Origin of the sequence: Paracoccus sp. (in: a-proteobacteria) (assembly GCF_030604785.1) — a bacterium.
Classification (GTDB): domain Bacteria; phylum Pseudomonadota; class Alphaproteobacteria; order Rhodobacterales; family Rhodobacteraceae; genus Paracoccus.
Genome location: NZ_JAUVVF010000030.1, coordinates 1 through 42,585, shown reverse-complemented (window position 1 = coordinate 42,585; position 42,585 = coordinate 1). Strand labels below are relative to the sequence as shown.

General features: G+C 68.1%; 40 protein-coding genes, 1 pseudogene and 1 riboswitch. Of the genes and pseudogenes, 20 read left to right on the top strand and 21 right to left on the bottom strand.

Annotated elements, in window-relative coordinates; genetic code table 11:
• Positions 1–331: pseudogene (locus tag QAR72_RS10900) on the bottom strand (hypothetical protein); the annotation flags it as partial.
• 174 nt (positions 332–505) lie between these two features.
• Between QAR72_RS10900 and pheT the strand changes: the two are divergent.
• The 4 genes from pheT to QAR72_RS10880 all read left to right on the top strand — a co-directional run bounded on the left by pheT (position 506) and on the right by QAR72_RS10880 (position 8,822).
• Positions 506–2,893, top strand: coding sequence for a phenylalanine--tRNA ligase subunit beta (pheT, locus tag QAR72_RS10895; protein ID WP_304617403.1), 2,388 nt, complete (start codon positions 506–508; stop codon positions 2,891–2,893).
• Positions 2,894–3,059: 166 nt separating this feature from the next.
• On the top strand, positions 3,060–6,137 hold the full coding sequence (locus QAR72_RS10890) for a response regulator (protein WP_304617402.1): 3,078 nt from the start codon (positions 3,060–3,062) through the stop codon (positions 6,135–6,137).
• Positions 6,134–6,991: a CheR family methyltransferase gene (locus QAR72_RS10885; protein WP_304617401.1), complete on the top strand. Its 858-nt coding sequence runs from the start codon at positions 6,134–6,136 to the stop codon at positions 6,989–6,991. The genes QAR72_RS10890 and QAR72_RS10885 overlap by 4 nt, the downstream gene beginning before the upstream one ends.
• Positions 6,984–8,822, top strand: a complete 1,839-nt coding sequence (locus QAR72_RS10880) for a response regulator (protein WP_304617400.1) — start codon at positions 6,984–6,986, stop codon at positions 8,820–8,822. The genes QAR72_RS10885 and QAR72_RS10880 overlap by 8 nt, the downstream gene beginning before the upstream one ends.
• A 39-nt stretch (positions 8,823–8,861) precedes the next feature.
• Here the strand turns inward: QAR72_RS10880 and QAR72_RS10875 are convergent, their stop codons facing one another.
• The 10 genes from QAR72_RS10875 to thiD all read right to left on the bottom strand — a co-directional run bounded on the left by QAR72_RS10875 (position 8,862) and on the right by thiD (position 16,319).
• Entirely contained in the window at positions 8,862–9,623 is a 762-nt protein-coding gene (locus QAR72_RS10875; protein ID WP_304617399.1) for an ABC transporter permease, read from the bottom strand.
• A complete protein-coding gene (locus QAR72_RS10870) occupies positions 9,611–10,306 on the bottom strand; it encodes an ABC transporter ATP-binding protein (RefSeq protein WP_442953575.1) in 696 nt (231 codons plus the stop codon). Before QAR72_RS10870 ends, QAR72_RS10875 begins: the two co-directional genes overlap by 13 nt.
• A 98-nt stretch (positions 10,307–10,404) precedes the next feature.
• A complete protein-coding gene (tenA, locus tag QAR72_RS10865; protein ID WP_304617398.1) occupies positions 10,405–11,097 on the bottom strand; it encodes a thiaminase II in 693 nt (230 codons plus the stop codon).
• Complete coding sequence (locus tag QAR72_RS10860; protein ID WP_304617397.1) at positions 11,094–12,029, bottom strand: ABC transporter substrate-binding protein; 936 nt, start codon at positions 12,027–12,029, stop codon at positions 11,094–11,096. Before QAR72_RS10860 ends, tenA begins: the two co-directional genes overlap by 4 nt.
• 6 nt (positions 12,030–12,035) lie before the next feature.
• A complete protein-coding gene (locus tag QAR72_RS10855; RefSeq protein ID WP_304617396.1) occupies positions 12,036–12,989 on the bottom strand; it encodes a ThiF family adenylyltransferase in 954 nt (317 codons plus the stop codon).
• Positions 12,986–13,582 carry a thiamine phosphate synthase gene (locus tag QAR72_RS10850; RefSeq protein ID WP_304617395.1) on the bottom strand — a complete coding sequence of 199 codons (597 nt, stop codon included), beginning with the start codon at positions 13,580–13,582 and terminating at the stop codon, positions 12,986–12,988. The genes QAR72_RS10855 and QAR72_RS10850 overlap by 4 nt, the downstream gene beginning before the upstream one ends.
• On the bottom strand, positions 13,579–14,340 hold the full coding sequence (locus QAR72_RS10845) for a thiazole synthase (protein WP_304617394.1): 762 nt from the start codon (positions 14,338–14,340) through the stop codon (positions 13,579–13,581). The genes QAR72_RS10850 and QAR72_RS10845 overlap by 4 nt, the downstream gene beginning before the upstream one ends.
• Before the next feature lie 3 nt (positions 14,341–14,343).
• Positions 14,344–14,541 carry a sulfur carrier protein ThiS gene (gene thiS, locus QAR72_RS10840; RefSeq protein ID WP_304617393.1) on the bottom strand — a complete coding sequence of 66 codons (198 nt, stop codon included), beginning with the start codon at positions 14,539–14,541 and terminating at the stop codon, positions 14,344–14,346.
• Complete coding sequence (locus QAR72_RS10835; protein WP_304617392.1) at positions 14,531–15,493, bottom strand: FAD-dependent oxidoreductase; 963 nt, start codon at positions 15,491–15,493, stop codon at positions 14,531–14,533. Before QAR72_RS10835 ends, thiS begins: the two co-directional genes overlap by 11 nt.
• Complete coding sequence (gene thiD / locus QAR72_RS10830) at positions 15,486–16,319, bottom strand: bifunctional hydroxymethylpyrimidine kinase/phosphomethylpyrimidine kinase (protein ID WP_442953572.1); 834 nt, start codon at positions 16,317–16,319, stop codon at positions 15,486–15,488. Before thiD ends, QAR72_RS10835 begins: the two co-directional genes overlap by 8 nt.
• Positions 16,320–16,358: 39 nt before the next feature.
• Positions 16,359–16,460: riboswitch (TPP riboswitch) on the bottom strand.
• A gap of 156 nt (positions 16,461–16,616) precedes the next feature.
• Between thiD and nrdR the strand changes: the two genes are divergently transcribed.
• Both nrdR and ribD read left to right on the top strand, forming a co-directional pair.
• The gene (gene nrdR, locus QAR72_RS10825; RefSeq protein WP_219829758.1) at positions 16,617–17,081 is read left to right on the top strand and encodes a transcriptional regulator NrdR; all 465 of its coding nucleotides are present in this window, start codon (positions 16,617–16,619) and stop codon (positions 17,079–17,081) included.
• A 38-nt stretch (positions 17,082–17,119) separates the two neighbouring features.
• Positions 17,120–18,115: a bifunctional diaminohydroxyphosphoribosylaminopyrimidine deaminase/5-amino-6-(5-phosphoribosylamino)uracil reductase RibD gene (gene ribD / locus QAR72_RS10820; RefSeq protein ID WP_442953574.1), complete on the top strand. Its 996-nt coding sequence runs from the start codon at positions 17,120–17,122 to the stop codon at positions 18,113–18,115.
• Positions 18,116–18,160: 45 nt separating this feature from the next.
• On the opposite strand, the gene guaA is transcribed toward ribD, so the two are convergent.
• Positions 18,161–19,720 carry a glutamine-hydrolyzing GMP synthase gene (gene guaA, locus QAR72_RS10815; protein ID WP_304617389.1) on the bottom strand — a complete coding sequence of 520 codons (1,560 nt, stop codon included), beginning with the start codon at positions 19,718–19,720 and terminating at the stop codon, positions 18,161–18,163.
• 187 nt (positions 19,721–19,907) lie between these two features.
• On the opposite strand from guaA, the gene QAR72_RS10810 reads away from it, so the two are divergent.
• The 4 genes from QAR72_RS10810 to QAR72_RS10795 all read left to right on the top strand — a co-directional run bounded on the left by QAR72_RS10810 (position 19,908) and on the right by QAR72_RS10795 (position 26,073).
• Positions 19,908–20,942, top strand: coding sequence for a methyl-accepting chemotaxis protein (locus QAR72_RS10810; protein ID WP_304617388.1), 1,035 nt, complete (start codon positions 19,908–19,910; stop codon positions 20,940–20,942).
• A gap of 246 nt (positions 20,943–21,188) precedes the next feature.
• Positions 21,189–22,934, top strand: coding sequence for a PQQ-dependent methanol/ethanol family dehydrogenase (locus QAR72_RS10805; protein WP_304617387.1), 1,746 nt, complete (start codon positions 21,189–21,191; stop codon positions 22,932–22,934).
• Between the two features lie 113 nt (positions 22,935–23,047).
• A complete protein-coding gene (locus QAR72_RS10800; RefSeq protein ID WP_304617386.1) occupies positions 23,048–25,156 on the top strand; it encodes a 4Fe-4S binding protein in 2,109 nt (702 codons plus the stop codon).
• Positions 25,153–26,073, top strand: a complete 921-nt coding sequence (locus QAR72_RS10795; RefSeq protein ID WP_304617385.1) for an FAD:protein FMN transferase — start codon at positions 25,153–25,155, stop codon at positions 26,071–26,073. The genes QAR72_RS10800 and QAR72_RS10795 overlap by 4 nt, the downstream gene beginning before the upstream one ends.
• A 63-nt stretch (positions 26,074–26,136) precedes the next feature.
• On the opposite strand, the gene QAR72_RS10790 is transcribed toward QAR72_RS10795, so the two are convergent.
• From QAR72_RS10790 to QAR72_RS10765, 6 genes are all read right to left on the bottom strand, one after another.
• The gene (locus QAR72_RS10790) at positions 26,137–27,468 is read right to left on the bottom strand and encodes a branched-chain amino acid ABC transporter permease (RefSeq protein ID WP_304617384.1); all 1,332 of its coding nucleotides are present in this window, start codon (positions 27,466–27,468) and stop codon (positions 26,137–26,139) included.
• Positions 27,469–27,481: 13 nt separating this feature from the next.
• Entirely contained in the window at positions 27,482–28,495 is a 1,014-nt protein-coding gene (locus QAR72_RS10785; protein ID WP_304617383.1) for a branched-chain amino acid ABC transporter permease, read from the bottom strand.
• Between the two features lie 3 nt (positions 28,496–28,498).
• A complete protein-coding gene (locus tag QAR72_RS10780; protein ID WP_304617382.1) occupies positions 28,499–29,332 on the bottom strand; it encodes an ABC transporter ATP-binding protein in 834 nt (277 codons plus the stop codon).
• Positions 29,329–30,108 carry an ABC transporter ATP-binding protein gene (locus QAR72_RS10775; RefSeq protein WP_304617381.1) on the bottom strand — a complete coding sequence of 260 codons (780 nt, stop codon included), beginning with the start codon at positions 30,106–30,108 and terminating at the stop codon, positions 29,329–29,331. The genes QAR72_RS10780 and QAR72_RS10775 overlap by 4 nt, the downstream gene beginning before the upstream one ends.
• A gap of 114 nt (positions 30,109–30,222) precedes the next feature.
• Positions 30,223–31,407, bottom strand: coding sequence for an ABC transporter substrate-binding protein (locus QAR72_RS10770; RefSeq protein ID WP_304617380.1), 1,185 nt, complete (start codon positions 31,405–31,407; stop codon positions 30,223–30,225).
• A 184-nt stretch (positions 31,408–31,591) separates the two neighbouring features.
• Positions 31,592–31,906 carry a DUF1476 domain-containing protein gene (locus QAR72_RS10765; protein ID WP_304617379.1) on the bottom strand — a complete coding sequence of 105 codons (315 nt, stop codon included), beginning with the start codon at positions 31,904–31,906 and terminating at the stop codon, positions 31,592–31,594.
• Between the two features lie 133 nt (positions 31,907–32,039).
• Here QAR72_RS10765 and purC point away from each other — a divergent pair, with 133 nt between their 5' ends.
• From purC to QAR72_RS10730, 7 genes are all read left to right on the top strand, one after another.
• Positions 32,040–32,801: a phosphoribosylaminoimidazolesuccinocarboxamide synthase gene (purC, locus tag QAR72_RS10760; protein ID WP_304617378.1), complete on the top strand. Its 762-nt coding sequence runs from the start codon at positions 32,040–32,042 to the stop codon at positions 32,799–32,801.
• Positions 32,802–32,812: 11 nt separating this feature from the next.
• Positions 32,813–33,052 (top strand): phosphoribosylformylglycinamidine synthase subunit PurS, encoded by a 240-nt coding sequence (gene purS, locus QAR72_RS10755; RefSeq protein WP_304617377.1) that lies wholly within the window; start codon positions 32,813–32,815, stop codon positions 33,050–33,052.
• A gap of 96 nt (positions 33,053–33,148) precedes the next feature.
• Complete coding sequence (locus QAR72_RS10750; RefSeq protein ID WP_442953573.1) at positions 33,149–33,961, top strand: ABC transporter ATP-binding protein; 813 nt, start codon at positions 33,149–33,151, stop codon at positions 33,959–33,961.
• A 22-nt stretch (positions 33,962–33,983) separates the two neighbouring features.
• Entirely contained in the window at positions 33,984–34,718 is a 735-nt protein-coding gene (locus QAR72_RS10745) for a transporter substrate-binding domain-containing protein (RefSeq protein WP_304617375.1), read from the top strand.
• 60 nt (positions 34,719–34,778) lie between these two features.
• The gene (locus QAR72_RS10740; protein WP_304617374.1) at positions 34,779–35,660 is read left to right on the top strand and encodes an ABC transporter permease; all 882 of its coding nucleotides are present in this window, start codon (positions 34,779–34,781) and stop codon (positions 35,658–35,660) included.
• Positions 35,657–36,481: an ABC transporter permease gene (locus QAR72_RS10735; protein WP_304617373.1), complete on the top strand. Its 825-nt coding sequence runs from the start codon at positions 35,657–35,659 to the stop codon at positions 36,479–36,481. Before QAR72_RS10740 ends, QAR72_RS10735 begins: the two co-directional genes overlap by 4 nt.
• 4 nt (positions 36,482–36,485) lie before the next feature.
• The gene (locus tag QAR72_RS10730; protein WP_304617372.1) at positions 36,486–37,817 is read left to right on the top strand and encodes a glutamine synthetase family protein; all 1,332 of its coding nucleotides are present in this window, start codon (positions 36,486–36,488) and stop codon (positions 37,815–37,817) included.
• 100 nt (positions 37,818–37,917) lie between these two features.
• Here the strand turns inward: QAR72_RS10730 and QAR72_RS10725 are convergent, their stop codons facing one another.
• Complete coding sequence (locus tag QAR72_RS10725) at positions 37,918–38,115, bottom strand: hypothetical protein (RefSeq protein WP_304617371.1); 198 nt, start codon at positions 38,113–38,115, stop codon at positions 37,918–37,920.
• 2 nt (positions 38,116–38,117) lie between these two features.
• On the opposite strand from QAR72_RS10725, the gene QAR72_RS10720 reads away from it, so the two are divergent.
• The 3 genes from QAR72_RS10720 to QAR72_RS10710 all read left to right on the top strand — a co-directional run bounded on the left by QAR72_RS10720 (position 38,118) and on the right by QAR72_RS10710 (position 40,419).
• Positions 38,118–38,729 (top strand): hypothetical protein, encoded by a 612-nt coding sequence (locus QAR72_RS10720; protein WP_304617370.1) that lies wholly within the window; start codon positions 38,118–38,120, stop codon positions 38,727–38,729.
• A gap of 690 nt (positions 38,730–39,419) precedes the next feature.
• Entirely contained in the window at positions 39,420–39,806 is a 387-nt protein-coding gene (locus QAR72_RS10715) for a hypothetical protein (protein WP_304617369.1), read from the top strand.
• Between the two features lie 211 nt (positions 39,807–40,017).
• Complete coding sequence (locus QAR72_RS10710; RefSeq protein WP_304617368.1) at positions 40,018–40,419, top strand: ACT domain-containing protein; 402 nt, start codon at positions 40,018–40,020, stop codon at positions 40,417–40,419.
• A gap of 217 nt (positions 40,420–40,636) precedes the next feature.
• Here the strand turns inward: QAR72_RS10710 and QAR72_RS10705 are convergent, their stop codons facing one another.
• Together QAR72_RS10705 and QAR72_RS10700 are read right to left on the bottom strand one after the other, a co-directional pair.
• A complete protein-coding gene (locus QAR72_RS10705) occupies positions 40,637–41,887 on the bottom strand; it encodes an Hsp70 family protein (RefSeq protein ID WP_304617367.1) in 1,251 nt (416 codons plus the stop codon).
• 76 nt (positions 41,888–41,963) lie between these two features.
• Positions 41,964–42,155: a hypothetical protein gene (locus QAR72_RS10700; protein ID WP_304617366.1), complete on the bottom strand. Its 192-nt coding sequence runs from the start codon at positions 42,153–42,155 to the stop codon at positions 41,964–41,966.
• Positions 42,156–42,585: the final 430 nt, after the last annotated feature.

Genomic DNA, 42,585 nt, shown 5'->3' with positions numbered 1-42,585 from the left:
GGCCGCCGAGGGCGTCGTCATTCTCGGCCAGGACGCGCCCCTCGGGGGTGGACAGGACCAGCGAGGGATCGCCGCCGCCGATGGCCTCGGCCTCGATCCGCAGGGCCTGCGCCTCGCCTTCGACGACGAAGGCGTGCCAGCCGCGACTGCCTTCGGAGGACTCGACCTCGACCCGCAGCGGGGTCTCGGCGGTGTTCACCGTGCTGGCGGCCGCGTCGGCGGCGAACCATTGCGCCGGATCGCCCGAACAGGCGACCCCGTCGCCCTGGGCAAGCGCGGGAAGCGCGGACAGGCCGGTCAGGCCGACGGCAAGAGGCAAAAGCACTTTCATGGGAACACCCTGGGATCACGATATGGGCGCAAGGTGGCACCGCCGGACAGGCGCGGCAAGTTCGATCTTTGGCCGCAAAACATGCCGATCCGGCTTGACCCGCGCGCCTGCCCGCGCTTGAAGGCAGCAAAGCCATGCCCGCCCCTTGCGGGCCGGAACCGGAAGGCACGCGTCATGAAGTTCACCCTCTCCTGGCTCAACGAGCATCTGGACACCACCGCGACCCTGGCCGAGATCGCCGAGGCGCTGACCGATCTGGGCCTCGAGGTCGAGGAGATCGTCGATCCCGCCGCGAAGCTGGGCACGTTCACCCTGGCCCGGATCGAGGACGCCCAGCAGCATCCCGACGCCGACCGCCTGCGGGTCTGCCGCGTGATGACGGACGAGGGCGAAAAGCAGATCGTCTGCGGCGCGCCCAATGCGCGGGCGGGCATCACCGTGGTGCTGGCCAAGCCCGGCGATTACGTGCCCGGCATCGACACGACGCTTGGCGTAGGCAAGATCCGGGGCGTGGAAAGCCACGGCATGATGGCCTCCGAGCGCGAGCTGGAGCTGTCCGAGGAGCATGACGGCATCATCGAACTGCCCTCGGGCGAGGTCGGCCAGCGTTTCGTCGATTGGCTCGCCCAGAACGCGCCCGACAAGATCGACCCGATGATCCACATCAAGATCACGCCGAACCGCCCCGATGCGCTTGGCGTGCGCGGCATCGCCCGCGATCTGGCCGCGCGCGGCCTCGGCACGCTGAACCCCGCGCCCGAGGCGCGCGTCGAGGGCGCCTTTCCGTGCCCGATCGGCGTGACCATCGCGCCCGAGATCGCGGCCAAGGCGCCCTTCTTCGCGGGCCGGGTGGTGCGCGGCGTCACGAACGGGCCGTCGCCCGAATGGCTGCAGAAACGCCTGCGCGCCATCGGGCTGCGCCCGATCAATGCGCTGGTGGACATCACGAACTTCTTCACCTTTGACCTGAACCGCCCGCTGCATGTCTTCGACGCGGCCAAGGTGACGGGCAACCTGACCCTGCGCGGTGCGCGCGCGGGCGAGGAACTGGTCGCGCTGGACGACAAGACCTATGCGCTGCCCGAAGGTGCGGTGGTCATCTGCGACGATCACGGCCCCGAAAGCATCGCGGGCATCATGGGCGGCGCGGCCTCGGGCGCGTCCGAGACCACGACCGAGGTCTTCATCGAGGCTGCCTATTTCGATCCGATCGCCACCGCCACGACGGGCCGCGTGCTGAAGATCAACAGCGATGCGCGCTACCGGTTCGAGCGCGGCATCGACCCGGCCTTCACCCTGCCGGGGCTGGAACTGGCCACGCGGATGGTCCTGGACCTCTGCGGCGGCGAGGCCTCCGAGATCGTGACCGCCGGGGCGCTGCCCGATACCGGCCGCGCCTATCGCCTGGACCCCACGCGCACTTCGCGCCTGGTCGGCATGGACATCCCCGAGGACACGCAGCGCCGCACGCTCGAGGCGCTTGGCTTCCGGCTGGAAGGCGATAAGGCGCATGTGCCGTCCTGGCGCCCCGACGTGCTGGGCGAGGCCGATCTGGTCGAAGAGATCGCCCGCATCGCAAGCCTGACCAAGCTGCAGGGCAAGCCCCTGCCGCGCCCGCGCGCGGGCGTGCCCCAGCCGGTTCTGACGCCGCTGCAACAGCGTGAAAAGGCGGCGCGCCGGATGGCGGCATCGCTTGGCTACAACGAATGCGTGACCTACAGCTTCATCGACCACAAGGCCGCAACGCTGTTCGGCGGCGGCTCGGATGCGGTGCGCGTCGAGAACCCGATCAGCAGCGAGATGACGCATCTGCGCCCCGATCTGCTGCCCGGTCTTCTGGCGGCGGCGGCGCGCAATCAGGCGCGCGGCTTCGCTGATCTGGCCCTGTTCGAGCTGGGCCCCGTCTTCTCGGGCGGTGAGCCGGGCGAGCAATCTTTGCGTCTCAGCGGGCTTCTGGTCGGTCAGATCGCGCCGCGCGACCCCTTCGGCAGCCGTCGCAAGGTGGACATCTATGACGCCAAGGCCGATGTCGAGGCGGTGCTGGCAACCATCGGTGCCCCCGCCAAGGCCCAGATCAACCGCAAGCTGGACGGCTGGTGGCATCCGGGCCGGGCGGGCAACATCGCGCTTGGCCCCAACGTGCTGGCCACCTTTGGCGAGGTCCATCCCCGCATCCTGCGCGAGATGCACGTGAAGGGCCCGGCCGTGGCCTTCACGATCCATCTGGCCGCGATACCCTTCCCCAAGACCCGCACGCCGACCCGGCCCGCGTTGGAGCTGTCTGGCTTCCAGGCGGTCGAGCGCGACTTCGCCTTTGTCACCGCACCCGAGGTCGAGGCGCTGACGCTGGTGAACGCCGCGCTTGGCGCCGACAAGGCCCTGATCCGGCAGGTCAGCGTCTTCGACCAGTTCACCGGGCTTGAGGGCGGCGCCAAGTCGATCGGTCTGACCGTGCGGATGCAGGCTGCGGACAAGACCCTGACGGATGCCGAGATCGAGGCCGTTGCCGCCAAGGTCGTCGAAAAGGTCCAGAAGGCGACGGGGGCCACGCTGCGCGGCTGATCGCGGGGGCCTAGCGCCCCCGCCGCCTTTGCCTCTGGCGCTGCGTCAGGCGTTGAACGATCCTGTTCGGCATGTTTTCTGTCGACAGGACTGAACCGGATGCCCGCTGCGCGCGTTCCTGCGGAACGCCGGCGCCAGCGCGGCGGGGGACGAGGCAGGAGAAGACGTGGACAAGAGACTGGATCTGGTGATCGCAGCGCTGATCGCTGCACTTGTTGCTGCCGTGTTCATGCTGGATCTGCTGTATCCCCTGGGGACGGCGGTCTGGCTGCTCTACGTGGTTCCTCTGGCGCTGGCCCCCGTCGCGCGTTGGCCGCTGCTGCCGCCCGTGGTCGCGGCGATGGTCTGTCTGCTTCTGATCGCGGGCTTCTTTCTCAGCGAGGCGGGGGTCAGCTTTGGACTGGCCGTCGCCAACCGCATCATGGCCGGGGCGATCTTTGCCGCGCTCGGGGTGCTGGGCTACTGGCTGGTCGTGAACCGGACGCGTCTGGCGCGGGCGGATTGGGTGAATATGGGCCAGATCGCGGTCGCGCGCGCCATCCAGGGCGAGATGCCGCCAGCCCGGCTGGCTCAGCAGGTGCTGGAATCGATGGCCGAGCGCATCGGCGCGCGCGCGGCGGTCGCCTATGCCCGGAACGGTCGCGGCTTCGTGCGGCTGGCAAGCTGGGGGACCGAGGACGCGCTGATCCCCGACCGGATCGAGGAAGGGCAGGGTCATCTGTCCCGCGCCGTGGCCAGCGGCCAGCCCCTGCGGATCGACATGGCGCCGGACGAGGCGCTCGGCTGGTCCTCGGGTCTGGCGCGGGGGCGGACGGCCAGCACGGTGCTGGTGCCCCTGCGGGATGGCCAGCTGATCAACGGCGTGCTGGAATTCGGTCTGGACCGCCCCGTGCCCGACCGCGTGATCGACCTGTTCGAGCGCGTCTCGGACAAGCTGGGCATCGCGCTGCGCGGCGCGCAATACCGCGACCAGCTTCACGAATTGCTGGAGGAGACCCGCCGCCAGGCCGAGGAATTGCGCAGCCATACCGAGGAACTGGCCGCCACGAACGAGGAGCTCGAGGAACAGACCCGCGCCCTGCAGGACAGCCAGCGGCGGCTTGAGGAACAGCAGGCCGAGCTCGAGAACCAGAACACCCGGCTCGAGACCCAGACGCAGGAGCTGGAAGAACAGCGCGACGCGCTGGCCCGCTCGCGCCGGATGCTCGAGGATCAGGCCGAGGCGCTCGCCCGCGAAAGCCGCTACAAGTCCGAATTCGTCGCAAACATGAGCCACGAGTTGCGCACGCCGCTGAACGCGCTGCTGATCATGTCGCGCCTTCTGGCGGAAAATCGCGGCGGCACCCTGACCGAGGAACAAGTCCGTTGGGCCGAGACGATCCAGTCCTCGGGCCAGGATCTTCTGGCGCTGATCAACGACATTCTGGACCTGTCCAAGATCGAGGCCGGCAAGGTCGAGATCGCCCTGGACGAGATCGATGCCGGCCATGTCGCCCATCGCATCATCCGCGCCTTCGAGGCCGAGGCCCGCCACAAGGGGCTGGAGCTGACCGCCGATGTCGCCGCCGACCTGCCGCCCCTGCGGACAGATGGCCAGCGGCTGGAGCAGGTGCTGCGGAACTTCGTCTCGAACGCGCTGAAATTCACCGAACGCGGGCGCATCACGCTGCGCATCGCGCGGGCGCCGCAGGGCGTGGCCTTCGCGGTCGAGGATACCGGCATCGGCATCCCGGCCGACCAGCAGGAGGTCGTCTTCGAGGCGTTCCGACAGGCCGACGGCACCATCTCGCGCAAATATGGCGGCACGGGGCTGGGCCTGTCCATCTCGCGCGAGCTGGCCGATCTGCTGGGCGGCCGCCTGACGCTGGACAGCCAGCCCGGACGGGGCAGCACCTTCACGCTGATCCTGCCCGAACGCGCCCCGCGCGGCGAGGCCCGCCCCGCTGCCCCCGCGCTGCCGCAGCCGGCCTCGGCCGCGTCGCTGCCGGTCGCGCAATCGCCCGCGCTCGGGCTGGTCGAGGGGGTCGAGGATGACCGCGACCTGATCCGCGAGGGCGAGCGCGTGATGCTGGTGGTCGAGGACGATCCGGCCTTTGCCCGCATCCTGTGCGACCTGTCGCGCGAACTGGGATTCCGCTGCGTCTGCGTCTCGCGCGCCGACGAGGCCGTGGCGGCCGCGCGGCATTACCTGCCGCAGGCCATCGTGCTGGATATGGGCCTGCCCGACCATTCGGGCCTGTCCGTGCTGGACCGGCTGAAGCGCGATGTCTCGACCCGCCACATTCCGGTCCATGTCGTCTCGGCCGAGGATCACAGCCGTCAGGCCCTGTCGCAGGGCGCCATCAGCTCGATGATGAAGCCGGTCCGGCGCGACGAGCTGTCGCGCGCCATCCGCAATCTGGAAAGCCGTCTGGAACAGCGGATGCGCCGGGTGCTGATCGTCGAGGACGATCCCGCCCAGATGGAGGGGCTCAAGGCGCTGCTGGCCAGCGACGAGGTCGAGGCGATCGGGGCGGGGACCGCCGCCGAGGCCCTGCGGATCTGCCGGGGCGAGACCGTCGATTGCATCGTGCTGGACCTGACGCTGCCCGATGCGTCGGGGCTGGACCTGCTGGAACGGCTGGACGGCGACGGGCTCGGGGCCTTCCCGCCGGTCATCGTCTACACCGCCCGCGCCCTGACCGAGCCCGAGGAACAGCGCCTGCGCCGCTATTCCAAGTCGATCATCATCAAGGGGGCGAAATCCCCCGAGCGGCTGATCAACGAGGTGACGCTGTTCCTGCATCAGGTGGTCAGCGACCTGCCCGAAAAGCAGCGCGAGATGCTGGCCGCGTCGCTGAACCGCGACGCGCAGCTGGAGGGCCGCCGCATCCTGGTGGTCGAGGACGACATCCGCAACGTCTATGCCCTGACCGGCGTCTTCGAGCCGCATGGCGCCCATGTCCAGATCGCCCGCAACGGCCGCGAGGCGCTGGAGGCGCTTGGCCGCGTCAATGACGGCGCCGCGCCCCGGATCGACCTTGTGCTGATGGACGTGATGATGCCCGAGATGGACGGCCTGACCGCCACCCGCGAGATCCGCAAGATCGACCGCTGGAAGACGCTGCCCATCATCATGCTGACCGCCAAGGCCATGGCCGAGGACCAGAACCAGTGCCTTGCCGCGGGGGCCAACGATTACCTGCCCAAGCCGCTGGACGTGGACAAGCTCTTGTCGCTGACCCGCGTGTGGATGCCGCGATGACCGTGCGCCCCGTTCTGCCCGCGCCCGCCGAGGCGATCGAGCTTGACCTGTTCCTGGATGCGTTGCACCGCTGCCATCACTACGATTTCCGGTCCTATTCCCGCAATTCGCTGGTGCGGCGCGCCGATCTGGCGCGCGAGCGGCTGGGCTACGAGACCCTGTCGGAATTGCAGGGCCGGCTGCTGCGCGATGCCTCGATCCTGCCCGACATCATCGACGCGATGACCGTGCAGGTCAGCGAGTTCTTCCGCGATCCCGACTACTTCCTGGCGCTGCGGCGCGATGTGCTGCCGCATCTGCAGACCTTCCCGTCAATCAAGGTCTGGGTGGCCGGCTGCGCGGATGGCGAAGAGCTTTATTCGCTGGCCATCATGCTGGAGGAAGAGGGGCTTCTGGACCGCACCCTGTTCTACGCGACCGAGATCAACCGGCGCGCGCTGGCCCGCGCCGAGGCCGGGATCTATCCCATCGACCGCATGGCGCTGTTCTCGCAGAACTACCAGCGGGCGGGCGGGCGCGGATCGCTGTCGGATCACTACACCGCCGCCTATGGGCGCGCGGCCTTCGACCGCCGCCTGCGGGCGCGCACGGTCTTTACCGAACACAACCTTGCCACCGATCAGGTCTTTTCCGAGGTGCAGTTGATCTCTTGCCGCAACGTGCTGATCTATTTCGACAACAACCTTCAGCAGCGGGCCATCGGCCTCTTTGCCGAGGCTTTGGCGCGGGGCGGTTTCCTGGGGCTCGGCCTGCACGAGACGCTGCGCTTCTCGGCCCATGCTGGCGCCTTCGAGCCCTTCGACGAAAACCAGCGCATCTGGCGCCGCACGGCCCGGGACGTGACCCATGCCTAACACTCCGATCCGCTTCCTGATCGTCGACGACATTGCCGAGAACATCATGGCACTCGAGGCGCTGCTGCGCCGCGACGGGCTGATCATCGACAGCGCCGGATCGGCCGCGCAGGCGCTGGAACTGATGCTGGTCAACGAATACGCGCTGGCTTTTCTCGACGTGCAGATGCCCGGCACCGACGGCTATGAACTGGCCGAACTGATGCGGGGCACCGAACGCACCCGCAGCGTGCCCATCATCTTCGTCACCGCCGCCGAGATGGACGAGGCCCGTCGCTTCCGGGGCTACGAGGCGGGGGCGGTCGATTACATCTTCAAGCCCATCGACCCGATGATCCTGAAATCCAAGGCCGAGGTGTTCTTCCGCATCGGCCGCCAGGCGCGCGAACTGGAACGCCAGCGCGACGAGATGCAGGCCATCGCGCGGCTGCGAGACCGGGCCATGGCGCGGCTGCGGGCGCATGCCGACAATTCGCCGCTGGCCCTGGTCGAATGCGACAGCGATCTGGTGATCCGGGCATGGTCTGCGGGCGCCGAACGCGCCTTCGGCTTCACGCCCGATCAGGTTCTGGGCCGCCATGCCTCCGAGACCGGATGGATCGATGCCGAGGCCTGCACGCAGCTTGCCACCTGGTTCGATTGCGACGGCGACACCCCGCCCCGCTTCTCGACCGAGATCGAGGCCCGCCATGCCGAGGGCCAGCGCGTCGCCTGCGAACTCTACGGCTCGATCCTCTGCGACGAGGGCGAGATGTATTCGCTGTCGCTTCAGATCCTCGACATCACGGAACGGCGCCATGCCGAGGAGGTGCGCTCGCTGCTGATCGGCGAGCTGAACCACCGCATCAAGAACACGCTGGCCAATGTGCAATCCATCGCCCGCCAAAGCCTGCGGCAATCCGACAATCTGGCCGCGTTCGAAACCAGCTTCACCGGCCGCCTTCAGGCCCTGGCACGGGCGCATTCGATCCTGTCGGATGCGACATGGGCCAGCGCGACATTGGACCAGCTGATCGACGACCAGATCCGCGCCGGAACGCTGGATGCCGACCGGCTGCATCGCAGCGGTCCGCCCGTGGAACTGGCACCCGACATGATGCTGCGTCTGGCGCTGACGCTGCACGAACTGGGGACGAATGCCGCGAAATACGGCGCGCTCTCGACGCCCGAGGGGCGGGTCCATCTGGACTGGACCTGTCGGTCGGGCTGCCTGACCCTGACCTGGCGCGAGACCGGCGGACCGCCCGTGACCGCGCCCGCCCGCGCGGGTTTCGGCACCACGCTGATCGGCGCGGCGGGTTCGGGCGACGACACTGCCGCCCGCGCCGAATGGCGCCCCGAAGGCGTGGTCTGGACGATCCGCATGTCCGAAGGCATCACGCCCCTGAACCGCGAGGCCGCGCCCGAGGCTTCGCCTGCGGTGCCGGACATGTCCTCTCCTGCCGCGCAGGGGATCGAGGGCTGTCACGTCCTGCTGGTGGAGGACGAGCCTCTCGTCGCCATGGACCTGCGGTTCGAGCTGCAGGATGCCGGCGCCCGGCAGGTGACGATCGCCCGCAGCGTCCCCGAGGCCCGCGAACTGGTCGCCAGCCACAGCTTCGATCTGGCGCTGCTCGACGGCAATCTCGGCGGTCAGCCGGTGGACGAGGTGGCCGACGCCCTGGCGCGGCTTGCCGTACCGTTCTGCTTCGTCTCGGGCTACGGGCGCGAACATCTGCCCCAGGGCCACGACAACGCGCCGCTGATCGAAAAGCCGTTCCGCCCGGATGCGCTGCGCCTGATCCTGGCGCAGATGCTGGCCCGTGCCGTCAGGCCCGAATTCCAGACGTGACGCGCGGGTTCCGACAACCGGCGCGCCCCTGATGGCCGCCTAGATCAGCCTGCGGGGGCCGGCGCCCTTGGCGCGCCGCCGCTCGGTCAGGCGCTGCAGGGCGCCGGCCAGCCCGAAAAGGACCAGCCCCATCGCCGCCAGCAGCGCAAGGGCTGCAAACATCAGGTCGGTCTGGCCGCGCCCGTTCGCCATCAGCATCAGATAGCCAAGGCCCCGGCTGGACCCCACCCATTCGCCCACGATCACCGCAAAGGGCGCATAGACCGCCGCCAGCCTCAGCCCCGATCCAAGCGCGGGCAGGGCATTCGGCAACTGGATCAGCCACAAGAGCCGCAGCGGCGTGGCGCCCATCGCGCGGGCCAGATCCTCCAGCGCAGGGGGCGGCCGCATCAGCGCGTCGAAGAGGACCGAGGCGACCGGGAAATAGACGACCAGCGCCACCATCACCACCTTCGAGGCCGGGCCATAGCCCAGCCACAGCGTGACGACCGGCGCCAGCGCAAAGACCGGGATCGCCTGCGCCAGAACCAGCATCGGCCTCATCATGGCCCGCGCCAAGGGCGACAGCGCCAGATTCAGCGCCGTCACGATGCCAAGCGCCACCCCGGCCAGCAGTCCGGCGGCAAGATTGCCAAGCGTGAAACGCGCATGCTCGGCTAGCATCCCGGCATGGCCGACCAGCGCCGCGCCGACCCGCGCCGGTCCCGGCAGGATGAAGGGCGGCACCCCCGTCGCCCAGACCAGCGCCTGCCACAGCGCCAGCAGCGCCATGGGAACGGCGATCAGCCTTAGACCGCGCATGGTCGGGACAGCGACATGAACAATGCGGCCTGCGCGGCCAGAACCTCGGGCGCATCCAGGGGGCGCGGCGCAGTCCCGCCGGGCAGTGGCAGGGGGCGGCTGCCCTCGCGCCCGATCAGCCAGGCGCGGTCGGCCAGACGCGCGGCCTCCAGCGGATCGTGGCTGATCAGGATGACTGTCCGCCCCGCCAGCAGCTTTGCCGCCAGATCCTGCATCGCCGCCCGCGTCCCCGCATCCAGGGCCGAGAACGGCTCGTCCAGAACCACGACCGCGGCCTCCTCGATCAGGGTCCGCGCCAGCGCCACCCGTTGCCGCTGCCCGCCCGACAATTCGCCCGGGCGCCGATCCTCGAACCCGGCCAGCCCCACCTGCGCCAGCAGCCTGCGCCCGCGTTCCGGATCGGCCCGCTCGCCCCGCAGCCGCGCGCCGATCGTGACATTGGCCAGGGCGCTCGCCCAAGGCAGAAGCTGGTCCTGCTGGCTCATCACCGCGACCCGTCCCGCAGGCACCGTGACGCGCCCTTCCAGCCGCGCCGCGACCGGTAGTCCCGCCACCAGACGCCCAAGCGTTGACTTGCCGACGCCAGACGACCCCATCAGGCAGGTCCAGCCGCCCGGTCGGCAGACAATATCCAGTCCCCGCGCCAGCGGCCGATCGCCAAGCCACAGATCGCCCCGGATCAGAACCGCCCCCGCCTCTTTGCCTTGGTCGGCAAATATCCCGGGGGGAGTCCGCAGGACGGGGGGCAGAGCCCCCCTGCCGCTTTCGTCCGGGCGCGTGCTCACGTCCGGTCCAGCCCCATCTGCCAGAAGCCCACTTCCAGCTGCGTCGCCTGCCGGAAATGCCGCGCCAGCATCGCCGCCCGCGGCAGCGAGGGCCAGTCCGGCCCCAGCCGCGCCTCCAGCGCGGCATCGATCAGCGCGCCGACGTCATGGCAGACCTTCTGGTAATCTTCCCCGCCATACGTCGCCGTCCATTCGCCGTAGGGCCCGCCGCTTTCGGCATGGATCAGCCCGATCTCGCCATAGCCGAAGACGCAGGGCGCCAGTGCCGCCAGCAGGTCCAGCATGTCGCCCGCATAGCCCGTCGCCTGGACATAGCGCGTATAGGCCATGTTCGCGGGCGATTCCGGGGTCTGCTGCAGCATCTCCTCGGTGATGCCCTCGCGGCCGCAGATCTCGACATGCAGCGGCATCTCGCCGTTCAGAAGACCATGCGCGATGGACGAGGCCAGCGCCATCTCGGACATGCGCTCGGACTTGGCGAAGACCAGGGCCCAGGACCGCGCGAAATGTAGCAGGAAGACGTAATCCTGCCGCAGGTAATGCAGAAAGCTGTCGCGGGGCAGGGTGCCCGCCGCCAGCTGGCGGACGAAGGCGTGATCGACATAAGCGTCCCAATGGGGCGCTGCCTCCTGCCGCCACAGGGCAAAGGCGCGGCCGTAATCGGGGATGCGGTGCGCGGTTTCCATCATTCCACCTCGTTCACGTCGATGGCCAGATCCGACAGGGCCAGCCCGCCCGGCGTCGCGCCGCGTTCGGCCAGAAAGGCCTCGAAGGCCAGATAGCGGTCCGCATCCACCGCCGCCGGACGGCTGGAGAAACGCGGCCATGTGTCAGACCAGGCGGCCTCGTTCAAAGGCGTTTGCAATTCCGATGCCGTTTCAGAAAAGATTTTCCATGCCTCGTCGGGGCGGTTCTTCATGAAATCCGTCGCCCGGGCCGTCGCGGCGAGGAACGCGCCGACCGCGGCGCGGTCCATCCGGTCCGGGTTGGCGATGTAGATCAGCTCATCATAGGCGGGGATGCCATGCGCCTCGGGATAGAGGCAGCGGCCCTCGCGGCCCTCCAGCCGCAGCTGGTTCAGCTCGAAATTGCGGAAGGCGCCGATTACGCCGTCGACCTGTCCCGACATCAGCGCGGGCGAGATCGACCAGCCGATATTGATCTGTTCCACATCGCCCGGCTCAAGCCCGTCATCGGCCAGCATGGCGTCCAGCATCACCTCTTGCACGCCGGCCACGGCAAAGCCCACCTTGCGGCCCGCCAGATCCGCGGGGGTTTCGATCTCGCTTTCGGCCAACACGACAAGGCAGGTCAGCGGCGTCTCGATCAGCGTGCCGACGCGGATCACCGGCAGGTCCTGATGGCGCGACAGGTGCAGCTGGGGCTGATAGCTGATCGCCAGATCGGCGCGGCCCGCCGCCACCATGCGCGGCGGATCGTTCGGGTCCGAGGGCGTGACGACCTCGACCGCCAGTCCGGCATCCGCGAAGTAGCCCAGCTCCTCGGCCAGCACGATGGGGGCATGGTCCGGGTTCACGAACCAGTCCAGCATCAGCGTCAGGTTGGTCTCGGCATGGGCGGCGGGGGCGGCCAGCAGGGCCAGGGCAAGGATAGATCGCATGGGTCCTCAGTCGTTCAGGGCCAGAAGGGCGATCCGCCCCGGCCAGATGGATTGCAGCGCGCGCCCGGCATTGTGGGCGCGCAGGCCGGTGCGGCAGGCCAGCACCACGCGCGCGCCGTCGGGCGGGTCCAGACGGGTGATGCGCTCGGGCGGCAGGTGGCGGGCCTCGGCGCGGAAGGGCGCGGATTCGGCGCGCAGATCGACCAGCAGGTCGCCCGGCGCGATCTGGCTCTCCGCGATGAAGGGCAGGGGCGCCTCTGGCTCGGGCGCGCCGTCGAAGCGGAAGCCGCCCATCCGCCAGCTCGCCGCGTCGAAGCTGACCAGCCGGCCGAGCGGCGAGGGGCCGAGCCCCAGCAGCGCCGCCAGCGCCATCTGCGCCTGCAGCGCGCCGATCATGCCGACGACCGGCCCCATCACCCCGGCCGTGGCGCAGGTCGCCCCCCGCAGGGGCAGGTCGGGAAAGACCGCGCGCAGGCTGGGCGCGCCCCCGCAGCAGCCGAGCGCATAGCCCGACAGCGCCAGCGCCGAGGCCGCGATCAGCGGGCGGCCCGCCGCCAGGCAGGCATCCGACAGGGTCAGCCCGGCCGCGAAGGTGTCCGCGCAGTCCAGCACCACATCCGCCGCGGCGACGAGGTCCGGCGCGTTGGCGGGGGTCAGCCAGTCGGTGACGGCGTTCACCGTGACCTCGGGGTTCAGCGCGGCCAGCTGCGCGGCGGCGGCCTGCGCCTTGGGCTGGCCGATCTGGCGCATCGCGTAGAGCGGCTGGCGGTGCAGGTTCGTCTCGTCCACGAGGTCGCCGTCGAGCAGCGTGATCCGCCCGACCCCCGCGCCGGCGAGATACTGCAGCGCCGGGCAGCCGAGGCCCCCGGCGCCGACGACCAGCACGTGCGCCCGCGCCAGCCGCTCCTGCCCGGCGGCGCCGATATCGGGCAGCACCATCTGGCGGGCATAGCGGTTCATGGCGCCACCGCCAGCCAGTCGCGCATCCGGCCCTCGGGGTCGGGGTTCAGCGTGATGTCGGTCACGGCCGAGACCACATCCGCCCCCGCCGCCAGTGCCAGCGCGCCGCGTTCCGGGGTCAGTCCGCCGATCGCGACCAGCGGCGTGGCGCCGACCAGCGCCTTCCATTCGGTCACGCGGTCCAGCCCCTGTTCGTGCCAGCGCATCTTCTTCAGGATCGTCGGCCAGACCGGACCAAGCGCCACGTAATCGGGCGCCAGCGTCAGCGCGCGGTCCAGCTCGGCATGGTCGTGGGTCGAGACGCCAAGACGCAGGCCCGCCCGGCGGATGGCGGGCAGGTCGGCTTCGTCCAGATCCTCCTGCCCCAGATGCAGCCATTCGGCGCCCTCGTCGATGGCCACCTGCCAGTGGTCGTTCACGACCAGCGCCGCGTCATGCGCCCGCGCCAGCGCCAGCCCGCGCCGGATCTGGTCGCGCAGATCGTTCGGTGCGCGGTCCTTCAGCCGCAGCTGCACCAGCCGCACGCCCAAGGGCAGGGCGCGGTCCAGCCAGGCCGCGTCGTCGAAGATCGGGTAGAAGCGGGGCAGTCTCACAGCCAGGCCTTTCCGATGAGGGGGGTCGAGGGGGCGGCCATCTCGCGCGGCTCCATCGGGTCGGCGGCGCGGGCCAGCGCGCCCGCCTGCACGGCGAGGCCGAAGGCGCGGGCCATCGCCTCGGGATCGCCCGCCTGCGCCACGGCGGTGTTCAGCAGCACCGCGTCAAAGCCCATTTCCAGCGCGTCGGCCGCGTGGCTGGGCCGGCCGATCCCCGCGTCGATCACCATCGGCACATCGGGAAAGGCCGCGCGAAGCGTCCTGAGCCCGAAGCGGTTGTTCAGCCCAAGCCCCGACCCGATGGGCGCGCCCCATGGCATCAGCACCTTGCAGCCCGCATCCAGCAGACGCCCGGCCAGAACCTGATCCTCGGTCGTGTAGGGGAACACCTCGAAGCCCTCGGCGGCCAAGGTCTCGGCGGCCTCCAGCAGGCCGAAGGGGTCGGGCTGCAGCGTGTCGGCATGGCCGATCACCTCGAGCTTGATCCAGTTGGTCTCGAAGACCTCGCGCGCCATGCGGGCGGTGGTGACGGCCTCGCGGGCGCTGTGGCAGCCGGCGGTGTTGGGCAGGACCCGCACGCCCAGATCGCGGATCAGCGACCAGAAGGCCTGGCCCTGGCCGGCCTCGCGCCGCAGGGACACCGTGGCGACCGAGGCGCCGCTGGCCCGGAACGCGGCCTGAAGCACGGCGGGCGAGGGATATTGCGCCGTCCCCAGCATCAGGGGCGAATTCAGCGTGATCCCGTAGAAGTCGCGCATCGCTCAGCCCCCCTGCATCGGCGCCAGCACTTCCAGCCGGTCGCCTTCGCGCAGCGCCTGCGCGGCGCGGGCGGCGGCAGGGACGAAATCGCCGTTCAGCGCGGTGGCGACGCGCGCCTCGGCCCAGCCCAGCTCGGCCAGCGCGTCGGCCAGAGTGGCGGCGGCGATGTCGCGGGGGGTTCCGTTGACCTCAATCCTCATGGAGCAGTTCTCCCTTGCTGCGGTCGGTCAGGTAATCGGCCGCCTGCCGCGCCAGCAGCGGCGCCATCAGATAGCCGTGGCGAAAGAGGCCGTTCAGGTGCAGCACCCGCCCGCGCGCGATCACGCGGGGGATGTTGTCGGCGAAGGCCGGGCGCAGGTCGGCGCCCAGCTCGACCACGCTCGCCTCGGCGAAGCGCGGGTCCAGCGCATAGGCGGCCGACAGCAGCTCGAGCGCGGACCGCGCGGTGACGGGCGCGCGGCTGGCGCTTTCGATCTGGGTCGCGCCCAGCATGAAGAGGCCCCCCGCGCGCGGCACGATGTAGAGCGGATGGCGCGGATGCAGAAGCCGCACGGGGCGCGTCAGCGTGATCTCGGGCGCGTGCAGGACGGCCATCTCGCCGCGCACGCCGCGCAGTCCGGGCAGGGCGGCGGCCAGGCCCCGCGCGTCGATCACGGGGCCGGGGATGTCCTCCGGGGTGGCCTCGGTGCGTTCGATGGTGATGCCCTGCGCGGCAAGGGCTGCGACCAGATCGGCCAGGGCGCGGCGGGGGTCCAGATGCGCCTCGGTCGGAAAGAACAGGCCCGCGCGGTGATGCGCGAGGTCCGGCTCCAGATCGCCCGGCGCGCAGGTCTGGTGACCGGTGCTGCGGCGGGCAAAGCGCGTCAGCTCGCCCCGGTCGCGGTCCAGCGCGACGACCAGCGTGCCGCGGCGGGTGACGGGGGTGACCTCGGCCCAGGCCGCGCCGGCCTCGGCCCCGAGGCGGGTGACGACCGGCTCGGCCGTCACGCCCTCGCAGTGCGGCGCCAGCATCCCGCCCGCCCACCACGAGCAGCCATGCGGGCCGGGCGCGCCCGCCCGGTCCAGGATGCGCGGCGTCCAGCCCCGCCGTGCCAGCTCATGGGCCGCGAACAGGCCCGCGACGCCTGCGCCGAGGATCGTGACGTCACTCATCAGCCCAGACCGCGTGGAAATGGTGCACCGGCCCGTGGCCATGGCCTACCGCCAGCCCGTCCGCCGCGGCGATGGCGCCTTGCAGGTAGCGGTGCGCGACCCCCACGGCCAAGGCGAGGTCCAGCCCCTGCGCCAGCCCGGCGGCGATGGCGGCCGAGAGGGTGCAGCCCGTGCCATGAGTGTTGCGCGTGGCCTGCCGGGGTGCGCTCAGGCGGGTGACGCCCTCGGGCGCGACCAGCAGGTCGGTGCAATCCGGCCCCTCGGCATGGCCGCCCTTCATCAGCACAGCCTGTGCACCAAGCGTGCACAGGGCGGCCCCCTGACGGACCATCTCGTCCTCGTCAGTGGCGGGGGCGCAGCCCAGAAGCCGCGCGGCCTCGGGCAGGTTCGGGGTCACGAGGCGCGCGCGGGGCAGCATCAGATCGCGCAGCGCGCCGATTGCGGCCTCGGGCAGCAGCGCGTCGCCCGACTTCGCCACCATCACAGGATCAAGGACGACCGGCACGGCGTGCCCGTCCAGCCCCTCGGCCACGGTGCGGATCGCCTGTGCGTCGCCCAGCATCCCCAGCTTGACGGCGCGGATGTCCAGATCGTCGAACACCGCCCGCATCTGCGCCGCGATCATCGCCGGGCTGGCCGGTTCCACCATCGAGACGGCGCGGGTGTTCTGCGCGGTCAGCGCGGTGATCACGGTGGCGCCATAGACGCCGAGCGCCGAAAAGGTCTTGAGATCGGCCTGGATCCCGGCGCCTCCGCCGGAATCCGAGCCTGCGATGGTCAGGGCGATGGCGGTCACGCGTCTCCTCCTTGCTGTCGGTCGGGACATCGGGGGAGGGGGGCGATACGCAGGGGCAGCGCGCGGGCTGCGTCGTGATGCACCGTTCCCTCCGCCGGTATGACCCGGATCAGGTTCGATGGGTTGGCGCATGGCCTCTCAGCCTGTTTCCAGGCACCCCAACGGTCTTGCGTCACGCTAGACCGGCCGCATCGGGCGTGCAAGGGGGCAAACGCGGCAATCGGGACACAGAAGGCGGGGCCGATCTGGTAGGCTGTGGATAAGGCTACCCAATCCCTGCGGGTCTGCCTATAGTGCCGGTGGATTGCCGGACCAGAGGGACCATCCATGCGCTGCCCATTCTGTGGACATGCCGATACGCAGGTCAAGGACTCGCGCCCGGCCGAGGATAACGTGGCCATCCGCCGCCGCCGCCTCTGCCCCGGTTGCGGGGGCCGTTTCACCACCTATGAGCGCGTGCAGCTGCGCGATCTGGTCGTGGTGAAATCGAACGGGCGGCGCGAGGATTTCGATCGCGACAAGATGGCCCGGTCCATCCGCATCGCCATGCAGAAGCGCCCCGTCGAGCCCGAGCGGATCGAGCAGATGATCAGCGGCATCGTGCGGCGGCTGGAAAGCACGGGCGAGACCGACATCCCCTCGAAGATGATCGGCGAGATCGTGATGGAGGCGCTGTCGCGCATCGACAATGTCGGCTATGTGCGGTTCGCCAGCGTCTACAAGAACTTCCAGGACGCGGACGATTTCGACAAGTTCGTCTCGGAACTGCGCCCCGGCGCCGCGTCCGAGTAATCCGCGGCGTGAGCGCCCCCGAGGACGACATCCGCCATATGCGCCATGCCCTGCGCCTTGCCGCGCGCGGTCTGGGCAATGTCTGGCCTAATCCGGCGGTGGGCTGCGTCATCGTCAGGGATGGCCGCGTCGTGGGGCGCGGCTGGACCCAGCCTGGCGGGCGCCCCCATGCCGAACGCATGGCGCTGGACATGGCGGGCGAGGCCGCACGCGGCGCCACGGCCTATGTGACGCTGGAGCCCTGCGCCCATCACGGCCGCACGCCGCCCTGCGCCAGCGGGCTGGTCACGGCAGGGATCGCGCGCGTCGTCTCGGCCATGACCGACCCCGATCCGCGCGTCTCGGGGGCAGGCCACGCGATCCTGCGCGAGGGGGGCATCGCCCTGACCGAGAACGTGTTGGCGCCCGAGGCCGCGCGGTTGCAGGCCGGTTTTCTCAGCCGCCTGATGCGGGGGCGGCCTTTCGTGACGCTGAAGCTTGCGACCAGTTTCGACGGCCGCATCGCCATGCCGGATGGAGAAAGCCGCTGGATCACCGGACCCGAGGCGCGGCTGCATGTCCATGCGATGCGCGCCAGTCATGATGCGGTGATGGTGGGTGCCCGGACGGCGCGGGCCGATCTGCCGCATCTGAACGTGCGCGGCATCGCCACGCCGCGCCAGCCGGTGCGCGTGGTGCTGACGCGCGGCTCGCCGCCGCCAATGCCGCCCGAGGATGCGACGCATGGCCCGCTGTGGTTCATGCAGGGCGAATTGCCCGAGATCATGCGCGAACTGTCGCAGCGCGGCATCACGCGGCTCTACTGCGAGGGGGGCGGCGTTCTGGCCGCGGACCTGCTGCGGGCGGGGCTGGTCGATCAGGTGATGGGCTACACGGCCGGTCTGGCGCTGGGCGCGGCGGCCCGTCCCGCCATCGGCGCGACCGACTGGCCCGGCCTTGCCGCCGCGCCGCGTTTCCGGCTGGCCGAGACGCGGCGTCTGGGCAACGACCTGTTCCACCGCTGGACCATCGGCGCGCCCGGAAGCGGCGCATGAAAAAGCCCGCCGGAAGGCGGGCTTTCGGTCAGGGGCGCGCGCCCTTCATTCCCACTCGATCGTGCCCGGGGGCTTCGAGGTGATGTCATAGGTGCAGCGGTTGATGCCCTTGACCTCGTTGATGATCCGCGTCGCGGTCTCGCCCAGGAATTCGTGGGTGAACGGGTAGTAATCCGCCGTCATCCCGTCGACCGACGTGACGGCGCGCAGCGCGCAGGCATAGTCGTAGGTGCGGCCGTCACCCATCACGCCCACCGTGCGGACCGGCAGGATCGCGACGAAGGCCTGCCAGATCTCGTCATAGAGGCCGTGCTTGCGGATCTGGTCGATGAAGACCGCATCCGCCTTGCGCAGGATCTCGAGCTTTTCGCGGGTGATCTCTCCGGGGCAGCGGATGGCGAGGCCGGGGCCGGGGAAGGGGTGGCGGCCGATGAAGCTTTCAGGCAGGCCCAGTTCGCGGCCAAGCGCGCGGACCTCGTCCTTGAAGAGTTCGCGCAGCGGCTCGACCAGCTTGAGGCCCATCTTTTCGGGCAGGCCGCCGACATTGTGGTGCGACTTGATCGTGACCGACGGGCCGCCCGAGAAGCTGACGCTTTCGATCACGTCCGGGTAAAGCGTGCCCTGCGCCAGGAAATCCGCGCCCTCGATCTGGCTGGCATATTTCTGGAACACGTCGATGAACAGCCGCCCGATGGTCTTGCGCTTGACCTCGGGGTCGCTGACGCCTTCCAGCGCGCCCAGGAACAGCTCGCTTTCATTCGCGTGGATCAGCGGGATGTTGCAATTGTCGCGGAACATCGCCACGACCTGCTCGGCCTCGTTCAGGCGCAGAAGGCCGTGATCGACGAAGACGCAGGTCAGCTGGTCGCCGATCGCCTGATGGATCAGCACCGCCGCGACCGAGCTGTCCACCCCGCCCGACAGGCCGCAGATGACCTTGCGGTCGCCCACCTGCTCGCGGATCTTGCGGATCGCCTCGTCCTTGTAGGAGGCCATCGTCCAGTCGCCGGTGAAGCCCGCCATGCGGACGAAGTTCTCCAGCATCCGGCGGCCGTTCGGGGTGTGATGCACCTCGGGGTGGAACTGCACCGCGTAGAAGCGCCGCGACTCGTCCGCGATCATCGCAAGGGGGGCGTTGGGCGAGGTGCCGATGGCCTCGAAGCCGGGCGCCAGACGGGTCACGCGGTCGCCGTGGCTCATCCAGACCTCTTCGCGGCCGGTCTCGAACAGGCCGGCGAAGATGCCGTCGCCCTTGTGGCCCGCGGCGGGGGCGATGAAGGCGCGCCCGTATTCGGCATGGTGGCCCGCCTCGACGGCGCCGCCAAGCTGTTCCATCATCACCTGCTGGCCGTAGCAGATGCCGAAGACCGGCACGCCCATCTCGAACACCGCCTGGGGTGCGCGAGGGCTGCCCGTCTCGGTCACGCTGGCCGGGCCGCCGGACAGGATGATCGCCTGCGGCGCCATCTCGCGCAGCGCCGCATCGGTCAGCAGGTTGAAGGGATGGATTTCGCAATAGACGTTCAGCTCGCGCAGACGTCGCGCGATGAGCTGGGTCACCTGGCTGCCGAAATCGATGATCAGAAGGCGCTGATGCTGTGTCATGGCCCGGCTTTAAGCGCGCGCCCCGCTTCGCGCAAGCCCCCAGAGCGGCGTCGCGCGCCAGGCGCCGACGACTGGTCCTGCCCGTGATGACGGCAATGTGCGCCGCCGCCGCACGGAACGCGCCGGTGCGGCCTAAACTGTCCTGTTCCCGGCCGTAACCATGGCTGAAGCGAACAGAGGGCATCCCATGCGCGGAACGGAATTGACCAGCACGATCGACGACATCGCGCGACGGGTGGACAGCTTTGGCAGGCTGAACGACAAGGTGGCGATGCAGTCGCATATCCTTGCCGTCAACTCGATGATCGAGGCCGCGCGGGCGGGCCATCACGGGCGGGGCTTTTCGGTCGTGGCGGCCGAGATGAAGATGCTGTCCGGCCAGACCAAGGACAATGCCGACCAGTTCCGGCAGGACGTGCTGAGCTATGTGCAGACGGCGTCAAAGACGGCGGCGAACCTGACCGGCGCGCTGCGCGAGGCGTCCGAGCGTGCGATGATCGAAAAGGCGCATGTGCTGGTGCAGCTGATCGTGCGCAACCTCTTCGAGCGCACCGCCGATGTGCGCTGGTGGGCGACCGATCCCGGTTTCTGGGAGGCGCTGGCCCGGCCCTGCCCGGCCCTGCTGGCCCGCGCGCAGCAGCGGCTGGCGACGATCCACCGCTATTACACCGTCTATCTGGACCTGGTCCTGACCGATATGGAGGGCCGGGTGCTTGCCAGCGCCGCGGGTGGCGTCGTGCCGGGCGGGCGGCACCTGCCCGTCGACGCGCGGAACTGGTTCGACCGCACCGCGGGCTTGGCGACGGGGCACGACTATGCCGTGTCCGATGTCCATGAAAGTAGCATGCATGGCGGCCGCAAGGTTCTGGTCTATGCCACCCCGGTCCGGCGCGAGGGCGCCCCGGAGGCCGAGCCCATCGGCGTGCTGGCCGTCTATTTCGATTGGCAGAAGGAGGCGCAGATGATCGTGCGCGACGAAGCGGCCTTTACCGACGAGGAATGGTCCACGCGGCGCGTGCTGCTGCTGGATGCCGAGCATCGCATCATCGCCGACTCGCATGAACGCGATTTTCTGACGCGCCTGCCCTTGGGATCGGAAGAGCGGACGGGCTGCCTGCTCATGGCGGATGGCGCGCGGCTCTGCTTTGCGCGCACGCTGGGGTACGAGGATTATGACGGCCTCGGCTGGTACGGCGCCGTCATCGACAGCGGCGCCGTCTGACGCGGCCGCCCCCGGGTCGCGGCCTGAACGCGGTTCTCTGCTGGCGCGACCCTGCGCGCCGCGAGCCGAATGGCCGGCGCGCGGGTGCCGGCACATCGCCCGCTTGGGTCATCGCGCGGCGGCTGCCGGCCTAAGACCAATGTGCAATTTCCAACTCCGTCCCGCCTTGCTGATACTGCCGGGGTGTCTGTTCTGCCGTGCCGTCACCGTCGCCCGGTCCAGCCCGGCCCCTTGGGAGGAGAGAGGATGAACAAGTTCGTAATGGCCGCCTGTATCGGCATGATGGCAGCGCCCGCCGCCTTTGCGCAGGTGACCGAGGAGGATCTGCTGAACGACCAGACCATCACGACCCAGGTCGTGACCAACGGCATGGGCCGGGACTGGCAGCGCTACAGCCCGCTGGACCAGATCAACCGCGAGACGGTGCAGAACCTGTTCCCCGCCTGGTCGTTCAGCTTTGGCGGCGAACGCCAGCGCGGCCAGCAATCGCAGCCGCTGATCTATGACGGCGTGATGTATGTGACCGGCTCGTACAGCCGCGTCTTCGCGCTGGACGCCAAGACCGGCCGCAAGATCTGGCAATACGACGCCCGCCTGCCCGAGGGCATCCTGCCCTGCTGCGACGTGATCAACCGCGGCGCGGCGATCTACGGCGACAACATCTATTTCGGCACGCTGGACGCGCGCATCGTCGCGCTGGACCGCAAGACCGGCGCCGTCGTCTGGAACAAGCGCATCGCCGATTACCGCGAGGGCTACAGCTACACCGCCGCGCCCCTGATCGTGAACGGACTGGTCATCACCGGCAATTCCGGCGGTGAGTTCGGCATCGTCGGCGCCGTCGAGGCCCGCGACGCCGAGAACGGCGAGCTGGTCTGGCGCCGCCCCGTGATCGAGGGTCACATGGGTGAGCTGAACGGCGAGGAAAGCACCATGACCGGCACGCTGAATGCCAGCTGGCCGGGCGATATGTGGAAGACCGGTGGCGGCGCGCCCTGGCTGGGCGGCAGCTATGACGCCCAGACCGATACGCTGATCTTCGGCACCGGCAACCCCGCCCCCTGGAACAGCCACCTGCGCGAGGGGGACAACCTCTATGCCGCCAGCCGCATCGGCCTCGACCCCGCCACGGGCGAGATCAAGTGGCACTTCCAGACCACCCCCTGGGAGGGCTGGGATTTCGACGGCGTGAACGAGGTCGTGCCCTTCACCGACGCCAACGGCAATGGCCGCCTGGCCACGGCGGACCGCAACGGCTTCTTCTACGTGCTGGACCGCGAGGATGGCAGCTTCGTGGACGCGATGCCCTTCGTGAAGGACATCACCTGGGCCAGCGGCATCGACGAGAACGGCCGCCCGATCTACAACCCCGAGAACCGTCCGGGCAACCCCGCGGCCTCGGCCGACGGGCAGAAGGGCGAGGTCGTCTGGGCCGTGCCGGGCTTCCTGGGCGGCAAGAACTGGCAGCACATGTCCTATTCGCAGCGCACGGGCTATTTCTACGTGCCCTCGAACGAATGGGGCATGGATATCTGGAACGAGCCGATCACCTATCGTCAGGGCGCGGCCTATCTGGGCGCGGGCTTCACCATCAAGCCGCTGTTCGAGGACCACATCGGCTCGCTGAAGGCGATCGACCCGAACACGATGGAGATCAAGTTCGAGGTTCCCAACGGCGCGCCGCTCTGGGGTTCGACCATGGCGACGGCGGGCGGTCTGGTGTTCTATGGCACGCCCGAAGGCTACATCCAGGCGATCAACGACGAGACGGGCGAGGTTCTGTGGCAGTTCCAGACCGGCTCGGGCGTGACGGGCCAGCCGATCACCTGGGAAGACGAGGACGGCGTGCAATGGCTGTCGGTCGTTTCGGGCTGGGGCGGGGCCGTGCCGCTCTGGGGTGGCGAGGTGGCGCAGGAGGTGTCCTATCTGAACCAGGGCGGTTCAGTCTGGACCTTCCGCATCCCGGACCAGCTTCTGGCCTCGGCCAACTGATCGCGTCATCCGCGACACTGCGAAACCCGGCCCCTGCGGCCGGGTTTTTCACGTCCCCGCCCCTGCCGAAAGTCGAATAGGCAGGCCCGGCCCGGCAGGCATAGCCTTGGCCCATGATGTCGCTGCTTCGCCTCGTCCTCGTGTTGCTGATCGGCCTTCTGCCCTTGCAGGCGCGGGCCCAGGCACTGTCGGCCGACGAGATGCTGGCCTATGTCCCGCCGCCCTTCGCCCTGGGCGAGGCGCTGAACGAACAGGGCCTTTACCGGGTGCTGAACTCGGGCGGCGCGCCGGCGGGCTATGCCTTCACCACGCAGCCCTATGCGCCGCTGCCGGGCTTTGCCGGTGCGCCGGTCAACGTGGTCGTGGTGCTGGACCGCGAGGGGACCATCGTTACCGTGCGGCTGGTCCACCACAACGAGCCGATCTTTGTCTCGGGCATGGGAGAGGGGCCGTTCCGCGAGTTCTTCGAACAATATGCGGGCAAGTCGATCTGGTCGCCCATGACCATCGGCACGCCCTATGGCGGCGCCGACAGCGGCTCGGCGCTGGTGCATCTGGACGGGGTGACGAAGGCCACGGCCTCGGTCCGGATCGCGCATGAATCGATCATGGCGGCCGCCCATACCGTCGCGCGCGAGCAACTGCAGGGCCGCGTCGCCGCCCCCGCCGCGCGCCCGGATTTCGACCATGTCGAGGCGCTGACATGGGACGATCTGGTGGCGCAGGGCCTAGTCAGCCGCCTGCTGGTCACCAACGCCCAGATCGACGCGGCCTTTGCGGGCACCATCTGGGCGCAATCCGATCCCGAGGCCCGGGCCCGGCCGGACGATCCCTATCTGGACCTGTGGCTGGTCGATGTGACGCCGCCGGCCTTGGCCCGCGCGGCGCTGGACCAGTCCACCATCGACCAGATGGACCGCTTTCGCGGCGTGGCACCGACGGACGAGTTCCTGCTGCTGATCGATGCAGGGCGGCACGGGCTGGTCAGCGAGGATTTCGTCCGCAACACCGCCCCCGACCTGATCAAGGCCGAACAGGGCGGGCTGCCCATCGCGCTGCGCGATGCCGATTTCCTGGTGGATCTGGCCCCCGGCGCGCCCGAGGGGACGGCGCTGATCCTGCGCACCGACCGCAGGCTGGGCTTCAACCCGGCCGAGCCCTTCACCCTGCTGGTCGAGGCCGTGCGCGAACATGGCTACATCACCCCCGAGATCGGCCGGGTCGAGCTGTCGCTGGAGCACCGGACCGACGAGCGGTTCTTCATCCGCGAGGTGCCGCCCGTCCCCGTGCCGCCCTGGCTTGAGGCGCTTCAGAACCGGCAGGTCGATCTGGTCCTGCTGGCCATCGGTCTGGGGGCGCTGGTCTGGGCGCTTGGCGCGCGGATGAACCGGCTGGCGGGCTGGAGGCACTTCACGCCCGCGCGGCTGCTGATCCTCGCGGTCATGACGGGCTTCGTGGGCTTCTGGGGGCAGGGGCAGTTGTCGATCGTCACGCCCCTTGCGGTGCTGCGCAGCGCGGTCGAGGGGGGCAGCTATGCCTTCCTTCTTTACGACCCGTTCTCGCTGCTGGTCTGGGCGGCGGCGATCTTGGGCTTCGTGCTCTGGGGCAGGGGGCTTTTCTGCGGCTGGCTCTGCCCGTTCGGGGCGCTTCAGGAATTCGCGCATCACCTGGGCCGGGCGCTGCGTCTGCCGCAGATCAACCCCTCGGCCCGGTGGGACCGGCGGTTGAAATCGCTGAAATACGTCGCGCTGGCCGGGCTGACCGCGCTGGTCTTTCTGGCGCCGCAGCATGTGGACAAGGCCGCCGAGATCGAGCCCTTCAAGACCGCGATCACCGTCCATTTCCAGCGCGAATGGTATTTTGTGGCCTATGCCCTGTTCTGGCTGGCCCTGGGCATGGTGCTGTTCAAGGGCTTTTGCCGCTATTTCTGCCCGCTTGGCGCCTTCATGGCCCTTGGCGGGCTGCTGCGCGGGCGCGACTGGATCGCGCGGCGCGCCGAATGCGGCAGCCCCTGCCAGCTGTGCCGCGTAAAGTGCAACTATGGCGCCATCGAGAAAAGCGGCCGGATCGATTATTCGGAATGCTTCCAATGCCTTGACTGCGTCGCGATCCATGATGATCAAAGCCGCTGCGTGCCGCTGGTCCTTGCGGCAAGGCGCGCCGGGCGGAGCGGGGCGCGACCCCCGGCCCTTGTGCCGCAACCGCAGGAGGCCGGCGCATGAGCGGGCTGTCGCGCCGCCGCTTTCTGGCAATCTCGGCCGCTGCCGGGCTGACCGGCTCGGCCGGTGCCGTGCCCGCGCCGCGCCTGACATGGCGGGGCGTGGCGCTTGGCGCGGAGGTCAGCATCACGCTGGACGGACCACCCGAGCTGACGCGCCCCGCCCTTGCCCGTGCCCGACACGAGATCGAGGCCTACGAGGCCCGGTTCAGCCTGTTCCGCGCCGCCTCCGACCTGTCGCGCCTGAATGCGGCGGGGCATCTGCCCGATCTGGATGCGCGCTGGCGGGCGATGCTGGACCTCTGCGACCGGCTGCATCGCGCGACCGGGGGGCGGTTCGATCCGACGATCCAGCCGCTGTGGCTGGCCCATGCGACGGGCGGCGACATCAGCGCGGCACGGGAGCTGGTCGGCTGGGGGCGCGTCGCATTGCCCGCGCCGGGGCGGCGCGGCCTGCATCTGGACGCGGGGCAGGCGCTCAGCCTGAACGGGATCGCGCAGGGGGCGGCCAGCGACGCGGTGCGGCAGGTCCTGCGCGAGGCGGGTCTAACGCGGCTCTGCGTCGATATCGGCGAGACGGCGACGGCGGGCGGGCCGTGGCGGATGGGCGTTCTGGACCCCGAGCGGGGCCGCTTTGGCCGCGTGGCCTTGCAGGATACGGCTCTGGCCGTGTCCAGCCCCGGTGCGCTGAGCGTGGCGCCCGGCATCTTCCATATCCTGAACCCGCTTGGCGGCGAGGAACCGCTATGGTCCAGCGTGGCGGTGGTGGCGGACAGCGCGGCCATGGCCGACGGGTTCTCGACGGCGGCCTGCCTGATGAGCACGGAAGAGATCGCGGCCGCGGCCACCCTGCTGGGCGATCTGCGCGAGGTGCTGCTGCTGGACCGGCGGGGCAGGGTGGAGCGCATCCGCCCGGCCTGAAAGGTCAAGGTCCGCATATGAAAGGGGGCGCCATGGCGCCCCCTTTTTCGATCCGCGTTGCGGTCAGCGTTCGGGCACCAGCCCGCGCGGAGCGAAGCGCAAGACCAGCAGCAGCACCGCCCCCATCGCGATGAAGCGCATATGCGGCGCGCTTTCCAGCAGATGCGCCTTGAGCGGACCATCGGCCATCGGCCCGGTCAGGAGGCCGATCAGCGCCGGGCCCCAGACCTCGGCCTTGATCCACAGGAACCAGATCAGCACCGCGCCCAGCACCGCGCCCCAATTGTTGCCCGACCCGCCGACGATCACCATCACCCAGATCAGGAAGGTGTAGCGCAGCGGGTTGTAGCTGGTCGGCGCCAGAAGCCCGTCCAGCGTCACCATCATCGCCCCTGCGATGCCGATCACCGCCGAGCCCAGGATGAAGACCTGAAGATGACGCCCGGTGACGTTCTTGCCCATCGCCTCGGCCGCGGTCTCGTTGTCGCGGATCGCGCGCATCATGCGGCCCCAGGGCGATTTCAGCGCCAGTTCGGCCAGCAGCATGATGGCCAGCAGCACCACGAGGAACAGCGACATGTAGCTGAGCTTGACCCAGATCCCAGACGCCTCGGCCACGGGCAGGCCCCAGCCGGCCGCGAACTCCGCGAAATCGGGATTGCGTTGCAGGTCGATCTCGTAGGCGACGGGACGCGGGATCGAGGTGACGTTCATCACGCCGCGTGCCAGCCATTCCTCGTTGCGCAGGACGGCGACGATGATCTCGCCGATGCCGAGCGTGGCGATGGCCAGATAATCCGACCGCAGCCCAAGCGCGACCTTGCCGATCGCCCAGGCGGCGGCGGCGGCGAAGAGGCCGCCCACCAGCCACGAGGTCAGGATCGGCATGCCGAGGCCGCCGATATTGCCGTGGCGGGCGGGGTTGTTGGCCTCGATCGCGACGACGGCAGGATCGAACAGGTGGCGGAAGAGGAAGAAACCTGCGATCAGCACCAGCGCGACCAGCCAGCCCTTGCGCCAGCGGGTATAGACGATCTTCGCGGCGGCCAGCACGCCCAGGCCCACCAGCAGCGACAGGATCAGGCGCGGCCCGCCCGCATCCCACGCGCCCTCGACCGGGGGCAGCGAGACCAGCACCGGGGCCAGGCCGCCCACGGCCAGAAAGCCCACGACGCCCACGTTGAAGAGGCCCGCATAGCCCCATTGCATGTTCACCCCAAGCGCCACGATCGCCGAGATGAGCCCCATGTTCAGGATCGCGAGCGCGGTGTTCCAGCTGCCCGAGAACATGCCGTTGCGGACCGTGCCCTCCAGCACGAACAGCACGGCCAGGATCGCCAGCACGATCGGTGCGCGCCAGGGGCTGGAGGCTGCGGCTTGACGGTTTGTTGCCATGATGAACCCCTCCTCAGACCGACTTGCCGCGGAACAGGCCCGTCGGCTTGAACAGCAGCACCACGATCAGAATCACGAAGCTGACGGCGAATTTGTATTCGGTGCCCAGAAGCTGCATCAGGTTGCCCTGGCCCGGATCATACCAAGGCGCGATGTAGCCGACCACGCGCACCCAGGGGTAGGTCACCGCGACCTCGGAAAAGGCCACGAGGAACCCGCCCGCGATGGCGCCGAGCGGGTTGCCGAGGCCCCCCACGATGGCGGCCGCGAAGATCGGCAGCAGGATCTGGAAGTAGTTGAAGGGCCGGAACGACTTGTCCAGACCATAGAGCGTGCCCGCGATCACCATCAGCCCCGCCGCGATGATCCAGGTCAGGCGCACGACGCGTTCGGGGTCGATCCCCGACAGCAGCGCAAGATCCTCGTTGTCGGAATAGGCGCGCATCGCCTTGCCCGACCGCGTGCGGTTCAGGAACCAGAACAACGCCACCATCACCGCGAAGGCCAGCACCACCGTCAGCGCCTGGGTCGAGCGCAGCGCCAGACCCTCGGCCAGGCCGGTCATCTCGCGGAAGGTGCGGACATCGATCAGGAAGCGCGCGCCGTCGTCGAAGCGCTGTTCGTTCACCCCGATCAGCAGGCGCGTCAGGCCGTTCATGACGAACATCACCCCGACCGAGGCCATCACGAAGATGATCGGCGCGGCCTTCTGCTTGCGGTAGAAGCGATAGACCGCGCGGTCCGTGCCCAGGACCAGCAGCGCCGTCAGCGCGATGGCCAAGGGCAGCGCCAGAAGCGCGGTCGGCAGCGGGAAGATCGAGACGCCAAGCGCCTGAAGCCCCCAGGTCAGCAGGATCACGATGGCCGTTCCGAAGGCCATCGTGTCGCCATGCGCAAAGTTGGAAAAGCGCAGGATGCCGTAGATCAGCGTCACGCCAAGCGCGCCAAGCGCAAGCTGCGCGCCATAGGCGGCGGCGGGGATGAACACGAAGTTCAGAAAGACCACGAGGCCGTTCAGGATGTCCATGGCTCAGCCCCCCAGGAAGGTGCGGCGCACCTCGTCGTTCTGCATCAGTTCCTTTCCGGTGCCCGTATGCGCATTCGCGCCCTGCACCAGCACATAGGCCTTGTCGGCGATCATCATCGCCTGACGCGCATTCTGTTCCACCATCAGCACCGGCAGGCCGCCGCGCGCGATGGCGATGATCCGGTCGAAAAGCTCGTCCATGACGATGGGGCTGACGCCCGCCGTGGGCTCGTCCAGCATCAGGACCGAGGGCTGGGTCATCAGCGCCCGGCCCACCGCGACCTGCTGGCGCTGGCCGCCCGACAATTCGCCCGCCGCCTGCTTGCGCTTGGCGGCCACGGCGGGGAACAGCTCGTAGACCTGTTCCATCGTGGCGCGGATGTCGTCCTTGCGGATATAGGCACCCATCTCGAGGTTCTCTTCCACGCTCATCGAGGGGAAGATGTTGTTCACCTGCGGCACGAAGCCCATGCCCGCCTTCACCCGGTCCTGCGGGTTCAGTGCGGTGATGTCGCGCCCGCCCAGCCGCACGCTGCCTTGGCGCAGGTTCAGCATGCCGAAGACGGCCTTCATGGCGGTGGATTTGCCCGCGCCGTTCGGGCCGACGATCACGGCGATCTGGCCCTGTTCCACGGCGATGGTGCAATTGTGCAGGATGTCCGCGCCCTTGCCGTAGCCGCCGGTCATGTTCTCGCCGATCAGGAAGGGATCGCCGGGGCGACCTTCGCCCACGGGGCCGGAACGGCGGGTGCCGTCGATCATGCCGCGGCCCCTGGGGTTCACGACCGACAGGTCGCGGTTGCCGCGATTGCCGAAAACTGCGTCCTGATCGCTCATCCCACCATGTCCTTGTTCTTGAGGCCGGTGCCCAGATAGGCCTCGATCACGGCCTCGTTCTGCATGATGTCGGCGGCGCTGCCCCTGGCCAGCACATGCCCCTCGGCCATGACGATGACCGGGTCGCAGAGCTTGCCGATGAAGTCCATGTCATGCTCGATCACGCAGAAGGTGTAGCCGCGTTCCTTGTTCAGCCGGATGATCGCGTCGGCGATGGTCATCAGCAGCGTGCGGTTCACGCCCGCGCCGACCTCGTCCAGGAACACGATCTTGGCGTCCACCATCATCGTGCGGCCCAGTTCCAACAGCTTCTTCTGCCCGCCCGACAGGTTCCCCGCCAGTTCGTCCGCCAGATGGCGGATGGTCAGGAAGTCCAGCACCTCGTCGGCCTTTTTCCGCAGGGCACGTTCCTCGGCGGCGATGCGGCCGCGCTGGAACCAGGTCTTCCAGATCGTCTCGCCCGACTGGCCGCCCGGAACCATCATCAGGTTCTCGCGCACCGTCATCGAGGCGAATTCATGCGCCAGCTGGAAGGTCCGCAGAAGGCCTTTGTGGAACAGCTCGTGCGGGGGCAGGCCGGTAATGTCCTCGCCATCCATGAAGACGCGGCCCGATGTGGGCGGCAAGACCCCCGCGATGACGTTGAACAGCGTCGATTTGCCCGCGCCGTTCGGCCCGATCAGCCCGGTGATCGAGCCGGTCTCGATCGTCAGGCTGGCACCGTCCACGGCGCGAAAGCCGCCGAAATGTCTGTGAAGGTCCTCGACCCTGATCATGTTTCGCTTCCCTGTTGTCCCTTGCGGGAGAAAGCCGGCCGTGTTCGCGGCTCGTATGATTGCAAAATGGCCCGGCACCGCGAAGGGTGCCGGGCCCGTCAGGTTCCCGAAGGATCAGCGGAAGCCGATCGTCTCGATCCTGCCGTCCTTGATCTCGATCTCGCGGAAGCTGCCGCCAGCCTCGCCCGCGCCGATCAGCTCGACCGCGGTCGCGCCGACATAATCGACCTCGCCGCCGCCCGCAATGATTTCCAGCGCCTTGGCCAGCTCACCCGGCAGGATCGGCTCGCCGGGGGCGTTGGCCACGTCCATGATGTGGTTCTTGTACTCGGCCGGGTCGCTGCTGCCCGCCTTGGCCATCGCCAGAAGCATCAGAGCCGCCGCGTCATAGGCCTCGCCCGAATAGACGCCGGTGCCGTCGAAACCGGCTTCCTCGGCCATGGCCAGGAACAGGTCGCGGCCCTCGCCCTCGGCGGCGGGGTTCTGGCCGAAGCTGCCGTTGATCTCGGCGCCGAAATTGCTTTCCAGCGCGCCGCCGACCATGCCGTCGGGGAAGACGAAGGTTTCAAAGGCGCCGGTGTCCAGCGCGGCGCGCACCACGCCCGAGCCGCCCTGATCGACATAGCCCGCCACGACCAGCGCGTCGCCGCCCGCTGCGGCCAGTGCCGCGACCTCGGCCGAATAGTCGGCCTTGCCGTCGTCGTGGGGCGCGTTCACGGTGACGGTGCCGCCCGCCTCCTGGAAGGCCGCCGCGAAGCTGTCGGCCAGGCCCTTGCCGTAATCGTTGTTGGTATAGGTCACGGCGACGCTGTTCAGGCCGCGTTCCATGATGATCTCGGCCATGACCTGGCCCTGACGCGCATCCGAGGGCGCGGTGCGGAAGAACAGGCCGTCATCCTCGATCGTCGAGAGGGCGGGCGAGGTGGCCGAGGGCGAGATCATCACGATCCCGTTCGCCTTGGCGACGTTCTCCAGCGAGGCGATAGTCTCGCCCGAGCACATGCCGCCGACGATGCCGCGCACGCCTTCGGCCGTGATCAGGCGCTCGACCGTCGCGGTGGCGGCGGCGGCGTCGATGCAGGTCGAATCACCGCGGACCGGAACGACGGTGGCGCCGCCCAGCAGCAGGCCCGAATCCGACACTTCCTTCATCGCCATCTCAGCGCCCGATGCCATCGCGGGCGACATCGATTCCAGAGGCCCGGTGAAGCCGAGCGAGATGCCCATCTTGATGTCTTCCGCACCGGCCGCACCGGCGATCAGCGCACCGGCGGCGGATGCGAGGAGAAGCTTTTTCATTCTGTAGACTCCCAGTTGGAACATTGTCCTGCCGGCAAGTTAGAAGCAGCCTGCTGAAAAGGGAAGCATCATCGAAGCTGATATTCGTCTGCCCCTGCGGCAGTTTCACGCGTCGGGGCAGGGGCCCCGCCATGAAAAAAGGGGCCGCGGCGGGCCCCTTTTTCCGATGCGGGTCGCGCCCGCCTCAGCTTTCCTCGATCACCTGGCGGCGGGCCTCGTCCATCAGCTCGGCCATCTTGGCGCGGATGGTCGCGGCATCGGCATGGCCGGTCAGGTCGGCCTCGACCTTCCGGAAGACGTCTTCCTCGCCCGGCTCGTCGAAATCGGCGCTGACCACGCTCATGGCATAGGCGCGCGCATCGTCGCCCGTCTTGCCCAGGAGCCCTGCCGCCCATTCGCCCAGCAGGCGGTTCCGGCGTGCCTCGGCCTTGAAGCGCAAATCGGCGTCATGGGCGAATTTCGCCTCGTAGGCGCGTTCCCGGTCGTCGAACGTGGACATCTGAACCCTCCTGCTTCTGTGCTGCAGAAGATATGCCCCCGCGCCACGACGCCTTCAAGCCTCCTGTATTGCCCAAGCAGGGCATTCTGGGATAAGGCGCCACTTTGGGGACATGCGAAAGGACGGTCGGCTGATGGCACCGCGGCGCAAGAAGATTTACGAAGGCAAGGCCAAGATCCTTTACGAAGGCACCGAGCCGGGCACGCTCATCCAGTATTTCAAGGATGACGCCACCGCCTTCAACGCGCAGAAGAAGGCCACGATCGAGGGCAAGGGCGTGCTGAACAACCGCCTGTCCGAGTTCTTCATGCAGGGCCTGACCAATATCGGCGTCCCGAACCACTTCATCCGCCGCGTGAACATGCGCGAGCAACTGATCCGCCAGGTCGAGATCATCCCGCTGGAGGTAATCGTGCGCAACTTCGCCGCCGGCTCGCTGTCCAAGCGGCTGGGGCTGGAGGAAGGCACGATGCTGCCGCGCCCCATCGTCGAATACAGCTTCAAGAACGACGAGCTGGGCGATCCGATGGTCAGCGAGGAATACATCATCGCCTTCGGCTGGGCCACGCAGCAGGATCTGGACGACATCGTGTCGCTGGCGCTGCGCGTCAACGACTTCCTGTCGGGCGTGTTCTACGGCGCGGGCATCAAGCTGATCGACTTCAAGATCGAGATCGGCCGCGTCTGGGACAACGACTTCATGCGCCTGATCGTCGCCGACGAGATCAGCCCCGACAGCTGCCGCCTGTGGGACGTCAAGACCGGCCAGAAGCTGGACAAGGACGTCTTCCGCCGCGATCTGGGCAACCTGACCGATGCCTATACCGAGGTGGCGCGCCGTCTGGGCCTGATGCCCGCCAACACGACCAGCCTCAAGCCGACCGCGATCAACTAAGGAGCCCCGCCATGAAAGCACGCGTCACCATCATGCTGAAGGACGGCGTTCTCGATCCGCAGGGCGAGGCGATCCGCCACGCGCTTGGCGGGCTGGGTCACAAGGACGTCACCGGCGTACGCCAGGGCAAGCTGATCGAACTGGACCTGTCGGGCACCGACCCCGAGGCCGCCCGCGCCGAGGTTGCCCGCATGTGCGAGGGGCTGCTGGCCAATACCGTGATCGAGAAATACTCGATCGAGATTGCCTGACCCTTCGGCTGACGCTGCGGCAACCTGCCCTTATCGGCAGGTTGCCCGCGCTACCCCGTTGCAAAAGGCGCGCGATTGTCGCCCAATGTGCGGATGATGCACACAGAATCCGTTTCCTCAGAACCCGGCCCAGAAACCGGTGCGGCGCCGGTCATCGAGATCCGCGACCTGCGCAAGTCCTATGGCCCGCTCGAGGTGCTCAAGGGCGTGTCGATGACGGCGCGGCGCGGGCATGTGATCAGCCTGATCGGGTCCTCGGGATCGGGCAAGTCCACGCTTCTGCGCTGCTGCAACCTGCTGGAGAACAGCCAGTCCGGCGAGATCCTGTTCCAGGGCGAGGCCGTGCGCTGGAAGGGGCAGGGCGCCGCCCGCATCCCCGCCGACCGGGCTCAGGTCACGCGGATGCGCACGAACCTGTCGATGGTGTTCCAGCAGTTCAACCTGTGGTCCCACATGACGATCCTGCAGAACGTCATGGAGGCCCCGGTCAGCGTGCTGCGCGAGGATCGCGCCGTGGTAGAGGACCGCGCCCGCGCTTTGTTGGCCAAGGTCGGGATCGGCGACAAGGCCGATGCCTGGCCTGCGCAATTGTCGGGCGGCCAGCAGCAGCGGGCCGCGATCGCACGCGCGCTCTGCATGCAGCCCGACGCGCTGCTGTTCGACGAGCCGACCAGCGCGCTGGACCCCGAACTGCAGCAGGAGGTCGTGCGCGTCATCAAGGATCTGGCCGCCGAGCACCGCACCATGATCATCGTCACCCATGACATGCGGCTGGCCGCCGATGTCAGCGACCACGTCCTTTTCCTGCATCAGGGCGTGATCTGCGAAGAAGGCCCGCCGGAAAGCCTGTTCGGGAACCCGCAGACCGACCGTTTGCGCCAGTTCCTGTCAGCCTCGATGGCCGAATAAATCACCAACAGGAGAAGACCGAATGAAAACGCTGACGCTTGCCGCCGCCGCCCTTGCGCTGACCGCCGGGCTGACCTCGGCCCAGACCATCCGCATGGGGACCGAGGGCGCCTATCCTCCGTACAACTTCATCGACGATGCCACGGGGCAGGTCACGGGCTTCGAGATCGAGCTGGGCAACGCGCTGTGCGAACGCGCCGGGCTGGAATGCACCTGGGTCCGGAACGACTGGGATTCGATCATCCCGAACCTCGTTTCTGCGAACTATGACACGATCATGGCCGGCATGAACATCAACGAGGACCGCAAGCAGGTCATCCAGTTCACGCAGGCCTATACCCCCGCCATGCCGTCGGCCTATGCCGCCCTGTCGCCCGATGCCGATGTCGAGGGCGGCGTTGTCGCCGCGCAGACGAACACGATCCAGGCGGGCCACGTGGCCGAAACCGGCGCCACGCTGCTGGAATTTCCCACCCCCGACGAGACCATCGCTGCCGTCCGCAACGGCGAGGCCGATGCGGTCTTTGCCGACAAGGACTTCCTGGCGCCGATCGTGGCCGAATCGAACGGCCAGCTGGTCTGGGTCGAGGGCTTCGACACCGTTCCCCTGGGCGAGGGGATCGGCATGGGCCTGCGCCAGTCCGACAACGAACTGCGCGAGACTTTCGACGCCCAGATCACCGCGATGAAGGAAGACGGCAGCCTGAACGAGCTGATCCGCAAGTGGTTCGGCGAGGACGCGCTGGTCTTCGAGTGATCCATTGATCTGACCCGCCGCCGCGCGTGCTGACGTGCGGCGGCCCGTTCGGGGTGGCCGATGTTTTCCTATTGCTCTGATCCCTCGCAACTCGAGGGCCTGGTCTGGATGTCATGCTACCTGACCTCGGGGACGCATCTGCTGTTCTATGCCAGCTTCGGGACGGTGTTCCTGCTGCTGGCGCTGACCGCGCCCGCCGCGCTGGCGCTTGGCTATGCCGGCGCCCTCGCCTCGCGGTCGCAGATCGCGCCCCTGCGGTGGTTCGGCAAGATCTACACCTCGATGGTGCGGGGCATTCCGGACGTGCTGTTCTTCCTGTTCGTGCCGATCGCGCTGGATCAGGGGCTGGAATGGATACGCCACCAATTCCTGTGCGACAGCGACGCGCCGGTGCGCCAGGGCAACGACTTCGTCGTCTGCCCCGCCGCCAAGCTGCCGCTGAGCAATGCCGCCGAATGGGTCCACAACGCCTATGGCCTGACGCTGGCGGTCATCGCCTTTTCCATCGTCTTCGGCGCCTTCGCGGCAAATGTGCTTTACGGCGCGATGCAGGCCGTCCCCCGCGCCCAGCTTGAAACCGCCGAGGCCTACGGCATGACCCCCCGGCAGGTGACGCGCCGCGTGCTGGTGCCGCAGATGTGGATCTATGCGCTGCCCGGCCTGTCGAACCTGTGGATGATCCTGATCAAGGCGACGCCCCTGCTGTTCATCCTTGGGATCGAGGACGTGGTCTACTGGGCGCGCGAGCTGGGCGGGGCCAAGACCTCGGCCTTCACCTATCCCCATCCAGACTGGCGGCTTTACTACTTCCTTGCGCTGCTGGTCTTCTACCTGCTGATGACGGCGGTGTCGGAACGCGTGCTGACGCGCGTCACGCGCCGGCTGTCGCGCGGTCAGGCGACGCTTGGCGGCGAGGCCCTGGGCAAGGAGGCCGCCGCATGAGTTGCGCGCAGACCATCATCGATTACGGCCTGCGCTCGATCGGTATCGGCGAAAGGCTGCTGCCGCGCGCCGATTACACGCTCTGTCAGCAATTCACGCTGATCGGGTCGGGGCTGATCTGGAACCTCTATTTCGCGGTCCTGGCGCTGGCCTTCGGCTTCGTGCTGGCCAACCTGCTGGCGCTTGGCAAGGCCAGCCGGAACCCCTGGCTGAACCGCCCCTCGGATGCGTTCATCTTCGTGTTCCGGGGCAGCCCGCTCTTCATCCAGTTCTTCCTGGCCTACGAGCTGCTGGTCCTGTTGCCGCGCGCCGGGATCGAGATCTTCGGCTTCACCGTCCAGACAAGCTGGATGACCCGCGCCTGGGCAGGCGCGCTGATCGTCCTGATCCTGAACACCGCCGCCTATTCGGCCAACATCTTCCACGGCGCCCTTATGTCGGTGCCGCGCGGCGATGTCGAGGCCGCGGACGCGTATGGCATGACCGGCTGGACCCGGTTCCGCCGGGTGATCTGGCCCTCGATGATGCGGCTGGCTTGGCCCAGCTACACGAACGAGGCGATCTTTCTGTTCCACGCCACGACGCTGGTCTTCTTCTCGGGCTTTCCGGCCTTCCAGCAACAGGGCGACGCGCTCTATTACGCGCGCTATTTCGCGGACCGCACCTTCAACCCCTTTGTCGCCTATCCCATTGCGGCGCTTTATTTCGTGCTGGCGACCTTGGCTTTGATCTGGCTGTTTGGCAGGGTGAACCGGCGGTTGAACCGCCATCTTCCGGGCACCGTCAGGCGCCTGCGTTACCGCCCCCTGCTGATGAGATGAGATCATGGACTGGCTGAACGAGCATCCCGAGGTCAAGACGATCCGCGTGGCCGCCGCCGACCTGAACGGCGTCGCGCGCGGCAAGCGTATCCCGGCCCGCTATGCCGGCAAGCTCTTGGATGAGGGGACCAAGTTCCCCTATTCCGTGCTGAACCTGGACATCTGGGGCGAGGATGTCGAGGACAGCCCGCTGGTCTTCGAATCCGGCGATCCCGACGGGCTGCTTCTGCCCACGGAACGCGGATTTCTGCCCATGCCCTGGCTGGACGCGCCGACCGCGCTGTTGCCCCTGTGGATGTTCCATCCCGACGGCCGCCCCTACGAGGGCGATCCGCGCCAGGCGCTGGCGCGGGTGGTGGATCGCTACAAGGCCGCAGGCCTGGTCCCCGTCGTCGCGACCGAACTGGAATTCTTCCTGATCGACGACAGCGGCAAGCAGCTGCGCGTGCCGCCCAGCCCCCGTTCGGGCAAGCGCCGCACCGGCGGCGAGGTCCTGTCGCTGCGCGCGCTGGACGCCTTCGACCAGTTCTTCACCACGCTTTACGACGCCTGCGAGTCGATGGACATTCCCGCCGATACCGCCATATCGGAGGCGGGGCCGGGCCAGTTCGAGATCAACCTGATGCATCAGGCCGATCCGCTGAAGGCGGCCGACGACACATGGCTGTTCAAGATGCTGGTCAAGGGCATCGCGCGCCAATACGGCTTTGCGGGCAGCTTCATGGCCAAGCCCTACGAGACCTTCTCGGGCAATGGTCTGCACATGCATTTCTCGATCCTGACCGAGGACGGGCGCAACATCTTCGACAATGGCGGGGAAGAGGGAACCGAGGCGCTGCGCCATGCGGTCGGCGGCTGCCTGCGCGCCATGCCCGGCTCGACCCTGCTGTTTGCCCCGCACGAGAACAGCTATGACCGGCTGGTCCCGAACGCCCATGCCCCGACCGGGATCGGCTGGGCCTACGAGAACCGCACCGCGGCCATCCGCATCCCCTCGGGCCCGCCGCGTTCGCGCCGGATCGAGCATCGTGTGGCTGGCGGCGACGTGAATCCCTATCTGACCATCGCGGCCATTCTGGGGGCCGCGCTGAACGGCATCCAGGACGGGATCGAGCCGCCCCCCGCCTTCAAGGGCAACGCCTACGACAAGAACCTCGCGCAGTTGCCCGGCGATTGGGGCGCCGCAATCGAGGCCTTCGGCGCCTGCCCCGAGATCCGCCGCATCTTCCCCGATCATCTGGTCGAGAACTACCTGATGACCAAGCGGCAGGAACTGCACTACATGGCGGAATTGTCCGACGAGGAAACTGTCGAGCTGTATCTCGACACAGTGTGATTGTGTAGCGACCACCGAAAAACTGCCATTTTGCGGTAGTCGCTTCCATTCCTGCACGCATAAAAATGCCGTCGCAAATCGAGTTTTCATGAAACTCATTTCAGATCAGAAACTTGAGCATCAATGAGCCGCGACGGCTCGAGATCGGCAGTGACAGGACCAGGTTTCCGGCCCCGTCTTGACGCCTTTCGATCCGGCGTTCATCGCTGAAACCTGACCCGGGTCTTTCTGCAATCCGCGCCTCAGCCTGTCGCCCTCTTCCGGCGGCGGCGATGCGCTCCAGCTTTTCAAGGACCATCCATGCCCCGTCATCCCTTCATCAAAGCCGCATTTCCCGATCCCGACCTCACGCCGCGCAACACCTCCAAGCGCCTGATGTTGCACCTCACCGGGATCCGCATTGATCGTGGGGGCGTGGATGTGGACGGGCAGGATGAGGAACGGCTCTACGACCTCGCCTGCATGGGCAAGCTCGAGGGCGTGAGCATGACCCCCGAAGACCAAATCCGAACGGATCGGCGGGCCGTCCGGTTCTACGACCGCACCATACGCAATTCGAAGCTCGGTCATCTCGACAAGACGGAGCGGGAGAAGCTGGCGTGCCTGAAAGGCGGCGTCGGCCTGACGACCATCGAGAACGAGCATCAGGCAGATGCCTTGGCAGTGACGCTCCATGCCGAGATGCCTTGGATGTCGACCGCAACCAACTATGCGTGGCAAGCCATGCGCAGGTTTGTTCGCGAAGGCCATGTCGGTTTCCGCCTTCCGCCGGTGATTCTCGACGGGCCGCCGGGCATCGGGAAGACCAGATGGGCCCGGCGTCTCGGTGAACTCATCGGGGCGACCAGCACCATCATCGACGCAACAAGCGGAGCCGGCGGCTTTGCAGTCGAAGGGTACCAGCGCGGCTGATCGAACGCTTGCGCAGGACGAGTGGTTGAACTCATCATGGCGCAACTTGGCGGCACCCCTTCATCATCATCGACAAGCTGGACAGGGCGGGCCCCCGGTCGGAGAGCGAACTCTCACTCGGCTTGGCCGAAGGGCTTCTGCCCTTGCTGGAGCCCAGCACGGTCATCAACTGGAGCTGCCCATACTACCGGATCTGCTTTGACATGTCCCATGTCGGCTGGGTCCTCCTGACGAACCGCTCGGTCCCGGTGCCGGAGCCATCGCTCAGCCGCCGCACAGTACTGCAGATAACGCGGCTGAACCTCTTCGACCTGATCGGCTTTGCGGAACGCGAGGGGGCCCGTCGGAGACGTCGATCCATTCGATCATCGCGGCGCTTACTGCACTCGCACCCCAGGCCACTAGGCCTCCGAGTCTACGCGGGGCCTTCCGGATGCTCGACCGCGCGGCGGATCAAGGCAACGGGCCGACGGTGATCTGGTTTTAGCCACCGGACTGGTAACCGTCTTGGAGATGCAGCCCGGCTCCGGGTGCTGCGGCAGCAGATCCTGGGATCAGTGCCAGTGATCGAGGTGCCGGTGGCGCTTCGGCGGCAGATCGAGCCGCAAGTTGCACGGCTAGAGCTGCCCCGCGGAGGCAGCCCCCCGGACCATGAACATTGTGCGGCCGATCATGATGGGGAGGAGACGCATGGTCCACGAACGGGATCATGTTCGCGCAGAGGCGCTACTTGCCGCCATCGAGCAAGCCCGAACGGCCAAGGATCTGGAGACAGCGCGGCTGCTGGACCTCTGGGCAGGCTGCCGTCGCCGGAGACATGGAGCCGCCCTTTCTCTGGCGATGCCATCCGCTACCCAGCGACGGCTATATCACGACCTCTCCCCTGATAGCGCTTGGCGAGGATCTCGCCGGCCGCTGCCGGCGTCGGCGGTGTCGGAGGTGGAGAATCCGATGACCGCGCCGCCACATCTCGATCACCTCCTGAGCTTTGCAGCGGCTTGCGGTGCGCGGGTCGAGCGATCCTTCATCTTTGAGGAGAACGATAACGAGGGTGCGTGGAGCATTTTTCTGTTCTGAACACTGCCGCCGCAAGATAGGATCGTCTGGGAACTCAGCAATCGCCAATCGAGCATCTCAGATCAGCGCTTGCTCCGTAATCCTCTCCGTTAAAGCGGGGAGGATCACTGCTTGTTTTGTTTCGTTCCCAGAGGCGGCGGATCGAAACGACTGCATTAAGTGCTGCCGAGAGCGAGGCCGACCGGTGGACCTCAAGCAAAAGGAAAGGCCGATGAGCGGGGAAACGAATCTCGACAGCCTGCTGCGCGGCCTCTCGGGCGAGTTGGTGGAAGGCGTATTCGTCTTCGTGACCGTCGATCCGAAGAGGCTGCCTAGGGCACTCACCCCTCAAATGATTTTTCGGGAAACGGAGGGTGTAACGGTGATCCTACATCGGGACGAGGCAGAAGCGCAGGGACTTGCTTATGAATTCCCATGCAGAATGATCACCTTGACGGTGCATTCGTCACTGCAGGCGGTTGGTTTCCTTGCGGTCATTGCGACAAGGCTCGCAGAGCACGGCATCGGAGTGAATCCGGTCTCTGGGTTCTTCCACGACCATCTTTTCATTTCAGAAGGGCGCGAGGCAGAGGCTATGGCGATCTTGCAGACGATTGCGCAAGACCATCATTAGCTGCCGCCCTGAAACAGCAGAATCGTCCTCCGGCGCCGACATTGACCGGTCGACTTTGCCGCAGCGAGACTTAGTGACCGGTCTGGGAAAGCTGCAACGTGGCATAGTGCTTGCCCCGATAGGCGGGTTACCCTCGGATCATCGCCCCATTTCGGTGGATATCGAACCGGCAAAGCGATGATGATCGTGCCGCCGAGGCTTCCTGATCAGCGGCCGCCTAGCCTTCACCCCTCGCTGCCGCGATCGCCAGCCCGTCGGCAACGGCCGTGAAGACCTCGCTGGTCTCGTGCTGCGCTCCCGGGAACAGCCCGTGCATGGCGCGGGACACCATCGCCATCAGGCTGGAGCCTCCGACATGGATCACCGTCTCCACCTGCGCGGCGTCCAGATCGGCCAGACGCAGCGTCTCGCGGGCGCCCTCGGCCAGTGCCTCGGCATGGCGCCCGAGGCTCTCGGCCAGGGCCTCGGCCGAAAGCGGCACGGCGAGGCCCGCCTCCAGCGGGTCCAGCAGGATCGACGCCGCATCGCCCGCATTGGCGGCGATCTTGCCGCGCTCGACGGCGAAGCTCAGATCGTGGCCCAGCTCGTCCTGAAGCGCCCGCGCCAGGCGCGCCAGCTTCTCGGGCTCATGGGCCAGGCGCAGCATCTCGGCCACCATCCGGCGGTTCTGCGGCGTGTAGAGGAAGGGGATCTTCTCCCATGTGGCCAGGTCGTTGAAGATCGCGTTCGGCACCGGCGAGGCGCCCGGCCCCATCACCTTGCGCAATTCGCTGCCCTTGCCCAGAAGCGGCATCACCCGGTCGATGCTGATCGCGCGGTCGAAATCCGTGCCGCCGATGCGGACGCCGTGATTGGCGAGGATGCCGACCCCCTCCCGACCAGCTCGGAACAGCGAGAAATCCGACGTGCCGCCGCCTACATCGACGATGAGGCCGACCGACCCGGGCCGCAGCGCGCCGCTGGCAACGGCGGCGGCCTCGGGCTCGGGCATGAAAGCGACCTCGCGGAACCCCGCGGCCAGATAGCAGGCGCGCAGATCCGCCTCGGCCGCGGCCTCGCGCGGATCGCCCTCGGCGTGGAACACGACCGGCCGGCCCGAGAGGACGCGATCGAAGCGCATCCCCGCCTCGGCCTCGGCCCGCGCCTTCACCTCGGCCAGGAAGCGGGCGATGATGTCGACGAAGGTGACGCGCTCGTTCAGGATCTGGCGGCGCTCATGCATGAGCGAGGTGCCCAGCACCCGCTTCAGCGCCCGCATGAAGCGCCCCTCGGCGCCCTCCAGCAGCGCCTGGTTGGCGGGCTCGCCGATCAGCATGCGGCGGCTGTCATGATCGAAGAAGAAGGTGGTCGGCATGGTCGTCCGCCCCGGCGCCAGCGGGACCAGATGCGGCCGCCCGTCGCGCAGATAGCCGGCGGCCGTGTTCGACGTGCCGAAATCGATCCCGAGCCCGGGTATCTGCTGCGCCATGCCTCTGCGTCCTCCGATCGGGCGGGACGGGGTGCGTAGAGGGCGCGGCTTGGCCTGTCAAGCCGGGGTGGCGGTGTCACAGAGGCCGATGCAAGCGCGAGGCGGCGGCCGACTGCTCCGCGGCTGCCATGATTGGACCTTCCTTCGCGCCAACAGCAGTGGGGGTGGCGATGTCGCCCAAGGCATCGTCGAGCGCGGCGAGATCGGCCAGAGTCTCGGTGCGCAGCACTTCGGGTTTCACGCCCTTCTGGTCCCGAGCCGCACTCATCTCGCTTTACATGGCGGAGACATCGATGCTGCAGACAGGCCAAGCATCTTTGCTTTGCCATGACGCTGCGCAGGGCAAAACACGTTCTCGAACCACGATCGAGGCAGTACTATTTCATACGCTATCTTGTGCATGCAACGCCATGATCCGGATGCTGTGGCGAACCTTGCCGCGGCGGGCTCAAGCGGCCGACGTGGGGTGGCGCCGAAATGTGCGACGAGCGCCTGCCGGAAGAAACAGATCACTACCGCTACCGCTGCTGACATCGCCAGCGGCGAGCCCTGGGCAACGCGATCGCGCTCCTCGGGCTTGCGTTGTCACGCAAAAACGGCGCGCCGTGATGGCGCGCCGTTCGCTCCGGGGGGAGGGGAGCGGGGGTCAGGTCGTTCGCGGGCCGGGGAAGGGGAAGTCCAGCGTGCGGGCGTTCAGG

Excerpts from the sequence above, each read along its gene's own strand:
- QAR72_RS10880 (WP_304617400.1), top strand. The coding sequence starts at position 6,984 with ATGCCTAACACTCCGATCCGCTTCCTGATCGTCGACGACATTGCCGAG.
- QAR72_RS10725 (WP_304617371.1), bottom strand. The coding sequence starts at position 38,115 with ATGGTCCTTGAAAAGCTGGAGCGCATCGCCGCCGCCGGAAGAGGGCGA.
- QAR72_RS10750 (WP_442953573.1), top strand. The coding sequence starts at position 33,149 with ATGCACACAGAATCCGTTTCCTCAGAACCCGGCCCAGAAACCGGTGCG.
- QAR72_RS10875 (WP_304617399.1), bottom strand. The coding sequence starts at position 9,623 with ATGCGCGGTCTAAGGCTGATCGCCGTTCCCATGGCGCTGCTGGCGCTG.
- QAR72_RS10715 (WP_304617369.1), top strand. The coding sequence starts at position 39,420 with ATGGTCCACGAACGGGATCATGTTCGCGCAGAGGCGCTACTTGCCGCC.
- guaA (WP_304617389.1), bottom strand. The coding sequence starts at position 19,720 with ATGACACAGCATCAGCGCCTTCTGATCATCGATTTCGGCAGCCAGGTG.
- QAR72_RS10795 (WP_304617385.1), top strand. The coding sequence starts at position 25,153 with ATGAGCGGGCTGTCGCGCCGCCGCTTTCTGGCAATCTCGGCCGCTGCC.
- nrdR (WP_219829758.1), top strand. The coding sequence starts at position 16,617 with ATGCGCTGCCCATTCTGTGGACATGCCGATACGCAGGTCAAGGACTCG.
- QAR72_RS10885 (WP_304617401.1), top strand. The coding sequence starts at position 6,134 with ATGACCGTGCGCCCCGTTCTGCCCGCGCCCGCCGAGGCGATCGAGCTT.
- ribD (WP_442953574.1), top strand. The coding sequence starts at position 17,120 with ATGCGCCATGCCCTGCGCCTTGCCGCGCGCGGTCTGGGCAATGTCTGG.
- QAR72_RS10855 (WP_304617396.1), bottom strand. The coding sequence starts at position 12,989 with ATGAACCGCTATGCCCGCCAGATGGTGCTGCCCGATATCGGCGCCGCC.
- QAR72_RS10835 (WP_304617392.1), bottom strand. The coding sequence starts at position 15,493 with ATGAGTGACGTCACGATCCTCGGCGCAGGCGTCGCGGGCCTGTTCGCG.
- purS (WP_304617377.1), top strand. The coding sequence starts at position 32,813 with ATGAAAGCACGCGTCACCATCATGCTGAAGGACGGCGTTCTCGATCCG.
- QAR72_RS10790 (WP_304617384.1), bottom strand. The coding sequence starts at position 27,468 with ATGGCAACAAACCGTCAAGCCGCAGCCTCCAGCCCCTGGCGCGCACCG.
- QAR72_RS10770 (WP_304617380.1), bottom strand. The coding sequence starts at position 31,407 with ATGAAAAAGCTTCTCCTCGCATCCGCCGCCGGTGCGCTGATCGCCGGT.
- QAR72_RS10765 (WP_304617379.1), bottom strand. The coding sequence starts at position 31,906 with ATGTCCACGTTCGACGACCGGGAACGCGCCTACGAGGCGAAATTCGCC.
- QAR72_RS10720 (WP_304617370.1), top strand. The coding sequence starts at position 38,118 with ATGCCCCGTCATCCCTTCATCAAAGCCGCATTTCCCGATCCCGACCTC.
- QAR72_RS10740 (WP_304617374.1), top strand. The coding sequence starts at position 34,779 with ATGTTTTCCTATTGCTCTGATCCCTCGCAACTCGAGGGCCTGGTCTGG.
- QAR72_RS10745 (WP_304617375.1), top strand. The coding sequence starts at position 33,984 with ATGAAAACGCTGACGCTTGCCGCCGCCGCCCTTGCGCTGACCGCCGGG.
- QAR72_RS10705 (WP_304617367.1), bottom strand. The coding sequence starts at position 41,887 with ATGGCGCAGCAGATACCCGGGCTCGGGATCGATTTCGGCACGTCGAAC.
- thiD (WP_442953572.1), bottom strand. The coding sequence starts at position 16,319 with ATGTCCCGACCGACAGCAAGGAGGAGACGCGTGACCGCCATCGCCCTG.
- QAR72_RS10845 (WP_304617394.1), bottom strand. The coding sequence starts at position 14,340 with ATGCGCGACTTCTACGGGATCACGCTGAATTCGCCCCTGATGCTGGGG.
- QAR72_RS10800 (WP_304617386.1), top strand. The coding sequence starts at position 23,048 with ATGATGTCGCTGCTTCGCCTCGTCCTCGTGTTGCTGATCGGCCTTCTG.
- QAR72_RS10735 (WP_304617373.1), top strand. The coding sequence starts at position 35,657 with ATGAGTTGCGCGCAGACCATCATCGATTACGGCCTGCGCTCGATCGGT.
- QAR72_RS10700 (WP_304617366.1), bottom strand. The coding sequence starts at position 42,155 with ATGAGTGCGGCTCGGGACCAGAAGGGCGTGAAACCCGAAGTGCTGCGC.
- pheT (WP_304617403.1), top strand. The coding sequence starts at position 506 with ATGAAGTTCACCCTCTCCTGGCTCAACGAGCATCTGGACACCACCGCG.
- QAR72_RS10780 (WP_304617382.1), bottom strand. The coding sequence starts at position 29,332 with ATGAGCGATCAGGACGCAGTTTTCGGCAATCGCGGCAACCGCGACCTG.
- QAR72_RS10785 (WP_304617383.1), bottom strand. The coding sequence starts at position 28,495 with ATGGACATCCTGAACGGCCTCGTGGTCTTTCTGAACTTCGTGTTCATC.
- QAR72_RS10805 (WP_304617387.1), top strand. The coding sequence starts at position 21,189 with ATGAACAAGTTCGTAATGGCCGCCTGTATCGGCATGATGGCAGCGCCC.
- QAR72_RS10710 (WP_304617368.1), top strand. The coding sequence starts at position 40,018 with ATGAGCGGGGAAACGAATCTCGACAGCCTGCTGCGCGGCCTCTCGGGC.
- tenA (WP_304617398.1), bottom strand. The coding sequence starts at position 11,097 with ATGATGGAAACCGCGCACCGCATCCCCGATTACGGCCGCGCCTTTGCC.
- purC (WP_304617378.1), top strand. The coding sequence starts at position 32,040 with ATGGCACCGCGGCGCAAGAAGATTTACGAAGGCAAGGCCAAGATCCTT.
- thiS (WP_304617393.1), bottom strand. The coding sequence starts at position 14,541 with ATGAGGATTGAGGTCAACGGAACCCCCCGCGACATCGCCGCCGCCACT.
- QAR72_RS10860 (WP_304617397.1), bottom strand. The coding sequence starts at position 12,029 with ATGCGATCTATCCTTGCCCTGGCCCTGCTGGCCGCCCCCGCCGCCCAT.
- QAR72_RS10810 (WP_304617388.1), top strand. The coding sequence starts at position 19,908 with ATGCGCGGAACGGAATTGACCAGCACGATCGACGACATCGCGCGACGG.
- QAR72_RS10730 (WP_304617372.1), top strand. The coding sequence starts at position 36,486 with ATGGACTGGCTGAACGAGCATCCCGAGGTCAAGACGATCCGCGTGGCC.
- QAR72_RS10775 (WP_304617381.1), bottom strand. The coding sequence starts at position 30,108 with ATGATCAGGGTCGAGGACCTTCACAGACATTTCGGCGGCTTTCGCGCC.